This is a genomic window from Planctomycetaceae bacterium (assembly GCA_041398825.1).
Classification (GTDB): Bacteria; Planctomycetota; Planctomycetia; order Planctomycetales; family Planctomycetaceae; genus F1-80-MAGs062.
This window is the reverse complement of the sequence record JAWKTX010000001.1, coordinates 230,686-288,356: the sequence shown is the minus strand read 5'-3', so window position 1 is coordinate 288,356 and position 57,671 is coordinate 230,686. Positions and strand designations below refer to the sequence as shown.

The 57,671-nt window shown below is 54.0% G+C and carries 48 protein-coding genes (2 of these 48 only partly in view); 24 read left to right on the top strand and 24 right to left on the bottom strand.

Features of this window, described 5'->3' with window-relative positions:
* Window positions 1–960 carry the 5' portion of a ribonuclease Y gene (rny, locus tag R3C20_01045; GenBank protein MEZ6039060.1) on the bottom strand. Its footprint begins 582 nt before the window's first position, so the window shows 960 of its 1,542 coding nt (coding positions 1–960); the start codon lies at window positions 958–960; its stop codon lies off the left edge, out of view.
* Between the two features lie 184 nt (window positions 961–1,144).
* Window positions 1,145–1,399 (bottom strand): hypothetical protein, encoded by a 255-nt coding sequence (locus R3C20_01040; GenBank protein ID MEZ6039059.1) that lies wholly within the window; start codon window positions 1,397–1,399, stop codon window positions 1,145–1,147.
* A gap of 251 nt (window positions 1,400–1,650) precedes the next feature.
* Between R3C20_01040 and tilS the strand changes: the two genes are divergently transcribed.
* Window positions 1,651–2,715, top strand: a complete 1,065-nt coding sequence (gene tilS, locus R3C20_01035; GenBank protein ID MEZ6039058.1) for a tRNA lysidine(34) synthetase TilS — start codon at window positions 1,651–1,653, stop codon at window positions 2,713–2,715.
* A gap of 109 nt (window positions 2,716–2,824) precedes the next feature.
* On the opposite strand, the gene R3C20_01030 is transcribed toward tilS, so the two are convergent.
* Window positions 2,825–4,411 (bottom strand): MFS transporter, encoded by a 1,587-nt coding sequence (locus R3C20_01030; protein ID MEZ6039057.1) that lies wholly within the window; start codon window positions 4,409–4,411, stop codon window positions 2,825–2,827.
* A 522-nt stretch (window positions 4,412–4,933) separates the two neighbouring features.
* On the opposite strand from R3C20_01030, the gene R3C20_01025 reads away from it, so the two are divergent.
* Window positions 4,934–6,367, top strand: coding sequence for a DUF1501 domain-containing protein (locus R3C20_01025; protein MEZ6039056.1), 1,434 nt, complete (start codon window positions 4,934–4,936; stop codon window positions 6,365–6,367).
* 804 nt (window positions 6,368–7,171) lie between these two features.
* Here the strand turns inward: R3C20_01025 and R3C20_01020 are convergent.
* Window positions 7,172–7,954 carry a nucleotidyl transferase AbiEii/AbiGii toxin family protein gene (locus R3C20_01020; GenBank protein ID MEZ6039055.1) on the bottom strand — a complete coding sequence of 261 codons (783 nt, stop codon included), beginning with the start codon at window positions 7,952–7,954 and terminating at the stop codon, window positions 7,172–7,174.
* Window positions 7,951–9,063 (bottom strand): type IV toxin-antitoxin system AbiEi family antitoxin, encoded by a 1,113-nt coding sequence (locus R3C20_01015; protein ID MEZ6039054.1) that lies wholly within the window; start codon window positions 9,061–9,063, stop codon window positions 7,951–7,953. Before R3C20_01015 ends, R3C20_01020 begins: the two co-directional genes overlap by 4 nt.
* A gap of 266 nt (window positions 9,064–9,329) precedes the next feature.
* On the opposite strand from R3C20_01015, the gene R3C20_01010 reads away from it, so the two are divergent.
* Window positions 9,330–9,455: a hypothetical protein gene (locus R3C20_01010; GenBank protein ID MEZ6039053.1), complete on the top strand. Its 126-nt coding sequence runs from the start codon at window positions 9,330–9,332 to the stop codon at window positions 9,453–9,455.
* A gap of 47 nt (window positions 9,456–9,502) precedes the next feature.
* Here the strand turns inward: R3C20_01010 and R3C20_01005 are convergent, their stop codons facing one another.
* From R3C20_01005 to R3C20_00975, 7 genes are all read right to left on the bottom strand, one after another.
* Complete coding sequence (locus tag R3C20_01005; protein MEZ6039052.1) at window positions 9,503–9,922, bottom strand: hypothetical protein; 420 nt, start codon at window positions 9,920–9,922, stop codon at window positions 9,503–9,505.
* A 174-nt stretch (window positions 9,923–10,096) separates the two neighbouring features.
* Window positions 10,097–10,810: a hypothetical protein gene (locus R3C20_01000; protein MEZ6039051.1), complete on the bottom strand. Its 714-nt coding sequence runs from the start codon at window positions 10,808–10,810 to the stop codon at window positions 10,097–10,099.
* Window positions 10,811–10,951: 141 nt separating this feature from the next.
* Window positions 10,952–11,848, bottom strand: coding sequence for a DUF1559 domain-containing protein (locus R3C20_00995; protein MEZ6039050.1), 897 nt, complete (start codon window positions 11,846–11,848; stop codon window positions 10,952–10,954).
* A gap of 83 nt (window positions 11,849–11,931) precedes the next feature.
* Window positions 11,932–12,318, bottom strand: coding sequence for a hypothetical protein (locus R3C20_00990; GenBank protein MEZ6039049.1), 387 nt, complete (start codon window positions 12,316–12,318; stop codon window positions 11,932–11,934).
* A 612-nt stretch (window positions 12,319–12,930) separates the two neighbouring features.
* On the bottom strand, window positions 12,931–13,092 hold the full coding sequence (locus R3C20_00985; GenBank protein ID MEZ6039048.1) for a hypothetical protein: 162 nt from the start codon (window positions 13,090–13,092) through the stop codon (window positions 12,931–12,933).
* A gap of 187 nt (window positions 13,093–13,279) precedes the next feature.
* A complete protein-coding gene (locus R3C20_00980) occupies window positions 13,280–13,918 on the bottom strand; it encodes a DUF1559 domain-containing protein (protein ID MEZ6039047.1) in 639 nt (212 codons plus the stop codon).
* A 720-nt stretch (window positions 13,919–14,638) separates the two neighbouring features.
* Entirely contained in the window at window positions 14,639–15,124 is a 486-nt protein-coding gene (locus R3C20_00975) for a hypothetical protein (GenBank protein ID MEZ6039046.1), read from the bottom strand.
* On the opposite strand from R3C20_00975, the gene R3C20_00970 reads away from it, so the two are divergent.
* From R3C20_00970 to R3C20_00955, 4 genes are all read left to right on the top strand, one after another.
* On the top strand, window positions 15,102–15,320 hold the full coding sequence (locus R3C20_00970) for a hypothetical protein (protein MEZ6039045.1): 219 nt from the start codon (window positions 15,102–15,104) through the stop codon (window positions 15,318–15,320). The two genes, R3C20_00975 and R3C20_00970, sit on opposite strands and share 23 nt — an antisense overlap.
* A 340-nt stretch (window positions 15,321–15,660) precedes the next feature.
* Entirely contained in the window at window positions 15,661–16,038 is a 378-nt protein-coding gene (locus R3C20_00965) for a GxxExxY protein (GenBank protein MEZ6039044.1), read from the top strand.
* Between the two features lie 191 nt (window positions 16,039–16,229).
* Window positions 16,230–16,520 carry a hypothetical protein gene (locus R3C20_00960; protein ID MEZ6039043.1) on the top strand — a complete coding sequence of 97 codons (291 nt, stop codon included), beginning with the start codon at window positions 16,230–16,232 and terminating at the stop codon, window positions 16,518–16,520.
* Window positions 16,521–16,622: 102 nt separating this feature from the next.
* Entirely contained in the window at window positions 16,623–19,583 is a 2,961-nt protein-coding gene (locus R3C20_00955) for a c-type cytochrome (protein MEZ6039042.1), read from the top strand.
* Window positions 19,584–19,827: 244 nt separating this feature from the next.
* Here R3C20_00955 and R3C20_00950 read toward each other — a convergent pair whose 3' ends face one another.
* Window positions 19,828–21,675 (bottom strand): DEAD/DEAH box helicase, encoded by a 1,848-nt coding sequence (locus tag R3C20_00950; GenBank protein ID MEZ6039041.1) that lies wholly within the window; start codon window positions 21,673–21,675, stop codon window positions 19,828–19,830.
* Between the two features lie 14 nt (window positions 21,676–21,689).
* Window positions 21,690–22,217, bottom strand: a complete 528-nt coding sequence (locus tag R3C20_00945; protein ID MEZ6039040.1) for a hypothetical protein — start codon at window positions 22,215–22,217, stop codon at window positions 21,690–21,692.
* 311 nt (window positions 22,218–22,528) lie between these two features.
* Here R3C20_00945 and R3C20_00940 point away from each other — a divergent pair, with 311 nt between their 5' ends.
* Window positions 22,529–23,788, top strand: coding sequence for a PQQ-binding-like beta-propeller repeat protein (locus R3C20_00940; GenBank protein MEZ6039039.1), 1,260 nt, complete (start codon window positions 22,529–22,531; stop codon window positions 23,786–23,788).
* 80 nt (window positions 23,789–23,868) lie between these two features.
* On the opposite strand, the gene R3C20_00935 is transcribed toward R3C20_00940, so the two are convergent.
* Entirely contained in the window at window positions 23,869–24,225 is a 357-nt protein-coding gene (locus R3C20_00935; protein MEZ6039038.1) for a DMT family protein, read from the bottom strand.
* Between the two features lie 241 nt (window positions 24,226–24,466).
* On the opposite strand from R3C20_00935, the gene R3C20_00930 reads away from it, so the two are divergent.
* The 3 genes from R3C20_00930 (at window position 24,467) to R3C20_00920 (ending at window position 29,212) form a co-directional block, all read left to right on the top strand.
* Complete coding sequence (locus R3C20_00930) at window positions 24,467–25,906, top strand: DUF1501 domain-containing protein (protein ID MEZ6039037.1); 1,440 nt, start codon at window positions 24,467–24,469, stop codon at window positions 25,904–25,906.
* Window positions 25,907–26,298: 392 nt separating this feature from the next.
* Window positions 26,299–27,066, top strand: a complete 768-nt coding sequence (locus tag R3C20_00925; GenBank protein ID MEZ6039036.1) for a hypothetical protein — start codon at window positions 26,299–26,301, stop codon at window positions 27,064–27,066.
* Between the two features lie 724 nt (window positions 27,067–27,790).
* On the top strand, window positions 27,791–29,212 hold the full coding sequence (locus R3C20_00920) for a sigma-54 dependent transcriptional regulator (protein MEZ6039035.1): 1,422 nt from the start codon (window positions 27,791–27,793) through the stop codon (window positions 29,210–29,212).
* 102 nt (window positions 29,213–29,314) lie between these two features.
* On the opposite strand, the gene lexA is transcribed toward R3C20_00920, so the two are convergent.
* Both lexA and R3C20_00910 read right to left on the bottom strand, forming a co-directional pair.
* Window positions 29,315–29,983, bottom strand: coding sequence for a transcriptional repressor LexA (gene lexA / locus R3C20_00915; protein ID MEZ6039034.1), 669 nt, complete (start codon window positions 29,981–29,983; stop codon window positions 29,315–29,317).
* Between the two features lie 814 nt (window positions 29,984–30,797).
* Window positions 30,798–32,198, bottom strand: coding sequence for a TlpA disulfide reductase family protein (locus R3C20_00910; protein ID MEZ6039033.1), 1,401 nt, complete (start codon window positions 32,196–32,198; stop codon window positions 30,798–30,800).
* Between the two features lie 222 nt (window positions 32,199–32,420).
* Here R3C20_00910 and R3C20_00905 point away from each other — a divergent pair, with 222 nt between their 5' ends.
* The 5 genes from R3C20_00905 to R3C20_00885 all read left to right on the top strand — a co-directional run bounded on the left by R3C20_00905 (window position 32,421) and on the right by R3C20_00885 (window position 39,918).
* Complete coding sequence (locus tag R3C20_00905) at window positions 32,421–33,224, top strand: PIG-L family deacetylase (protein ID MEZ6039032.1); 804 nt, start codon at window positions 32,421–32,423, stop codon at window positions 33,222–33,224.
* A 282-nt stretch (window positions 33,225–33,506) separates the two neighbouring features.
* Window positions 33,507–33,740 (top strand): hypothetical protein, encoded by a 234-nt coding sequence (locus tag R3C20_00900; GenBank protein ID MEZ6039031.1) that lies wholly within the window; start codon window positions 33,507–33,509, stop codon window positions 33,738–33,740.
* A 58-nt stretch (window positions 33,741–33,798) separates the two neighbouring features.
* Window positions 33,799–36,264, top strand: a complete 2,466-nt coding sequence (locus tag R3C20_00895) for a hypothetical protein (protein MEZ6039030.1) — start codon at window positions 33,799–33,801, stop codon at window positions 36,262–36,264.
* A 361-nt stretch (window positions 36,265–36,625) separates the two neighbouring features.
* Window positions 36,626–38,869, top strand: coding sequence for a hypothetical protein (locus tag R3C20_00890; GenBank protein ID MEZ6039029.1), 2,244 nt, complete (start codon window positions 36,626–36,628; stop codon window positions 38,867–38,869).
* The gene (locus tag R3C20_00885; GenBank protein ID MEZ6039028.1) at window positions 38,866–39,918 is read left to right on the top strand and encodes a hypothetical protein; all 1,053 of its coding nucleotides are present in this window, start codon (window positions 38,866–38,868) and stop codon (window positions 39,916–39,918) included. Before R3C20_00890 ends, R3C20_00885 begins: the two co-directional genes overlap by 4 nt.
* A gap of 5 nt (window positions 39,919–39,923) precedes the next feature.
* Here R3C20_00885 and R3C20_00880 read toward each other — a convergent pair whose 3' ends face one another.
* On the bottom strand, window positions 39,924–41,033 hold the full coding sequence (locus R3C20_00880; protein MEZ6039027.1) for a DUF1570 domain-containing protein: 1,110 nt from the start codon (window positions 41,031–41,033) through the stop codon (window positions 39,924–39,926).
* Between the two features lie 427 nt (window positions 41,034–41,460).
* Between R3C20_00880 and mtaB the strand changes: the two genes are divergently transcribed.
* Both mtaB and R3C20_00870 read left to right on the top strand, forming a co-directional pair.
* Window positions 41,461–42,837: a tRNA (N(6)-L-threonylcarbamoyladenosine(37)-C(2))-methylthiotransferase MtaB gene (gene mtaB, locus R3C20_00875; protein ID MEZ6039026.1), complete on the top strand. Its 1,377-nt coding sequence runs from the start codon at window positions 41,461–41,463 to the stop codon at window positions 42,835–42,837.
* The gene (locus R3C20_00870) at window positions 42,834–43,544 is read left to right on the top strand and encodes a thymidylate kinase (GenBank protein MEZ6039025.1); all 711 of its coding nucleotides are present in this window, start codon (window positions 42,834–42,836) and stop codon (window positions 43,542–43,544) included. The genes mtaB and R3C20_00870 overlap by 4 nt, the downstream gene beginning before the upstream one ends.
* On the opposite strand, the gene scpB is transcribed toward R3C20_00870, so the two are convergent.
* Together scpB and R3C20_00860 are read right to left on the bottom strand one after the other, a co-directional pair.
* The gene (scpB, locus tag R3C20_00865) at window positions 43,519–44,310 is read right to left on the bottom strand and encodes an SMC-Scp complex subunit ScpB (GenBank protein ID MEZ6039024.1); all 792 of its coding nucleotides are present in this window, start codon (window positions 44,308–44,310) and stop codon (window positions 43,519–43,521) included. The two genes, R3C20_00870 and scpB, sit on opposite strands and share 26 nt — an antisense overlap.
* Before the next feature lie 3 nt (window positions 44,311–44,313).
* Window positions 44,314–44,982 (bottom strand): hypothetical protein, encoded by a 669-nt coding sequence (locus R3C20_00860; GenBank protein MEZ6039023.1) that lies wholly within the window; start codon window positions 44,980–44,982, stop codon window positions 44,314–44,316.
* A 240-nt stretch (window positions 44,983–45,222) separates the two neighbouring features.
* Here R3C20_00860 and R3C20_00855 point away from each other — a divergent pair, with 240 nt between their 5' ends.
* The 3 genes from R3C20_00855 to R3C20_00845 all read left to right on the top strand — a co-directional run bounded on the left by R3C20_00855 (window position 45,223) and on the right by R3C20_00845 (window position 49,292).
* A complete protein-coding gene (locus tag R3C20_00855) occupies window positions 45,223–46,011 on the top strand; it encodes a DUF1571 domain-containing protein (protein ID MEZ6039022.1) in 789 nt (262 codons plus the stop codon).
* A gap of 108 nt (window positions 46,012–46,119) precedes the next feature.
* Window positions 46,120–46,977, top strand: coding sequence for a pantoate--beta-alanine ligase (panC, locus tag R3C20_00850; protein ID MEZ6039021.1), 858 nt, complete (start codon window positions 46,120–46,122; stop codon window positions 46,975–46,977).
* 902 nt (window positions 46,978–47,879) lie between these two features.
* Window positions 47,880–49,292, top strand: coding sequence for a hypothetical protein (locus R3C20_00845; protein MEZ6039020.1), 1,413 nt, complete (start codon window positions 47,880–47,882; stop codon window positions 49,290–49,292).
* A 167-nt stretch (window positions 49,293–49,459) separates the two neighbouring features.
* Here the strand turns inward: R3C20_00845 and R3C20_00840 are convergent, their stop codons facing one another.
* From R3C20_00840 to R3C20_00830, 3 genes are all read right to left on the bottom strand, one after another.
* The gene (locus tag R3C20_00840) at window positions 49,460–49,801 is read right to left on the bottom strand and encodes a hypothetical protein (GenBank protein ID MEZ6039019.1); all 342 of its coding nucleotides are present in this window, start codon (window positions 49,799–49,801) and stop codon (window positions 49,460–49,462) included.
* 66 nt (window positions 49,802–49,867) lie between these two features.
* A complete protein-coding gene (locus tag R3C20_00835; GenBank protein MEZ6039018.1) occupies window positions 49,868–50,743 on the bottom strand; it encodes an inositol oxygenase family protein in 876 nt (291 codons plus the stop codon).
* Between the two features lie 76 nt (window positions 50,744–50,819).
* Window positions 50,820–51,782, bottom strand: coding sequence for an aldo/keto reductase (locus R3C20_00830; protein MEZ6039017.1), 963 nt, complete (start codon window positions 51,780–51,782; stop codon window positions 50,820–50,822).
* 263 nt (window positions 51,783–52,045) lie between these two features.
* Between R3C20_00830 and R3C20_00825 the strand changes: the two genes are divergently transcribed.
* The gene (locus R3C20_00825; protein ID MEZ6039016.1) at window positions 52,046–54,253 is read left to right on the top strand and encodes a PDZ domain-containing protein; all 2,208 of its coding nucleotides are present in this window, start codon (window positions 52,046–52,048) and stop codon (window positions 54,251–54,253) included.
* Window positions 54,254–54,263: 10 nt separating this feature from the next.
* Entirely contained in the window at window positions 54,264–55,088 is an 825-nt protein-coding gene (locus tag R3C20_00820) for an undecaprenyl-diphosphate phosphatase (protein ID MEZ6039015.1), read from the top strand.
* Window positions 55,089–55,153: 65 nt separating this feature from the next.
* Here the strand turns inward: R3C20_00820 and R3C20_00815 are convergent, their stop codons facing one another.
* Window positions 55,154–57,190 carry an alpha/beta hydrolase gene (locus tag R3C20_00815; protein ID MEZ6039014.1) on the bottom strand — a complete coding sequence of 679 codons (2,037 nt, stop codon included), beginning with the start codon at window positions 57,188–57,190 and terminating at the stop codon, window positions 55,154–55,156.
* Between the two features lie 170 nt (window positions 57,191–57,360).
* On the opposite strand from R3C20_00815, the gene R3C20_00810 reads away from it, so the two are divergent.
* Window positions 57,361–57,671 carry the start of a DUF2079 domain-containing protein gene (locus R3C20_00810; protein ID MEZ6039013.1) on the top strand. 1,897 nt of this gene lie beyond the right edge of the window, so only the first 311 of its 2,208 coding nucleotides appear in the window; the start codon lies at window positions 57,361–57,363; the stop codon falls past the right edge of the window.

Below are 57,671 nucleotides of genomic sequence, written 5' to 3'. Positions count from 1 at the left end.
ATGCAGTCGGCCCATCAGGTCGACTATCTTGTCGTGCAGACCTCGAACACCCGCTTCCTCGCAGGCTTCGATACCAAGTCGCCGAATGTGCTCTTCCATCTCCTTCTGGGTTTCGCCAACGATCTCTTCGATGCGTGTGGGGTGGATGCGACCATCCTGGATCAGCTTGGCAAGTGACAACTTACCCACTTCACGACGAACGTTGTCGAAAGCCGAGACAATCACCACTCCTGGTGTATCATCAACGATGACGTCCACACCGGTCGCCTTTTCGAAGGCGCGGATATTGCGCCCTTCCCGGCCGATAATGCGACCTTTCATTTCGTCACTGGGAATATCAACCGTCGAGACCGTTGATTCAGACGTGTGAGCAGACGCATAGCGCTGTACAGCCATTCCAATGATTTCCCGCGCCTGTCGTTCGCATTCGGCTTTTACGGTACTTTCGTGCTTCAGGATCAGCGCGCCGGTTTCTTCGGCAAGCTCACGCTCCATGCGTTTCAGCAACAGCTCTGATGCATTCTCCCGACTCAACCCACTGATCTGATAGAGCTGTTCCTGCTCGTCCTTCAGCAGACGAGTCAGTTCGTTGTCTTTGGCCTCGATGGACTTTGCTCGTTCAGCCAGTTTTTGTTGCGTCGCCTGAAGCATTTTCTCCTTCTTGCGGAAGGAGTCCTGCTGTTCTTCAAGGTGTGATTCTCGCTTATCCAGTTCACGCTCTTTAACGCGAATCTGATTGCGTTGTTCATCCAGTTTTGCATCCATCGCCTCACGGCGTTTCAGCATTTCTTCCTTCAGCTTAAGTTCAAGGTCTTTTTTCAGCGTTTCTGCGTCGCGTTCCGCCTGACGCAGGATTTCATCACGAGTCTTGTATGCGCCACCTTTGAGGACTCGATCCACAAAGAAGCCAATTGCAAGACCAACGACGACGGAAACAATACCGACGAGCGTCGGATCCATGGATATGCCCTCAGATCAAATACGGACCTGTTGTCTCGATCAAATCGAGTGGCAAACGTGACGATGTTTCGTCAGGCTCTCAGCAATCTGCACACCTCTCAAAGTGTGTGCCTATTGTTGTGTGCTCCTGAAGCCGGTGTGCATCCGAAGAAAGGACCATTCAACTGTTTGAAACCGGACATTGTCACGATACGGTGGTGCAAAGCGATTTGCACCACCAGCCACCATTCCGGGTGGCCCGGTCGTCGTCAATTCTGCCAGCGACAACATCCGAAACCCCATCGGCGACGGCGCCCCGAAGGACCCATCCTGATTGCGGGAGTTCCGTTTGTCGATACCTGTACACTTCGATGCGGCGATGCACATCAGACAGTGCAGACAGCAGACGGTGAAAATAATAAGTCCAGCGAGTACCATTTGCGGATCTCACTGTCTGCATAGTTCACCATCGAACAGATACGCCTGTTCAACAGTTCGCCAGCAGACAAATCACAAAAGGACTGAGACAAAATCAGTTGGACGCATGCCGATCAACCAGCACCGAACCATTCACTTGTCACGTTCACAGCAGGTTCCGAAAACCTTTCCTGTCAACACTCTTCCCGAAACAGAGATTTTAGAATTTCGGTTCTGGAAAGAGACCAGGGAATGCTACCAAAGCTGAATCGAAGGTCAACCAGGTGCAAGTGGATGGATCAACACGCGGACCAATTATCAACGAACATCAGGCAGGAACTATCGAAACTTGTTCCCCGGGGTTCGACGGTGCTACTTGCGGTTTCCGGCGGGAAAGACAGTGTTGTCCTGTCCCATGCCGCATCCCGACGAACGCACGAACCGGAAGAAGTTGTCACTTCCAGGAGCCCCGAAGAACTCCAGGGCGTCGCCCACTGGAATTTCCTTGTCGCTCACGTTGACCATGGACTCCGAGGAACCCATAGCCAGAAAGACCGGATATTCGTCGAATCCCTGGCAGAACAGCTTGGGCTCCCATTCTTCTGCAAGAAAGCGGCCGATGGTTCCATCGTCGACCAGAATCAGGGTTCGCTGGAAGAATCAGCCCGGCAGGTGCGATATCAACTGCTTCTGGAAATGGCTGCAGAGCAGGGGGCAGAATTTGTTGTCACAGCCCACCATCGAGACGACCAGGCTGAAACGGTGCTGCATAACCTCGTTCGGGGAAGTGGACTGCGTGGACTCTCAGGTATGTCTGTCGCAAGACCACTTGGCGAACACTGTCAACTGCTTCGGCCACTGCTGTCCGTCAGTCGGCAGCAAATCGACCATTATGCCGCGGCCCATCAGTTAACGTGGTGTGACGACCACACAAATGCGGATCGCTCTTTTACTCGAAACCGCCTCCGGCACGATGTACTTCCCTATCTTCAGACTCACTCGAACCGCGACATAGCGAACAGTCTGGAAACGATTGCCAGACAGGCAAGAGAAGCGATTTCCATCATCGACGAAGTTGCCGGAAACCTACTGGATCAATGCCAGCTTGAACGAACACCAGTCAGCTGCAGATTATCCCGCGCTACCCTGCAATCCGCGTCCGAACCACTGATCCGCCATATGCTGACTCTGCTGTGGATCCGCCAATGCTGGCCTCGCCAAAAAATGACCTCGCGGCACTGGAGTCATCTGTCGGAGTCGATAGTGAACGACACGACTTCCAGACGGACGCTGCCCGGCAGTATTCAAATGACACTTGACCACAACATCATTCGATTTGAACGCACCAATGAAGCTTGACAGTACATGAATTCCCCTCGCGAAAAAAAAGGCGTCAACATTCGATGACGCCTTTCCCGTGATGTCCGCAGACGCCGGCAACGGCCGGTGGATGCTTTAAAGGCTGAGCCTATGCTTCAGCGACACCCATGGCTTCCGGAGATTCAACCTCCTCGTTGACATGAACAGCCTTGTAACCACCTCGCGACTTGAAGTACAGGATTAACAACAGGTAGAAGACGGCCATCGTCGCGGGAACATAGGCCGTCAGCTTCAGCGCCTCTTTTCCGCCATAAACTCCTGCAGCACTTACGATAGGCCCATCTTTTTCGGCAGACTTTTCTGCGTCATTCCACCATGTCACCAGCCCCTCATGCCGAGGATCAGACGTGTTCTGAGATTTGAGCAGCTCGCCCACGCGATTCAACTCTTTTCCCTTATCTTCAAGCACTCCCACTTTGGCTCCGTCGAGCCCAACCGTCTCGAACCCGAAGAAACTGCTTGGTTCACCGGCCTTGTAGCGGTCATACGTTTCCTCTGAAACGTTCTTCAGATTCGCCGAGGCGTTGTAGTCCTGCTTGAAACCGATGGCCGGGCCACCAAGCAATCCGGCAGACAACATACCAACACCGCCAAGCATTCCAATCGAGATTGCTCCCCCCTTGGGAAACTGTTCAGAAACGACCGCCAGCATCGTTGGCCAGAGGAAGGTCTTTCCGAGCGCGTAGACAGTCGCCGCAATAATACATGCCGTCACAGTTTCAGCACCGCCGAGCAGTGTCAGCCCCGTGGCACCAAGGACTGCGCTGGCCAGCAACAGCCCCAGCGGAGAAATCCGGTGGACGATAGGTCCGGCAAAGAATCGCAGCACGAACATCAGCATCGATGTATAAGCGAACAACATCAGCCCTTTTTGAGGGTCCGCCATAATGGCTCCCGTGATTTTTGAAATCCAGGAGTCTGTCCCCAGTTCGACGTATCCAACCATCGCGTGAACAACCAGCAGTACCAGCATCAGTGGTGCAAAAAGCGTGCTGATCATTTCGCCCGTGCTGACGCCGGCATCAGCCGCTTCAGACTTCGGAAACTTTTGCCCAAGCAGCATCAAACCGTAAGCCACGGTCGGAATCAGGAACAACGACATCTGAATCTTCCAGTCGACAGCAGCGCTGAGGACCTCTCCGGTTTCACTTGTCTTCGCGGCCATCAGTGCAGAGGCCACACTTCCCGCAACAAGACCGGCGGGCCAGCCAGCATGAAGGATATTCAGGTAGTGCGTTTTGTTCTTCGGAAACAGCGTTGCGACAAGTGGATTGACGACAGCTTCACACAGTCCATTTCCGACTGCAAAAATGAACATACCCCAGAACAGGCACGCATAGGCCAGTGACTTCCCACCCGATGCAAATGCCAGCGGCGCGGCGAGCGTCAATCCGGCGGAGACAAGGTGCAGGATGAACGCCATGATCAGCAATCGGCCGTATCCGATTTTGTCGGCAATCAACGAACTCAGGATGATGACCACGCCGAACCCGGTCAAACCACCGCCAGTGATGGCCCCCAGTTCGGTCATTGTGAAACCAAACTCATTGGCCCACTGAGTCAGAATCCCGCCTCGAACGGCATAACCTACGCCTGCAGCCAGAATGGCCATAAATCCTGCCCACAACAGCCGTTTTGCGTTTGGCGCGACTGCGTCGTTTTCACCTGAGCTCATTCAAAGTGACTCCCGAAAATAATGACTCGCCTGAGTTTGAGAGAATGCAGGGGAGGAGTTTGGTACCGCTGGTCCAAATCCCGCATCGCGCGACCCGATTCATTCGGTCCCCGAAAGAAACAGCCAGCAAGTCTAGCCAGCAAATTGGACGCTTTCCATTCACTTTGACGACTGATCTGCCCGAGTTGGCGACAATGACTTCCGCCGTGATTCTGCGAACAATCCTTTTCGTCCTGAGCGGCACCGGCTGATTTCGCTCGGGGCAATCACCGGGACTGCGCCCGATTCACAGCATTCCGACAGGAATTCATTTCCAAATCGAAAATGGGCTCTGATTTTTGAATTCCGGCCCTGTCTGAATGGATGCTGGATCGCGGGCAGGATCGGCAATGAGTATGGATGCTTTGGACAACGTGGATTTCCTGTTTCGGGTTGTTCTTTCTGATGTGATCTGACCAGAATGTTCAGTTCGATGCATCAACTCACTCGTGGGATCCGGAGCCTCAGCAGCAGGAAACAGCCATGACCTCCAGAGCCGTCCGTCAGGATTCAATCCTGACCAACCTGTCTGCCCGCCGAATTCTTCGCACACGCAGAAGCGCTCTCCGAATCGGAACGATGGGCTTCGGAGGCTGGACTCTATCGAGTCTGCTTCAGGCAGAAGCATCATCTGGCCTGAAATCGAGCCGAAAGTCGATCATCAACATTCATTTGGACGGTGGTCCGCCTCATCTGGATACCATTGACCCCAAGCCTCATGCACCTGTCGAAATTCGGGGCGAGTTTGATTCACTTGAAACGACAGTGCCAGGGCTGAATGTGACAGAGCTGATGCCTCGAGTAGCTTCGATCGCTCACAGATTTGCATTCATTCGAAGTCTGGTCGGTTCTGCCGGCGCGCATGACGCATTTCAGTGTCAAAGCGGGTATGGGGCCAAAGACCTGCAGTCTCTTGGAGGTCGTCCTGCGGTTGGCTGTGTCATCTCAAAATTGAAAGGCCGATCGGACGATCCGGCTCCGGCTTTTATTGATTTGATGCAGGGAAGACCGCTCGTTCGTCGAAGTGCCCGCCCGGGTTTTCTGGGTCCTTCAGTGCAGCCATTCCGTCCGGATATCTCGAAGATGTTTCATCGCGAACTCGAACCCGGAATGAAGGGAGAGCTTTCGCGGCTGGGTGACGAACACAGTATTCGACTGACGCTGGATGCAGACCTTTCGGTGGAGCGTGTGGATGATCGAACGGCATTGCTCACAAGCCTCGATCGAATGCGCCGTGATGTTGATGCTTCCGGAATTATGGAGGCTATGGATAGTTTCACGCAACAGGCCGTTGGAATCCTGATGTCAGGTCAGCTGGCACGGGCCATGGACCTTGAGAACGAAGACGCACGAACACTGGCCCGCTATACAGCACCCGCTTCTGATGCCGGTCGTCAGTCCACCACAAGTGAAGGTCCGGATTCGATACGCAAGTTCCTCCTTGCCCGCAGACTGATTGAAGCTGGAGCCCGTTGTGTCAGCGTTTCAATCAGTGACTTCGATACACATTCCGATAACTTTCCGCGCATGCGCAATCTGATGCCAATCGTTGATTTCGGACTGCACGCACTCGTCACAGACCTGGAAGAACGCGGGATACTGGATGACGTGAGCATCGTGGTCTGGGGCGAATTTGGCCGCACACCACGGATCGACCCAAAGACCGGTGGACGTCACCACTGGCCGCGAGTCGGCCCGGCTCTGCTCGCCGGCGGCGGAATACGCACCGGTCAGGTTATCGGCGAAACCGATCGGCTTGGCGACGACGTGCGATCACGCCCAGTGCACTACAAAGACATCTTTGCAACACTTTACGCCAACCTGGGCATCGACGCCCGCAACATCACCATCCCCGATCCGCAAGGCCGCCCACAATACCTGCTGGATGATGGCACGCCGCTACCGGAACTTCGCTGACAACTGCTGCCAGTCGGCATACTGACTTGCAAAATCCGTCGTCTGGGCTCAGCTTCCAATGGACTGGACAGACTTCCAGGACAATTGCGAATTTGCATAGGGTGCATCCGTTGAATGGAGGCACGTTCAGATGAGCAGTGTCTTCCAGAGTTAGAGCCAGTTGTCGAAATTGTAAGCCCGAAGGGCGGTTATGGCAGAGGCTCCATGAACCCAACTCGAGCGAGATTCCAAAGACTCTGGAGTCCAGTGAATTCACCAGTGCAAAAGAGTGAGTGGGTTGAAGCCGAAGCCGAACTCAGAGCCCTGCGACACAGCCTTCCTCGCGGCACTGCATTTCGAGACACTCGCTGGCAGACACGAGCGGCTGCAATGCTCGGCCTTGAATCTTCGCTTCGACCGCGAGGCCGGCCAAAGCAACAGGAAAAAGTAGAATGTTACAATGTTCCCGATTTTCCTGTCATCCCGTTTGTCAATCAACGGTTCCTGACACCTTTTAGCGTCTGTGGTCCGTCGGCTTCACCCTTCAATCTTCCGCCAGCGGAAGTTGCGAAAATTATCGCGGAGACCCGGAAGTTCAACGGCGACTGTCGGTACGTGCGAAGCTATTTCAAGCACTGGCTGCCTCGTCCCGGGGGGGCGAGAACGATTGAGGATTGTGTTCCGCGCGTTGGGGGATCCAGCGGTTACCTGATCGTCGTGAGGACCATCAAAAGAACAGTGGAGGCGATTCGCGAGTTCTTCGGCAGTGGGGTTTGTCATCAGCAAAGAAGCGCCGCAATGCGGGGCTTCTTTTCGTTGTGGAAACTATGCTTGAATCATCGACGTGAGCATCTTTCGCAAATACTGATACGCCGCTTGCTGTGATTGGGCCGCATCGAAGCCCTGTTGCTCCTGCACTTCCGCAACCTGAACCGGCCCGATGGAGTCGAGTTGTGCGAACTTGCTTCGCAGGATCTGGATCGCCTCTTCAACCAGTCCGTTCGGCAGCATGGCGGCAATTCGAGTTCCCAGTTGTTGTGGACCACCAGGATACTGCGAGGCAACGAAGTAAACGTCGTAGGCGTCTTTGGCTTTGAGCCGATCGTTCATGGCAAATGCCTTGATCAGCACAAATGCTTCTGGCAAAACAACACGAGCCTGCACGGTGTTGATTGCACCATTCGGCATCCGGCCTGTGATTTCAATGACCTCCGAGTACTCAAAGGCCAAGTCGAGGCCGCGCAGGGTATTGATCTTGAGTTCGTTGACCAGAATCGCTGTGACTTTCTGTCCGGTCTGATACTGCCCGGTGATCAAATCCACTTTGATCTCATGCTGACCAGCAACTCGAGTGAAATGTGTCGGCGGAGAATGATGCTGAAAGCCTGCATCGCTCATTCGGGCACGAATGGTGGAGTAGGCGTCGTTGGCCAGTGCATCAGGTGTCACGGCCAGATCCACGTCGATTGAGCCGACATGCTGTTTGCCCGGATACAGCAGGTCGGGGACCCAGCCTCCGACCACAACCAACTGTTCGCGGAATGCTCCAAGCACATTGAGTGTCTCAACCAGTACGGAACGTGCCTCGTCTTCGCGGCTGACATTCATGCGACGATGTCCCTGTTGGTTGAGTTGTCCGACTGCTGTTCGAAAGTGGGTTTAATCAACCGTTGATAAACATCGTCCGCTGCATCTTGTCCCCGCCCCTTGAGCTGCATCAAGTCGAGCCACGTCTGGATTGGCGATGTCCACGACAGACGGGTATCTACGGAGAAACGCCTGTCCGCAAACACGGAAGTGTCATACGGTTCCCAAAGAATCAGATTGGCTCCGCTCTCCACGCGAGTGATTCCGGTTTCAGCGGCAAGCTGATCGGTGAGCCCCGTCAGAGAAGGCATCGGATCCACGTAGGCCGTGACGACCGGGGTCTTGACCATCGGAGCTATCTTCCACGCAGCCGAGAAACCAGACAGCGTCGCTGTCAGACTATTCTGACGGCACCACTCCAGGAACCGCAACTCAATCTCTGCAGGTTCGCCCAAGGCAAAGTACATGTGTCGCGATGAAGGCCCACGATAGGCAACTGACCATGCCTTCAACAGCCCGGCAGGATCGCGAACTTGCGTTCCTCGAACGTTGTCGGCGATGTAAGCATCTTTGGTCAGAGTCTTGCGAACCTTCGAGACAAGCCCCAGGCTGACCTGAACGTCCGGATGATCAACCAGTTCTTGTACGGACCAGTCGCGTTCAGGATAGGAAAGCAAAGCACGGACAATGCGACTTGATTTCACCGAAAATGGATCGATTCCGGTGGAGATATCCTGAGCGACAGGCTTGAATCCCTGACGAACAATCAGAAGTGGCGGATCCGTCTGCTGGATCCGGCAGTTTCCCGCAGAGTCGCACCATGAAATGCCAGAGGCCCGAGCCAGGTCGGCAACACGTGGCGTGATAACGGGACAAAACACCAGGGGAACCAGATCCGGGGCAAGTTCAGCCATGCGATGAAAAAGCGATTCTGCCGCCTTTGGTGTCAGTGACTGTCGCTCTTCAATGGCAAAAGAGTATCTTGAACCTGTTGGCGTTTCGGCCGTCAACAGGAAATCAAAGGAATGTCCATCCGAGTGCGCAGCCGGTACAGTATGGACGCCGCTGAGCTGCGCTTCCGTCTCAAGGATTTCCTGCAAGAGAATGTGTAGATTTGCGATGAGAGCCACCATCTTTTACTGATGAGTCGTATTTCACGATGCAGTGAAAGTTAACGTTTCAGTGAAAGTCTACATTATTTTTGGTTTTTTTCGATGATTATTTGGGGGTATTTTGAACGAGTGACGGAACGAGGTCGAACGCTCGTCTCAGCCCTGCTCCCGCAGGGTGAGATCCAGGGCCGACCGGAGTACGTCGCATGTGAAGACCGCCTTCGCTACAACTCGCACACACAATTCACCAATTTCCGGTGCCTTTTCCGCTTCAAGTGGCCCGCATGACCCTCGTATTTCCACCCGCTTCAACATATCTGCTCGACCTCCTGCAGGACGAAGTCCGAAAACGCACGCTCATCTTCTGGCTGGACGCCGATCCGAAGGCATCAGTGCCATCCACCTTTTGATCCGAACCCACTGGCGTGATTGAGGATGCGTGTCGGTGGGTGTTGAGTCACGCGGATTCGGGGGTGACTCTGGGCTGGCGTCGGTTGCTTCGGAATGACTGGCGAGTCTTTGGCAGACCGGCTTCTGAACGGAATCGTTGGCGGAAGTTCTTGATGAGGTCGAGCCAGGTTTCGGGGCTGACTTCGAGTCGTTCGAGGATTGGCAGGGCAGAAGCCGGAATAGAACCCGTCTTGCCGGATTTCAACTGACGGCCGGTCCAGTCGAGCAGTTCCAGGTACTCGTCCAAAGTCATCGACAGACAGCCCTTGTTGCTGGCTCGGCGAGCGTTCGGCTTTTCGCGAACTTTCTTTCTCGGCGGATCAGGAGCAACAGGTGCAAGCCATCTGGCCTTGGGTCCATGTTCGATGCGAACATCCCGAGCATCCGTAGTTGCGACCTCTGCGGTGGCAACATAAGTGCCATCCACCTTTTGATCCCTGATGGGCAACCCATGAGTGAACCAACTCGAATTGTGGCACGGTTCTAAGTTCGGCGTGTCCATCTTCAAACCCAATCACAACGCCCCCCCTCGTGGCATGCTGACCGAAGTCGCAGACGATGTGAATTTGGCAACTAAACGCGATTCAATCTCGCCCGAACTCTAATGACAGCAACCGCTTTCGTCAAACAGGTGGATGGCACCTATGTTTCCGCTCTTACCGAAATTGTATCGACACCAAACGCCTCGTGGGCACACACACACGCCGTGAAGAAAATCACGAGCTTGCATTGCAGGTGACGAGTCCTCGCCACATGAGTATTTCAGGACCGACCACTGAGCGCATGCCGATATTTGATGAGCAGTGGGCAGAAGAAAGACCTCCAACACGAATTCATCCCCAATTTCCGCTTCGGCTGGAAGTGAAACGAATCCAAAAGCACACCGAGTGTCTTGCGGAACATGTTTTGGTCGATCTGGATGCCCGATGTACCCAGCTTCTCTTCGGCTCAAGACCTGCCCCCCAAGCACCACCATCCGCTGTTTCGGACTGCCGGGTGAACTAGCTTTTTTCTTGTTCGTGAATTTATGAAAGTCCTCGGGATAGTGTTGCACTGTAAATCGAATGCCTTCACCGTTAATCAGTCTTGATGGCCAACGCGTACGAGGTGTGAGCAGTCCCACTGTCTGCCACATTTCGTATGGCTCAACCAGCGATTCGCCCAACTCCATTGGATAATCTGGCTTCTTGTTGAAGACCGTGGTGAAGTAGAAACCAGCGTTCTTCCCCAGTTCGCTTTGAAATGGCAATTCGCTTCCGTCATGATTCAAGAGCAGCTGAACATCGCAGAAATCATTCGGTGGAGCTGAGTCCACGGTGGGCTTCAAAAACTTCAGATAAGCTAAGAAACAGACTGCTGCGAAACAGAGTAAACCAGCTGATACTTTGGTCCGGGTATTCATCGCGTCCACGCCTCAGAGATTTTTGAGGGGTCTGAATCTGATTCGTCCATTGGCTCAATATGTCTCGCCACCGTTTCGACTTCCAAGCGCCCGCCAAACGCTTAAGTCCACATCCGATGAATGAAACCGCACGCTCCCGTCTACAAATAGGGAGTTGATTCCGCCCTTGTGTAAGCTGGATGCAGGTACCAAACTCACGTAACTGTATCTCGTACTGTCCATGTCTTCCGGTCCATTGTGAGACCCAGGCACGTTTGGTGGAAGGATATGGTCATACTGAACGAAAGGCACATAAGAAGCGCAAAGGGTGGTCCACAGTCTTGGTGAATTGGTTCGACGGTTTGATTTCGCCTGCTGGGCCGCATTGTCTTCTTGCCCCGGTAAATGGAACCGATTGTCGGTCCACCAGAGGTATTGAACGGCCTGAGGAGAGTCTACCGGTACGTCCGTTTGGTAGTCTCTCGGCAGGGAGCGGCGCTCTGACATCGCAACAGTGTTAGAAAGACCATCCGTGATATCTGAAGGGCGCGTATGCTTTAATCCATTGGAAACAAATCCGTTCAATCCTTCCAGCAGGGGATTCGTTGGGAATTTGGTTCCGTTACAGAAGAGATACGAGCTATCCCCTTCGCCAGCGGAATTATTCGCCCAAATCTCTGGATCTGATGGACAACATAATGATGAGATGAGGGGTGTCCCGCCACGTTGTCCCTTGATAAGCAACTCAAACAATTCTCGGTGCTCCAAGTATGGCAGCAAGAGAGCCGGCCCTGACAGGCCACTTTGCCGACCTGTCGGAAATGCGCCGTAGGCTTCTGAAAAATTCGCCACGGCAGCCCCCGCCTGACGCAAATTATTCATGCATGATGTTCGCCGAGCCGACTCTCTCGCGCTTCCAAGAGCTGGTAGGAGAATTGCAAGAAGCAGGCCGATGACTCCGATAACGACCATGAGTTCAATTAGGCTTATTCCACTTCGCGTGACCCTCTTAAGTGGTCTTCTCGGCGAACATTCCATTGCCGCGTTCCCTTCAATTACGGAACCCACGTGGGAACTATAGATCCGTCGGAATTCGAATCAGTCACCACCACATTATTGTTGAGATCTAAGATTTCGATCAATACGTTTGAATACTGATTTCCGCCACCTGGGCCCAGAGTACCCGAGACATCGTACTCATAGTAACTGAACTCTGGTATCGATCCCGTAAGTGAATAATCCCATGTGGCCACAGGTGACCAACTTGGCATGTCGTCAACAAAGACTTCTCGATAAAACTTGTACCGATACGCCTCTGATGAAGATGTGCCGATCTGCATGTGGTCAATTAGGTAGTGCCCGGCTTCAATGCTCGAGCCCGCAACGAGACACAGGCGGCTGGTTTGCAATACGTTCAAAGCGGACATTACGAAGGCGAACACTGACTGGCGACCTTCGTCGTCTATTGCCTAAAGAAATAGGTTGTGCTTGCAGATTTATCAATGGACTTTGGCCTTCGAGGTCCCAACGACTTTCCATCGTTCTTCATCCTCGGCAGAAATCACATCCAGAATCCTGACTGAGATTTGGTAGTTTCCCGGTGTGGCGGGCCCAAGCATGCTGACGCTTCCTGAATAGGAATCGTTCTCCTTGTCGTGGAGAAGCACACCGCCACAGCCCACGACCACCTGGTGGTTTGCATTTTCGAAATAAACGTCGAGCCCAGGGTACAGCGATTGAGGTTTCCCGTCAACGTCACAGAAAACTGCAATTCCGCTTCCTTCCGAGGAATGTCAATCGACGCGAGGTTCACAGGCGCCTTCTGTTGAAAATCCATACCGTTTAGATCGACGGAAAGATCTGGATTCGGAAACGTAACTCCCACGGGTGGATACGTCACTGTTGGGTATTCCTGCTGCAGCCCTGAATGCAACTTACGATTGTCAGAGCTACAACGCCCGGGAGCATTTTCCACTTGAAACTCACGACAAATCCCTCCCGGACGCATTTCAATCTCGTACCCGGCCTGAAAGAGTACACGTCAAGAAGTCAGGTCAATCTTCGTACAACGCAGTTGTCACATCTTTGTGAACCTGAACAGTACCACTTTCCAGAAGATCTGCGTCTACTCCAATATCCAGGCCAATGGACGAGTAATTCAACGAGACCATCCACCCCGTGAATTCATCCGAGTAATAGCCAGTGCTGATTATCATTCCATTGTCTTTTCGCTTGAGCCGATATGCTACAGTGACATATGGGTCTTTGTTTCCAGTTCCAGTGCTTTGCATTCTATAGATTTTTGTGTTGGGGTGCCCCATGGTGTACCCCGCAAAACCGCTCGAACAGAACCCAAACACCAATGCCAAGATCAACAACCTTATTTTCATCGCAAATCTCCCGTTAAAAACTTACCACATCTCCATTGTCGCGAGTCCCCATGGCTCGCCAAACGTTCAGATCGATGGCATCACTGATGAACTGCACGTGTCCATCAGCAAACAAGCCATTCACTCCCATCCGATGATAGCTCCCGGCTGTTGCCAGAATGCTGCCAATCCCCAGCGTGACCGCTTCACAACTGGCTGTGTTCGGGGGCATCACGTGGACGTATGATGAAACGGTGACTCCGCCCGTAAACCATTCGTGAGACAACCCTCCATTGTTTTGCCATCCGTACCGCTCCGGATTGACCGGGGGGACTTGTCGGCATACGTCTGCCAACGAATCAATGTCTGCACCGCGACCAAACAGCTTTGGCAACTTCCATATCAATCGACGGTACGTATCGACTGTGCGCCTGGCTCGCTCATCTTCCCACCTGTGGAGCCATTCACTGACGGCCACTGTGTTTGACAAACCATCCTTCACATCCTGCACGCGCACCGGGCCCAGCCGGTATCCCACGTACGCGGCGTGGGCATAGCGAAACATGCCATCGTCCTGACGAATCCCCGCCCATGTCCCCGCAGTGCTGGGGTAGCTGTTTTGCCAGCGAGCGGGAGCTGGGTCTGAGGGGCAGTGAAATCCAGCAGGCGTCATCCAACGCACCTTCTCCTGAGCCGCGCGGAAGCCAAAACCTTCGCACACGAATTGACCCGTCACAGGCATCGACGAATTGGTCATAAAGTGCCTGTTGATCCAAATGCGGCAGAATTGCCACAATCCACGAGCCGAGAAGCTCCTTCCCGTGGTCCATCGCAGGAAAGTGACCATGGATCGATTCATAGTTCAATAACGCCACCCCAATTTGGCGTTGCTGGTTTGCACACTCTTGTTGTCGTGATCGTTCGCGGGCGGCTTGAACGGCTGGAATGACGATCGCAAGCAGAATGCCGATGATCGCCAGGACGACTAAAAGCTCGACAATCGTTATTCCGGAGCGCTTGAGGGACAACAATTGGCTTCTTTCGCAGTCGCATTTCACAATCGCCTGTAGTGTGTAGTGTGTAGTGTGTAGTGTGTAGGGGTAGTTTCGTTTGTCAAGGTCTTCTTCTAATCGGATTCTGAATTAGATGAAGAGACAATATTGACAGGGAACGCTAAAAGCTGTCAGGGTGTGCCGGGATAAAACCGGCTTGGAATAGAGGATGAAAGGATCTTACGAAGAAGGTTTAGCCAACTACTTCGGCCTTCAGCGGAGGGGCGGATCGGGTGACCGGTCAGTCTTGAGCGTCCGTGCGAAGCTGGCAACATAAGTGCCATCCACCTTTGATCCTAAATCACCGGCGTGATTGGGGATGCGTTACGGTGGGTGTTGAGTCACGTGGATTCGGTGGTGACTCTGGACTGGCGTCGGTTGCTTCGGAATGACTGGCGAGTCTTTGGCAGGCCGGCTTCTGAACGAAATCGTTTGCGGAAGTTCTTGATGAGGTCGAGCCAGGTTTCGGGGCTGACTTCGAGGCGTTCGAGGATCGGCAGCGCAGTTGCCGGGATGGAGCCGGACTTGCCGGATTTCAGCTGACGGCCGGTCCAGTCGAGCAATTCGAGGTACTCATCCAAAGTCATCGACAGACAGCCTTTGTTGCTGGCTCGGCGAGCGTTCGGCTTTTCGCGAACTCTCTTTCTCGGCGGATCAAGAGCAACTGGCGCAAGCCATCCGGCCTTGGGTCCATGTTCGATGCGAACATCCTGAGCATCCGCAGTTGCGACCTCTGCTGCGGTGGCTCGATCGTCGATGCGTTCCTTCACGCTGGTGAAGTCGCTTTGCTCGGGAGTCTTCGCGATGCCCGCTCGAATCGGGTTCATGTCGACATACGCCATGGAAGAACTGCCCGTCTACGAGCGGCTCGGCGACGTCCGCGAGAAAGCGGTCATGGAAAGCAAGATTGCGGATCAGTTGCCTGGTCAAGGGAATCACGACGAAGCCGAATCAATCTATCGCAACTCTGTCATCCCGGAAGCCCACACGATTCGCCGAATGATGAATCGGGAAGTGTTCTGAATGCTCACACGAAGGCACGAAGACACAAAGTGTGTGGAATCACGTCCTGCGTTTTCACAGGCAATCTTGGTGCCTTTGTGCCTTCGTGTGAGCCGCTCTTCAATCGGAGAATTACAATGAACGACAAGGCGGCGGAGTTGCTGCGACAAGCTCACTCAGCGGAGACGATGGGCATCCTCGAAGCCGAATCGATTCGCTGAATGATGAATCGGGAAGTGTTCTGAATGCTCACACGAAGGCACGAAGACACAAAGGGTGAGGAATCACGTCCTGCGTTTTCACAGGCAATCTTGGTGCCTTTGTGCCTTCGTGTGAGCCACTCTTCGATCGGAGAATTACGATGAACGACGAACTGGAACGGATTGCCACTGACGTTGTGGATTCCGCCATGAAGCTCCACATGGCATTGGGGCCGGGGCTGCTCGAATCGGTCTACACGGTCCTGCTTGAGCACAAACTGAAGGAACGCGGCTATCAGGTCGAGCGTGAAAAAGCGATTTCTGTCGAATTCGAAGGGGTGCGGTTTGAGATCGGATTTCGTGCAGACCTGGTCGTCAATGGTTGCTTCCTTGTCGAGGTGAAGTCAGTCGAGAAACTCGCCCCGGTTCATGGAAAGCAACTGCTGACCTACCTGAAACTCACCCACTGCCGGCTGGGATTGCTGATCAACTTTGGCGAAGAATTGCTGAAGAACGGCATCAAACGCGTCGTGAATTGATGATCGGATCGCTTCAGACTCATGACTCTCGATGAGAAAAAGTAGAGATGGAAACGGTGTCAGGGAGATGGAAACGGTGTCAGAGATGGAAACGGTGTCAGGAACCGTTTATTTGAGAATCTAATGAATCGGTTCCTGTTCTGACCTGTGGACAACGGCGGATTGGTCGTCATACGGCTGGAACTGCGGGTTTGGCGACTCACAGCAGTCTGCTCAATCCTGACGACGCGAAGACACTGCAGGAAACAACGACTCGCTATGATGCTCTGGGACGCAGCATTGCGAGCACCGTCTGGCTGCAGCCGCTGGGCTGGTGGATGTTTCGGCTCCGTCGATTGCTGACTTTGACAGTATCGCCGGATACGGATGGCCTGACGACTCAGACGCTCTACGACGTCGATCTGACAGATGGCGTTGGTCTGGAAGTTGCATTGGCTGGCCTCCATCGGTTTGCGGTTTTGGTTGCCGAACGCCAGAATTGACCTGCATTCCGGAATAATCAGTCTTTACAGGGTGATTGCTGTATGATTCACGTAGCTAAGCCTACTCAGCGGACAATGGTTCGAATGATGACAATGGTTCGAATGATAACGTCCCTATTTGTCGTTGCTCTTTGGCAATTGCCCGTTTTAGTCGCAGACGAATTCCCCGAAGCTTTCAATACCGATCCGGCCGATTCCAATCCACCATCACCTGAAGAGATGGTGAAGCTGATTGACGTGCCGTCTGGATTCAATGTAACTCTGTTCGCTGGCGAGCCCGATGTGCAGCAACCGATCTGCATGGACTTCGATGACAGGGGACGTCTCTGGGTTGCGGAGAATTACACCTACAGCGGTGGTCCCTACGAAACGAAACTTCGTGACCGAGTCATCATTCTGGAAGACACCGACGGTGACGGTAAACATGACTCTCGAAAGGTCTTCTGGGACAAGGGCTTCATGCTGACCAGTCTCACGTGGGGCTTTGGCGGTCTGTGGGTTCTTCACGATGGTACTCTGTCCTTCATTCCGGACAGGAATGGTGACGATGTGCCGGATGGCGATCCCGTTGTGATGCTGGACGGCTGGAGCAAGGACTGCGGTCACAATTTTGTGAGCGGCCTGATTTGGGGCCCTGATGGATGGCTCTACGGACGACACGGAATCGTCGACACGTCTTATCCCGGAGTCCCCGGAACACCGAAGGAAGAACGTCCCTTCATGAACTGCGGCATTTGGCGGTATCACCCGACGAAGCACATGATTGAAGTGGTCTGCCACGGCACAACCAATCCATGGGGACTGGACTACAACGAAGATGGTCAGTTCTTCATGACCAATAATGTTCAGGGACATCTCTGGCACGTCATTCCCGGCGCGCGATATCAACGCATGTATGGTCAGGACTTCAATCCCTACAGTTTTGAACTGATGGACATGACGGCCGACCACTATCACTGGGATACAACAAAGAAATGGAATGAAAGCCGCGACGGGGTTGCCAACGATCTGGGCGGCGGACACTCACACGTCGGCGCGTTGATCTATCAGGGTGACAACTTTCCGAAAGAGTATTTCGGGAAGATCTTCATGTGCAACACGCACGGACGCCGCATCAACGTGAATCGACTGGAACGTCAGGGCAGCGGCTACGTTGGAAAGAGCGAACCGGACTTCATGCTCGTGAAGAATCCCTGGTTCCGGGGCGTCGATATCAAGATGGGGCCGGAGGGTGCCATGTATGTCGCTGACTGGTCGGACAACGGAGAATGCCACGACCACGACGGAATTCACCGAACCAGCGGACGAATCTACCGAATTGCTTATGGGACTCCAAAACTGAGCGAGGCACAGAGACTAACCCTGACTGCCGGAAATCGCGTTGAATTCCTGAACCCTGACTGGATCAACAGGCCAGACTGGTTTGGACGGCACGCTCGCCGAGTTCGGCAGGAAATGGTTTCCGACGGTGAGCTCTCTGGTCAATCCCTTGCGTCAAGTGTCAGTTGCGAAACTTCGCTCCGCCTGTTGTTTACCGAAGCATTTAACGGCAACACCACAAAGCAAATCGAAGCAGCGTTGAACTCGACTGAACCTCTGGTTGTTGCACAGGCGATTCAGTTGGCAGCTTCGACACCGGAACGCCTGACCCAGCACTTTGCGACTCTGGATTCACTTGCAATTCGACAACAGGAAGCACCAGTCCTGCTGTCGTTGGTTTCCATCCTGCAAAGGATGTCTCGATTGAACCGCCATAGCCTGGCCGTTCGTATTCTCGGCAACCATGACAACCTGCAAACCATCGACACCGATACGAAACTCACGCAGATGACTTGGTACGGAATTGAACCGGCGGTCGCGGATGGAATGTCTATCCGACTCCTGAATGGGTCAGGAAAACTCAGGGAGCTGGCGATCCGCCGCGTTGCATGCGATTTGCAGTCGAAACCAGCTGTCGCTATGAAAGCACTCGAATTCGTCGCTGAAGGTGTGGCTGCCGAGCAACCGCAAACTGTGGCGAGCCTTCTGAGGGCGTTTCGATCCGGTCTGGCAGGTCTTGCTCGAGTCAATCCCCCCAAAGAATGGCCGACAATTGAAGCATCACTCCGCAAGTCGACAAATTCCAGTGTCATCCGTGAAACGGATGCGATCGCCCTGCTGTTCGGTGACGGAACGGCCGTCGCTGAGTTGCGCACGCTGGCGGGCGACAGTAATCAGGACTACGTCGCTCGTGATCAGGCTATTAAGTCTCTGGCTCAGGCCAGGGACAGAGATTCGATTCCCGTTTTCTTCAATCTGTTGGGGGATCGGGCAGTCTACGGCACTGTTATCACAGCATTGGCCAACTTCGACCATTCCGACACAGCAAAGCAACTCCTGAATCGCATGGGAGGATTCAAGGACGGTAATCGCGGGCTCGCGATTGACACGATGGCCAGCCGCAGGACATGGGCCGATGAACTGATTGCTGCTGTGGAAGCAGGACGCTTCGATGCCAGAGAGTTGACGGCTGCTCAGGTGCGGCAGCTTTTAACATTCAACGACGAACATATTCGCAGTGTTCTCGAAGCCCGCTGGGGTGTCGTTCAGGAAACACCGGAAGCCCGCAAAGCGGCGATCGAAAAGTGGCAGAAGGTGTTGACAAGTGAGACTCTCGCAACGCCAAATCTGGATAACGGCGCGGAACTCTTCAGGAAGAACTGCGCCGCATGTCACAAGCTCTTCGGTGAAGGGCAGAGAATCGGACCTGACCTGACCGGCGCCAACCGCAGCAATCTTGAATATCTTCTGATGAACATTATTGATCCGAGTGCCGTTGTCCCCAGACAATTCACAACGTCCGTGGTCGCATTAAAGGACGGTCGCGTGCTGACCGGCGTTATTGTATCTGAAACCGATCAGGTCCTGGTGATCCAGACGGACAAAGACCAGCTGACAATCGCGCGAAATGATGTCGAGGAAACCCGGAATACGGGTAAATCCCTGATGCCCGACGGAGCCCTCGACAAACTCACACCGGATGAAGTCCGCGACCTTTTCGGCTTCCTCATGTTGCAGCCATAGTAAGGGAACGAAAGCGGCCAGCGACGCAGGATATCCTATCATTTCACGCGTCGTAACTGAACAACTTTCGATCCGCTGCTGGCTTCTGCCGACGAAAGAAAACGGCGGTCGCCCCGACCTTTTCAAACAATACCCGTCCTGGTTTCAACATGACCTTTGAACAGGCCAAAACACCTGCTCACCTCGCCATGGATGGGTCGAACCCACGTCTCCCGCGCACAAGGGCTCTGCTGAATACCGTGTTTCAGGCCGCGTCAGGCCGGGCCGGGCCGATGGAACGTGCTCCGCCGTCCTTGTGGCGGGCTTTGAGGTCGAAGAGACCAAAGATTTCTGAAGCGTTCAGACTCAGCGACACGTTTTCGTTGTCACCATCCCCCAGAACCGCCATAAACAATTCACGCTTCTCACGGAGCACTCGATCAATGCGTTCTTCGATCGTGTTCCGGCAGATGAATCGAGTCACGATGACCGGGCTGGTCACGCCGATGCGGTGAGCTCGATTGATGGCCTGATCTTCAATGGCAGGATTCCACCACCGGTCATAAAGAAATACGTAGTGTGCAAACTGCAGATTCAGTCCCACGGCGCCGGTGCCATAGCTCATCAGAAGAATGTGCTTGTCGGGATTATTCTTAAACTCTGCCAGAATAGGCTCGCGTTTCGCTGTGGGGACTCCGCCATGATAGACCAGCGGACCGAACTGTCGCAGCTGTGGTTCCAGCCAGTCGATCGTCTTCGTCCACTGGCTGAAAAGGATAGCCTTGCCTCCACTCGCGCTGATCTCCTCCATGTCCGCCACAAGCCGTTCCAGTTTGGCGCTTTCATTCGTCAGCGGATCATAGTTGGTGATCTGCTTCAGCCGCATCACCAGTTCAAAAACATGCTGGACAGTGATGGAATCGCCGAGATCATTGAGCTGAATAACACCTTCTTTTTCCGCTGTCTTGTAGGCATACTGCTGAGCCTCGGTCAGATCCAGCTCGGCATCGCGATCAATTCGCGGAGGCATATCCTTCATCACCAGATCTTTCGTTCGGCGCAGGATATGTTCGCTGGCCAGTTTGGATAGCTGTCGCAGGTCCGGCGATGAACGGGGAGGAATGACTTCCATAAATTCGAACAACGCCCCAAGCTCTTCCGGACGATTTTCGATTGGGGTACCAGTCAATGCCCAGCTTCGGCGACGTTTTATCGCGCGGGCCGTTTCTGCAGTTCTCGAATCGCGATTCTTGATTCGCTGGGCTTCGTCCAGAACCAGCAGATCGAACTTTGGTGCTTCCTCCGGCGTCATCTCGGCGAGATCGCGCGTCATCGCTTCGTAGTTGCAGATCAGAATTGGTACGCCCGGCATGGTCCAGAGCATTTTGCGGCGAGCCCCACTGCCTTCAATCGTGACGATAGGAAGCTCTTCCGCCCATGTTTTGAATTCGCGCTGCCAGTTGGGAATCAGCGGCTTCGGGCACACCAGCAGGATGCGCCGGACCTGACCACTCCGCAGAAGCAGACGTATCCCCGTGATCGTCTGCATTGTCTTGCCCAGACCCATTTCGTCGGCCAGAAGTGCCGAGTGCCGCGCAAAGAGCCAGGCGATGCCTTCGTACTGATAGGCAAACGGCTCAAACGGCATGATCAGTTCCTGCCCGGCCAGCCAGGTTTCCAGCGGTGGCTGAAGCAGATAAAAAAGTCGATCCTGCAGCGACAGTGCGTTGGGAGGCGGCTTGATACGAGTCAGTTTGCGAGGTGACTTGTCAGCCACTTCCGAAGGCTCTTCCTGAGCGGCGTGTACCGGTGGCTGAATCGTCTTCAGCTCGTGACCATCGGCAACTGTGGTTTTGGCCTCCTTCGGCGGAATGAATTCAACACCTTCCGGCAGAGTCAGGCCAATGCATTTGATCGGAATGCGTCTTGGTTTCCATGAAGGCACAAACTGTGGCTTTTCTATGAGTGCCACGGGATGAGCATCAGGGCAGGGCAGCCGCGTCAGAGCCGGATTAAATCCTGTCTGAGCCACACCAGCCCGAGGTGTGAGGTCAATTTGTGTCGTCTTCGGTTTGCTGTCAGAAGTCGCGCTGGCAAGGGATTCACCGATCATCGTGTTCCCTCCTGTCAGCGTGAAAAAACGGTCTTCACTGTTTCTGCGAGGGCCTCGCGTACACGTTCGAGCGGTTCGCCCAGATCGGCCTGATCGGGGATCAGATGACAGCGTTTTTCGACGGAACCGGCATCGCCTGCATGGGAGTCATGAAACCGCAGACGTTTTGTCCCAACCTTTAACGCCGACGGTGACTGAGCCGTCGAAGTACCGGTCTGATCATCAGTGCAGGCCACAGGAATTGACGTGTGGTTTCGAAGTTCCAGAATATTCGGGTCACTGGTGACAATGAAGTCCGGCTTGATCGCAACGCGTTCGATGAGCGTGCTGCCAATCAATTCGCCCAGAAGCCACGGTCGCAGTGTTGCGCCATAGAGGATTTCCTGAGTGCGATTTGGCTTGACCGGTGTCGTACATTGAAACTCGAGTGGCCGACCGTTCTGATTTGTGATCAATAATCCGCCAACGGTACCTCTCCCTTCAACCTCCATGGTTTCGAGAAAGCCAAGTCGAAGCTGATCTGTCTTCGATGGACCGGACATCCAGTGCTACTTTCTAAGGGAGCAACATTGAGTGATTCGTTTACAATCGGCAGCAATTGCCGATTTGCAGCGTGTCTGCTTTGAGTGTTATTCATGTTGAAAGGAAGGCACACGCCTGAGGTTGATCGTCGAAATGATCACGCTGGCTTTAGCGGTTCAGCCTCCGTGAAGATCGGACTGGGCAAACGTCCGAAGTTTGCCGTCAGATCATTTTGATCGGCGTAGGGGTGTATTGCCGACACGATTCCATATGCTTCGCTTGATTCGCGTCACTGCTGTTTGGTCGTCTGCCGTTCTAACGGAGGAATCCGATGATTCGTTCCTGTGGGTTCAAATTCCCGCCTTACCAGCTCACACTCCTGACTGTGCTTGGGTGCATACTGTGCAGTTCTCTGACGATGGGCGACGACTGGCCCCACTGGAACGGCAAGAACCGTGACGGGATCTCTGCAGAGAAAGGCATCCTCCGTTCGTGGCCGCCTGAAGGATTAACGGCTGAATGGAGCTGCGAAATCGGAACCGGTTTCAGTTCGATGGCCATCGTTGATGGTCGAGTCTACGCAATGGGGCATCTCGACGGGGAAGAAATCGTCTGGTGCCTGAATGCCAGCGACGGCCAGGTTCTGTGGACCCATCGTTACAAAAGCCAGCTTCTGCCGAATCTGCATGAAGGTGGACCCTGTTCAACACCAACCGTCGACGGAGACTTCGTCTACACCATTGGAAAGGAAGGCCAGTTCTATTGTCTTCATAAGACAGACGGCACGATTCAATGGCATGTTGAACTTCAGAAAGAGCTCGACGTTAAAGTACCGGAATGGGGATTCAGTTCCTCACCTTTGATCCTGAACAACCAGGTTCTTCTGGAAGGCGGGCGCATCGTCTCATTCAACAAAAGGAATGGGCAGAAGCTCTGGCAGTCCGATCGCCATGCCGCGGGATACGGGTCAGTTGCCACCTTCGAATACGACGGACAAATTCTGCTGGCATCACTCGATTGCGATGGCCTTCGAGTCAGCTCGTCAGAAACGGGCGAAGAGTTAGCCTTTGCGGAATGGAAATCTCCCTACGAGACAAACTCCACCACGCCAATTATTCAGGGAAACCAGATCTTCATTTCGACCGGTTACGACGTCGGATGCGGGCTTTTTGAGTTCGATGGGAAATCCCTGAAGCGGATCTACAGCAACAAGAATATGCGGAACCATTTCAACAACAGCGTCCTGCTGGACGGCTGGATTTACGGGATTGACGGCAATTCTCACAACGGACGGAACGCTACGCTCAACTGCATCCAGTTCAGTACCGGCGAACTTGCATGGAAACAGCGAGGCCTGGGTTGTGGTTCGCTCATTGCAGCGGATGGAAAACTGATTGTTTTGAGTGAGAAAGGAGCGTTGGTTCTGGCAGAACAATCAGAAAAAGGCTTCACTGAGCTGGCAAGGTCCGAGTTGCTCAGCGGCCGATGCTGGACAGCGCCTGCTCTTGCCAATGGATACCTGTTTGCTCGAAACGCAGGCGGAACCCTGAAGTGCGTTAAACTCCCCGGGGAGCAGCAGAGCTCAGACTGAGAGCATGAACAGATTTAACAGACGGACATCAGTCACCGGGGATCCCGGCAACAAAATATTCGTGCCGATCCCCAAGAGCATTACCCCGCCATTAGCTTTTGCCTGAACACAAAGAATAGCGCGCCGAGCAGGCAGATGCCCGCCCAGAGATAGTCGAGCGTTGGCTTTTCCTTCAGGTAAATCCATGCAAAAGGAACGAACACAGAGAGCGTGATCACTTCCTGGATGATTTTCAGCTGGCCGACATTCAGTTCCTGATGCCCGATGCGATTCGCCGGAACCTGTATCAGGTATTCGAACAATGCAATTCCCCAGCTGATAAGAGCAGCAACAACCCAATGACGGTGGGCCATGTTCTTCAAATGTCCGTACCAGGCAAACGTCATGAAGATGTTGCTGCATGTCAGCAGGCCAATCGTCAGCAGAATTCGAGACATAAACCGTCCAGAGAAAGATTTTAGATGGCAGTCCATCCTGAAACTGTGGCTGGAACTGCGGGACACAACCGATGCCTGGGAATTCTTGCGAATTCCGTTATAAGAAGCACCACCTGATTCCGTCTTGAAATGACCTGTCGCTTCGAAGTGACCTGTCACTTGACTTCATCACGAGGTAAATCAGCGAGATGATTGTCTCTTTCAGTGAACCTGTGATCTCACCTGCCGGAGGGTTGCGACCGTGAGACAATGCCGATCAGAAACAACGCGGGCCACGACTTCCGGGGTTTCACGGAGGCGAATTCTGCAGGCGGGCGGAGCAGGGCTGCTTGGCCTGAATTTACCCCAGGTTCTGCAGGCTGAGGAAGAGGGACTACGCATCCCGCAACGAGCAAAGTCCGTGATTTTCCTGTTTCTGTTTGGTGGACCCAGCCAGCTCGAAACTTTCGATATGAAGCCGTTGGCTCCGGACACAATTCGCGGCCCCTTCAAGCCAATCGCAACTCGAATCCCCGAACTGAACATCTGCGAACACCTTCCACGAACCGCCATGGTCGTTGATCGATGCTCAATCATCCGTACCATGAGCCACAGTTTCAACGATCACAGCGGAGGCGGCCATTACATCCAAACCGGCCAGCGCTGGCACGTTCCAATCGGTGCAGGTTTCAATGTGACCGAAAAAGACTGGCCAGCCATTGGCTCGGTGGTTGACTACGCAATGCGAAGCGATGCATCCACCGGATTAACCTTACCCAACTACGTCGTGCTCCCGAATTCACTGGGAAGACTCCAGGACTACAAAGTGCTTCTCAAACGTCCGGGTGAAACAGCCGGGTGGCTGGGACGCGGCTATGACCCGCTGACCACGCGTATCGATAAGCGAGCCCCCAAAGATAATCCGTATTGGCGAGACTGCACAGACGAAGAACTTACGTTTCAAATCGACGGGCTGATAAAGAACGAGTCACTGAACTCAAGCCGCCTGAACCAGAGGCGATCACTGCTGGAACAGTTTGATGACGCTCGACGACGCCTGTCGGCCAGCAGCGTGGATGAGTACGATCAGTTCCAACAGCGAGCCTTATCTCTGGTCACGTCGGAAGCGACCCGTCGTGCGATGGATTTGAAACTGGAATCTCCATCGCTGCGGGACAGGTATGGACGGCACCTGTTCGGCCAGTCAGCACTGATGGCTCGACGAATGGTCGAAGCCGGGACTCGGTTTGTGACGGTCCACTATGATTGCATCGATGGCTACAGCTGGGATTCACACCAGAATAGTACAGATGTCAAAAATCATTTGCTCCCAACTCTGGATCAGGCTCTCAGCACACTGATTTCAGATCTCGATGAACGCGGAATGCTCAACGAAACGATGGTTGTCTGTATGGGCGAAATGGGCCGAACTCCAAAAGCAAACGCGAACTGGGGACGAGATCACTGGAGTACACTGTTCCCGGCCGTGCTGGCTGGTGGAGGCATCCGACGTGGATACGTTCACGGTCAAACGGACGCCGATGCCGCGTATGCCACAACAACACCCGTCAGCCCGGAAAGTCTGGCAGCGACAATCTATCACGCAATGGGAATCTCCCATGAATTGCGAATTCCGGACGCAACCGGCCGACCAACTCCAATTGTCCCTGGCGGTGAGCCCGTCATGGAACTGTTTGTCTAGCCTGGCAGCCTGTTGAAGAACGGGACTGGCTCGAACAGGAGACCAGAAAACACGATGGTTTCCAGTCAACTGCGTGCCTGTCCTGTTTTTTTGAACGGACTGTTAGCCTCGGAAACGCGAACAAAATCTGCTGACACCTCACCGTTCACGGTCGCCTGACTTCTCGCGTACCTGCACCAGAGATGCAGACCCGCCGCCGGAGGACTTTCCACCTGGCCTGATGAATTCTGCCATTTTACGTCCGATCTGAGTGCCCATTCCGTTCTCGTCTGCAGGGAAAGTGATTTATCCCCCGCTCGTCAAACGAAGGCCCTGCCTGCGACCGGCAGTGAGATCGGTCGAAGCATCGCATCAAATTCATTTGCTCAGACGCCATTTTATCGAGAGAACTCATGACTGTTCAGACGGATACTCAGGCTACAGCACCGACATACAAACTGCACTCACCCGGAGGTGTCGTCTGGGCCACATTTCTGGGGGCACCGCTTGCCGCTGGCATCGTGATGGCGTTGAACTATGCACGTGCTGGACGCGGTGAGAATGTCTGGAAAGCGATCGCCGGGGGAGTCGCAGCGTCGATCGTTCTGTTGGGCCTGGTGTTCGCGATCCCCGACGAAATTCTGGACAAGATCCCGAACGCGGTGTTTTACGTTCCTCAACTGTTGATCGTCAGTGCCGTCGCAAAAAAATTGCAGGGCAGATTGGTTGAGGAGCACGTCGCCAGGGGCGGAGAACTCGTATCAGGTTGGCGTTCAGCAGGTATTGGATTGATGTGCCTGCCCTTGTTAATTGGCGGCCTCCTGCTGATGGAACCGTCATTCGGGAACGTTCTCACCGCAGGCAATGATGAAGTCTACTATCGTGGCAATGCCACCGAAGAAGATGCTCAGGAACTGGCGGATGCTCTGAAGACTCTGGGATTTTTCGGGGGCGACGGTGCCTCTGTCCGCCTCGAAAAGGAGTCTGGCAGAACAACACTGTCATTCATCCTGATCAATGATGCCTGGAATGATGCGGAAATCGTGGACGGTTTCCAATCGATCGGAGTAAGTCTGGCAGGAGACCCGCTTCCATCGAATTTTACAATGCAACTGTGCGATCAAACATTCACGGCAGAAAAAACACTGATGATCGAAGCCATGCTCGACCAACCGCTCTAGTTTTGGGTTACGGCTTGTTCTTGGCGGCAGACATTTTCTTCCGGGATCATGGCTCGCATCGATGGATACGGAAATCCGTGGTGCAAAAAACGCCAGCCGGCGACCGTGTCAGTGACAAATCATCGACTTGCCCCGCAGCACTTACGCTGCAGAACTTGCCCCGTCGCAATGACAGCCACGCGAGCGTGTTTGTTCTGACAGATGGCAGCCACCCGTTCCCTGGAAACCGAGCCATTCCGGTGTCGACAGCAGAAACCAGCTTGCCGCAATCCTGATCTTTTCATTCAGTGCTCACGAACCGTTCCCAAAATCCATCAGCTTCCGGAACAATTCAGCGTTCCTGTCAGGGATCTGAAACTTACCAGTGGCCACCTTCGCGGTGATCCGTTCGAATCGATCTCGAGCGACCAGTTCAGCCAGCCGGAAAAAACAATGATGCTCCGATGATGTCAGGGAAAATACGCAAAATGAGGAACCATTCGGCAATCACATCGGCAAAAATGGCCGTTGCTCAGATTCCGGCTTTCTGATATCAAACGTTTCCTCAACCCACCGTCTTCAAGCTGAAGCACCAGCTGCGTAGGCTATGGCGGTCCACTTTGAAAATTCCTCTCTCTCAATCGTTTCGCAGTCCGGATGACTTTCTGTCAATACTGGCCCGAAACGGTTCCATCTCGCACGATATTCTGGCAGGACGCCAGTCGCTGCGGCCACGGAGCAGGCTGTGAGTACGAAAAAGAAACATCATCTGCGTGTCCTGTTCGTCGACGATGAACAGTCTATTGCCGACATGATGCGGTCCGAATTGCCACGGATGGGGCATACGGCCACGATCCGGCAAACAGCCAGTTCGGCTATCGAGGCCATTCAGGCAAACTCGTTCGATGCCGCAATTGTCGACCTTCGCATGCCGGGCGGAAGCGGCTGGGACGTGATCGACCACCTTCGAAACTACTCCCCGGAAACCGACGTGGTCATCAGCACGGGCCACGGAAGCATGGACGATGCCATCCGTGGAATCCGGATGGGCGCCTACGACTTCCTGCCGAAACCGGTTTCTTTGTTCGAAATCTCAAGCGTGCTTGATCGAATCGGCGACAAGAAAGCGCTTCAGAATAAGGCAGCCGCTCTGGAATGTATGCTGGAGCGAGTCGAAGGCCGATCTCAACTGGTCGGTGAATCCGGCCCCATGATGCGCGTGCATAAGCTCATCGAGAAAATCGCCCCCACCGATTCTGCGGTCCTGATTCTCGGCGAAACAGGCACAGGGAAAGAAATGGTGGCTCGCCGAATTCATGAACTCAGCGACCGTTCCAAAGAACCGTTTGTACCTGTCAACTGTGGCGCTCTGCCCGACAATCTGGTGGAAAGTGAGTTCTTCGGCCATCGCAAAGGAGCCTTTACGGGAGCAGAAACAGCTCGAACCGGACTGTTCGAAATGGCCAACGGCGGAACTCTGTTCCTGGACGAACTCGGAGAACTCGACAAGTCGATGCAGGTGAAACTGCTCAGGTTTCTTGAGTCAGGCGAGGTTCGACGAGTCGGTGAAAATGAGCCGATTCATGTTGACGTCCGAATCGTCTGTGCGACCAACCGGGAGTTGGAACAGATGGTGGCAGAAGGGGCGTTCCGCGAAGACCTGTTCTTCAGGGTCAATACCTTCGAGATCCATTTGCCACCGCTTCGGGAACGACTGGACGATATTCCTCGCCTGTCAAAACACCTGCTGGCACGGCACATGAAACGGGACACTGCGCCAGATGACATTCTGGCACCGGAAACAATCAGGATTCTGCAATCGCATCAATGGTCAGGAAACGTGCGAGAACTCTCCAACGTACTCGAACACGCACTCATCCTGGCGGAAGGAAAACAAATCACGCCGGAAGATCTGCCTCGCAGCGTCATGCGACACCAAACGGGCACCGTCTCTGCCGCCGAACCTTCGCAGAACACCAACTCTATTTCTGTGCCTGAAGGAGCCCCGATCACGCTGCGAGATATGGAATCTCAAATGATTCTCCGAGCACTGGATAAGTATGACGGCGATAAACCCAGGGCCGCTAAAGAACTCGGGATTGCCCTGAAAACGCTCTATAACCGCCTGAATCAAATGCAGATGCAAAACTCTCGAGATGCCAGTTGAATTTCCCCGCTCACCCCTAAGAGCGATCGAAGAAATCCAGGCTTTCCACCGCTTCACAGTATCTGACTCCGTTACCCAACACCCGAGATCGGGGTAGTCTCGCTACACAGAAGGGGCCGGCGGGATGACCTGTGGTTCTGGAGGTGCGACGGGTTCCGGCTTCTGCGGGACTTTGAATCGCCGAACAACCCCCGAAACAACCCCCAATACCTGTCGTGTAATGGTGGCGTAAGCGCCGGGAATTGCCGGCACAAGCTGATTGCTGCCTTCCTGCACATTGCACAGCACCACACTGTGTCGATCGTCCAGGGCAACGACCGTACAACCTGACTGAATTGGTGCTTCGCGGTTGATGATCAGGTAGTCGCCGTCTGAAATATTCAATGGCGAAAATGCATGCCCCTCGATTCGCAGGCAACAAATGTCATTGCCATCAAACACACTTCCAAATGAAACCGATTCGTCCGAAGAAACTGATGCCTGAATGGGGCGACCGGCGATCGCTGTACCAATCAGCGAAACGCTCAACCGATTCTGAGGCGCATCAGCGAGCTGAATCGCACGAGACATATTCTGTTCGCGGCTGATTAATCCCTTCCGCTCAAGAGCCTTCAGGTGGCACATGACTCCGTTGGGTGATCGAATATTAAAGTGGACGCCGATTTCGCGAACTGTCGGGCCATAGCCGCGATTGACAATCTTGTCGCGAAGAAATTCATAGATCTCGCGTTGCCGACGGGTGAGAGATGGTTTTTTGGAGTTACCAATCATTCCAATACCTTCGTTCTTGAATGCCAATCGGATACGGTCTGCGTATCCGTAATCGCGGGGGTCGCCTGAGAAGGGATGGCAACCATGAGGAGGGACCAGCAGGGCACGGCGGGTGAATCTAGGGGTGACAAATGTACTGTACCACCTCCGTTAGCTTCTTCCATGTGTTCCTCTGAATTTCCCCCCTCATTCCCGATCTTTCGCAGCCGTTGCGCAGGGAAATCCCGCACTTCTCCGAGATTTCGAGGGCTGTTTCATCACCAGGAAAGCCCATCATCCCGGCTCGACTGAGGGGCATTTTTCAGCCCGCAGTCATTGCTCCGCGGGGCGACACAGAATCACGCCTTTTGTGAATGAAACTCACATTCATTTTCCAGTCTGATGCCACGGAGATCTGGCGGATGCCGAGCCAACCGGCCCATCCACGGACGGAAGCCAGCCCCAGACTGGGCGGAAATCTGCGTGGGCATCTCCCCCGGGACGCGAACGCACTTACTCCAGACAACAAGACGTCCGGTATCACTGGGAGCTGTTTACGGCTATCCGTACGGGCCAGAGAATGCTCTCCGAATCTGTCCTTCTCAGGTCCTTCAGAGATCGCTCCGAATCACTGCCGTGCCCCGGCCGTTTCTGCAACCGTCGGCCAACAACAGTTCTCCCGCCCCCATCCCATGACACAAGGGGCGGCTGCAATTTCATCACCATCCGAGTTTGCGTTGCTGCGGACGCTTCTGCTCAGAATATTGCCAGAGTCCGTCCTGTGAGCCCCGGTTCTGCGAGCCGTGGGAGAATGGTCTGCGGAATTACAGAGCCGTTAGTTCTTAAAGACCTGCTGCAGAAGAGGAACGATTTCCGCGGTAGACACGCTGGTGGAAACGACAGTCCCATCAGACTTCAGAATCCAGATGGAAGGGACTTTCGAAACGCCCCAAAATCGAACCAGCTGACTATTCCACGATCTCTGATTAGGATCGGGGAAATAAATTTGCTGGCCTGGAACAGGCGTACTTTCCATAAACGCCTCCAGTTGTGGCTCTTCTTCATCCATGGGGACGCCAATCATTCGCAGTCGGTCACTGCCAGCCTGCGTCCGAACTTTAGTCAACAGTGGCAAGATCTCTTCGGCGAATTCCTTGTTTTCTGTCGACCAGAAGTAGATCAACGTTGGCTTACCAACGAAGTCGTCCGATGACACAAATCCACCGTCGATCGTTGGGCCGGAGAACTGTGACAGTTTCTGGCCAGTCACCGCGAAACGGCGAAGTACCGCAATTGACTCCTGTCCCGGTGTGGACTGGGGGAAATTCTCTGCAAGGGCGGTGTAGCAGAGCTTCGATTCCGTCATCAGACGCGTTGAAAGGCCTGCGTCAGTTGTTGACAAGGCGTGAAGCTCGCAACTTCTTGCAGCCGCGAACAATAGCGACACAGCTCTTTGTTCCTGTTCCGGAAATCGATCAGAGAATTCGCGTGCCCATCTGGAAAGCGTTTCAAACCATTCCGGCTGTGCCTTCCCCTGCAGTCCGGCCTTTGTATGAGCAAATCGCGCAGCGATGTAGACACCCTGAGCTGCTGCCGGAGACTTTGGATCATGCTGTTGTAATGCCTGGACGTCCGCGTAAAGCTGCTCGACATCTTCCGAAGTGCCGGAAAGGGCCATCTGGAATCGCGCATCCAGCAATTGGCCTATGGCCTGCTGAAACTGATTGGCTCGAGCTTCATCGTTCATCGTCAAACGAAGCACATTCGTCGCGGTGTCGACAATTTGCTGGTTTCGATCTCGCCGAGTCACCCTCGCTTGTTCAATGTCCTGAGGAACCGGTGCGACCCGCAGTTGCTGAATTTTTTGCAGCAACTGCGTCACCTCATCGGGAGTTTCAGTCGGCGCTGTGACTTCACTGTTTGTGGTTTCTTCCGAATCTGAAACGGGACTCGAGATTGAAGCCGTAATCGTAGCAACAGGCGATGCTTCAGCAGCGGAAGCAGGCTTCATCGGGGCGTCCGTAACGTCTGTCGCGGCGGCAGAATCATTCTGCTCAGGAATCGTATCTGTCGTCGCAGCAGAAGCATCGACCGGGGTTTCTGGAGAACTTCCACAGCCGGAAATGAACATTGAAGCCGACACCCCAAAGGCAGCGGCTGAACAAATGGGCTGATGCAGAAGTCGAGTCACCAGGAGATGGGACGATCTCTGACGGGCAATAAGATTCTTGGTCATGATGGAAATCGATCCTTCGATTTTTTGCACGGGGATTCGTTGGGAATACCTCGAGACCCGGTGTTCTATCCAAATCGCAGATCCACTGAAATACGAGTCCCCGGTTTTCGTGTGCTTGTGCAACCAGGCAAGCGAGTTAGACTGCCCAGAAGGGGCTGAGTGAGTAATCAACCGAGAGCTTCCCCTGAGCAATACTGCAATTCCTGATCTGAGATTTTCAAAATGACTGCAGAGCGAAGTTTCCCATCGCCGTCGGAACTGCGAGTCCTCGCGATTCACGCCCATCCGGACGATATTGAATTCCAATGCGCCGGCACTTTACTGAGATTGCGTGAATTAGGTTGTCAAATTTCAGTCGCAACAATGACTCCCGGCGATTGCGGCAGCGCCGAACATACGGCTGAGGAAATTGCGACGATCCGCAGGGCGGAAGCGGGGGCCGCGGCGGCCATTCTTGGTGCGGACTATACCTGCCTTGAGTTTCGCGATCTGAGTATTTGTTTCGATATGGACGCCCGCCGAAGGATGTGCGAATTCATCCGCCGCAAGGATCCTCATCTGATACTCACAGCTCCACCCGTGGACTACATGCATGACCACGAAATTACCAGTGCGCTGGTGCGAGATGCCTGTTTCAGCGCTTCGGTGCCGAATTACCGAACCCATCAGTGGGACCCGGCCCCGATTACCGGACAGATTCCATGGCTGTATTACGTGGATGCGATTGAGGGAATTGATCATTTTGGTCATCGTCAGCCCGTGGACTTTGTCGTGGATGTGACTCCCCAGTTTTCACGTAAAATGCAGGCTCTGGCCTGCCACGCCAGTCAGAGAGAATGGCTTCGGCGACAGCACGGAATCGACGAATACATGCAGGCCTGCGAAAGATGGAGCGAAGCGCGGGGGGCCCAGATCGGAGTTGCACATGGCGAAGCATTCCGACAGTACAAAGGGCACCCACACCCGTCCAACAATCTGCTTGGAAGCCTGCTGAACGCCCAGGAAATCCGAGAATTCACCCGTTAACGAGGCAAGGTCGGTTCGCGGAGATTCTGTTCGCAGGCTATGCTTACAAGGGTTGAAATGATGCTGAAAGGCACGCTCGGCCTGCGTTGGGATCATTTGCCCCTGAATCGGAAGGTTCGCACGCAGTCGAGATGACTTCAGGTCGTTCGTGTACTCTGTTCGAGGTCCGGCACTTTTCATATCCGATCTGTTCGAAGTTTGAAACAAGGCGGTCTGCGTGACCGTCGAAGCCTGCATCAAACTTTCATTTATTTCACACTCTGTCTTTCATGAGCTTGGTTTATGTCTCATTCGCCAGCCGCAACAGCAAACACTTCTGAATTGTTCTCTCCAGTCGAACTCGAACAGTTCGAAGCAGACGACGTCACCGCTGGCAGTGCCATCGGGAAGATGTTGTCCATTTTGTTCCTGTACACAGTTCTTGCCATGTCACTGGTATGCTGGTGGACATTCAGCACGGTAAAGGCACGAACGACCCCATCTGAGGCCCCCGCGGCCGACCATGGTGGTCATTAGAAACAAGACAACTCAGGTTTGTGCATCTGATGTTTGTTCAGAGGGTTGACGTAGCGCGATGAGCAGTCCCGACACTGGAAATCGAACGTCCTCCCCGGCCATCCGCATTTCTCTCAGCCCCACCATTCGTCACTTGCTGAAATCTGTCCGGCAGAGAATCCGCCGCGACTCTGCAATCGGCGGAATCATGGTTACGCTGGTATTTCTCGGTGGCGTCTTCTGGACCAGCCTGCTGCTCGACGAAGGCTGGTTCGCTTTACAGAAGATGGAACTGCCTGTCGGCTTGAGAGCGATTGCACTTGCCGTACTGCTGCCGGTGCTGATCTGGATTCTGGGATCACGCGTCCTTTTTCCACTCATCCGCCGTATCCACGACACCGACCTGGCATTGCTTCTGGAACGACGGTTTCCGCAGTTTCAGGATCGACTGATCACATCCGTTGAGAGTCAGTCGGGATTCAGTAACGACGGGCCACTTGTTGCCAACATGCTGGCAAGGGCAGTTGAAGAAACAAATTCAATCGCGGCAGCAATTGACCCCTCAGAAGTCTTCAGCACGCATTCGATACGAAAATCGGCTTGGCTGGCATCCTCAGTTACACTTGCCATTGCTACGGTGGGAATTCTCCAGCCATCAACCCTGAACCGCTGGTATGACGCTTTCGTTCGATGCGAAGAAACCTACCACCAGCGCACTTCGACGCTTGAGATTTATGCAATTGCTCAGCCGGGCGACCGAAAAAAAGAATTCCGCGAGATCGAAGGCGCCATGGTGTATCGGCACCCGCGTGGCACGGATCTCGAACTCGAATTGTTTGTCCCGGAGTTCAATCCCGCGAACAACAAACCCTGGACGGTGCCGGACCGTATTCGCATTGATGTCGTTCGCGAAGACGGTAGTCGGAGCCGTGCCTATATTTCATCTGCCAACGACAGAACGTTTCGATTTGTTCTCGCGCGACTTCAGGAAACTATCCGTCTTGAAATCCTTGCGGGAGATTATCGACCGACGCACGAATATCGTGTTGAACCCGTCAACGTCCCCATCATTGACAGTATCCAGCTTCGCTGTGACTTCCCGGAATATACCCAGTGGAATCAGAAACGAGAGCGGGTCGTCAATATCTCCGGCAGTGAAATATCTCTGCCCGAGGGAACTTCATTTGAACTTCAGGCTGCCGCCTCCAAGCCGCTCAAGTCCGTCCGAATTGTGACCGAGCGTTTTGAGATCTCCGGTGATCGTGAATCGGCTCGCATCATACCTCGCGAGGGTTTCGCATCCACTTCGCTGGTCGGTGGGCCGCTGGTTTCTGAAGACGGTCGCAGTTTACGGATTCAATTCTCGTTACTCACGGAAGCCGCCACATCAGAAGCAGACCCACCAACTGCCGGAGCTCTCGAAAGCACCAGCCCTTCTGCAGATCTGCCGAGTGACTTCTTTCCCCTGGTTTCCAACACGGCCATCCGATTCTTTCTGCAGGACGAAGACGAAGTCATGTCCATCAATCCGGATGTATTGCGGGTTCGGGGAATTCCCGACGAAGCCCCCGTGATTGCAGTGAGAGGCGAGGGGATTGAAAACGCGGTGACTCGACTGGCCAGGATTCCGATTACCGGAAAGATCACGGATGACTACGGGCTCCAGACCGGACATTTCGAATTTCTGGTTGATGACGAGTCAACATGGAGACTTCGACCTTTCCGTCGACCACCAGCTCCGGGAAGTCTGGAGTATCAGCTGAGTCGAGATGATGACGTTCCATTCGAAGTGTTCGAGGTTCAGCCTCTCGATCTTTCCGAAGGCCAAACTTTGACTCTTGCCGTAACAGCCAGCGATTCCAACGTCATGACGGGCCCCGGAGAGTCCCGAAGTGAACCCATGGTTTTCCGGATCGTTAGTAACGAGGAACTGCTGTCGTTGCTGTACACACGCGAGATTGCACTGCGGCGCCGATTCGAGGAAGTGATTTCAGAGCTCGATCAGCTTCAGCAGGATCTGAATTTTCATCAGTCAGTAGCGAGCCGACTGGAGAACGCGACCGACCGAAAGGCCGAAGATGACGCCGCCGTGACAACCTGTGCGACAAGAGCGGGTAACACACTTCGCCGTCAGGGAAACGAACTCACTTCGATCGCAGACGGATTCGATGAAATTATCAGCCAACTGCTGAACAACGCGATTCCTCCCCAGCAGCTCGCAATGAATATGCGAGACGAAATCCTTATGCCTATTCGCCGGGTCACCAAAACTCCACTCTCAAACGCTGATCGAACGATCAGTGAATTTCGTGTGGCGGCCATGGATCGAAAACCTGTGACCCGGTTGATATCTGATTCCGCTGCCCAGGTTTCCGCGATGATTTCAACCCTGCGAACGATTCTGGAAAACGTACGCGATATGGCCGAATTCCATGAGGCACTTCGAGATCTGAAGAGCATTCTGGAAGAGCAGCAAAAGATTCTCGATGAAACTCGTGCCCTGCAGAAGCGAAATCTGATCGACAAGCTGAAGCTGCTTGATTAGACACCGGTGAACGATGTTCAGGGGAAATGCCGAGCTTCGCAATGGAAGCCGGAGCCTCAGCGTCTGACTCAGTGAGCGGTCAGTCTCATTTCGGCGAAGTGTGTTGACCACGTCATTTGCAACTCACGAATCTCCCGGCCGAATGCATCACAACGCCGGCTGAATAATGTCGGATACGTTCCGTCGGCATTCATTCGACTCTTCCGAACGGGCCGGTTCCAGGGAAACGGTTATGTTTTCCGTGAGAGATGCCGATCCTCTGATTACTGGCCATCGGCGCGCGGTCTCCCGTTGCGCAGATTCTGCCGGAACTGGATCGACCATGGATGGTGTCCTGGAATCGGAATAGAGGTGTTTAGCCATGGGACGGCTTGGAATCCTGCTTTGCTTCGCCCTGACGACAAGCTCGTCGGGGTTCGCCACAGCGCAGCATTCGACCGGAGTACCGGGAGTTTCCGGAGAATTCGTGGTCGGAGGTGATGTGGCAAATCCCCATGCTTACACCATCGCCTCCCCCAACCGGGTGGTCCATCTGCGTGATGCTGTTGCACAGGCAGGGCTCTTGGCCGATTTCTCGACGGTCCTCGTTCTCCCCTCCGGAAATGCACGCGGCCAGTGGACACACTTCATTTCGCCATCGAGTTCCGATCCGGGCCCCGAAATCAAGCCCGGGTATATCCTGATGGTCTACGGCCAAAGTCTGCGGCAGGCAGCCGTCCCCAATGCGGTCTTCATTCAGAATGGCATCGCAACACCTGTGACGCTGGAAGACGGCGTTCGAATCGGCGACGTATTTCACTCCTTTGGCATCACAACCCCAGCAACTTCCACCCGAATCGTGTCTGCGAATTCCGGCAGAACTCAGAATAACGCTGCACTTACAAGTCCTGTGATGCACGGTGACATCATCATTGCCGGTAACGGGCAGCAACTTCAGGCAGGCGGAAGACCGACGCGGGGATTTCAGCCTCAGGTCACCGAATGGCGTTCGAACGCGATGAGCGATTCATCTACCCACGAAATGCCATCCCCGCAGCCAACTGAAGTTTCTTTGGCCACAGCTTCTGCAGTTGACGTTCCCGGGCAAGACAGCGACCAGCCATCCGAAGTCGTGTCGGGTTTCCACATCCCTCTCCTGTCGACTCCGACGGATCGGGCGGTGGCGGATCTAACGACGCAGGGAGGGGATTCTTTCCGGGAAGATGGTCAGAACGAACTAACGGCCAATGCGAGCGAGACCGCGATTGATCAGAGTGCTCTGCGACCGGCATCCCTTCAGATTCTGCCGCCGGACCCGATCGACGAGGCGGGATCTCCAGTGGTCCGAATGAATGAAGCTGGTATCGAATTGCCTGTCACCGAAACTGCAGCAGACACGGCACCGATCCCTCCGGTCCAGAGATCCGGATCGATGGCAGGTCTCTGGAATGCAATCTTTGTTGTTGGCCTCCTGTTGGCCGGATTACTGATCATCGGTGGCTGGCTCAAGTCAGAAGCCGAAATGCGTTCGATGCACGCGTCCGCAGCAACCGATCTGCAAACCCAGCTCGCGAGCATCCCGGTCTCCGAAAACAGGCACCAGGGATCTGGTGCCGTCGCATCTCAGTACGGGATGGAGAATCCTGCACGCGCGTATCGACAAGCATCTGACAAATTGAGTGACGAAGACGAACAGTTCTCCTCTTCAAGTCTCGCGAGCCTGATCGATTGCACGACCGGTGAAATAGTTGACGACGAAGTGCCCACGGGGTCGGGATCATCCATGGAGTCGGCTCAATCTGCACCATCGCTTGCCTCAACCATCGAAGTGGAATCGTGTGTCACATCCGCCGACCCGATGGTGAAGCCTGAGGAGTGGTTCAGTGGCGACTGGATCCCGAATGTCGTATCAGCTCGCAATCGCAACCAAAGCCAGAGCGGTGCAGTCGTGCAGTCCGAAGCACACGTCGCCATCGACACGTGGGCGGAGCAAAACGGCACGATGGCAGCCGACAAAACAGAATTCCCGCAGGTTGATTCCAATGAGTCCGGCGAAAACCAGAACTCAATCGATCCAGTGTCAGTCGAGGAGCATCTGGTAACCATGAAACACGATGAATCAGAAACAAGCGAAACTGTTTTAGGCGGATTCGCTGCTGAAAATCCGGAAATGATTTCCGGTTTCGAAGCCCTCACGGATCTGATCGAGAATCGGCTGCCGATCGATCTTTGTGACGCAGCGTTACCGTTGCGGGTAAATCTGTTTGGAACCCCCGCAGGACCTCGCCGCCTCAGAATCGATTCGGCACATACCAGCCTCAGTGGTCCACACTTTTCGATCAACAGCGATATTCAGCAGCAATCGCCAGAGATGGTCGGAGCAATGGCTCAACAAGACCAGGCAGGACGACAATCCAGCCACGCTCAGAACTCAACCAGCGTCGATAGCGCAGCCACCATCGGTACTGATGACCCTGGCGCAAAACATTACCGAACAGATGCCGGGGAGAGCGCAGGGAACGACGGCAGAATGAACAGTATGGCCGATTCGGGAAGTCCGGTGAAAAGCCGATCCACCAGTCTCGACCGAGCATTGAACTACCTCAACGAGCAGAAACGATCATGATTACAGCAATTGACTTTGGCTGCAGTCGAATTCGATCCGTCTTCCGGAATCCAGCCAACCCGGCACGACTGAATCTGTTCGTGGAGCGGTCGGAGTATGCGTTAATCGAAGAAACCGAACAGCATCACAGGACACTGCAGGAGAGCAACATCCCCTACGCCGTGTGTGATCAGTCTCTTGCTGTCGTCGGCAACCGCGCCAGGGACTGTCAATGGCTGAGCCAGCTTCCGTTAACACCTCTGATGATCGATGGCATCGTGCCATCAAATGATCCGCCAGCGAGGCAGATGCTGCATCTCCTGACAGCGGCAATGCTTCCGCCTGCTGACGGACTGACCAACCTTTGCGCGGTCGTCGTACCAAACGCGGGGATTGATCCGCAACAGGACATGAATAACCGTGACTTTCTCCTGCGTCTTGTGCGAATGCAGGGCTACGAACCCTTCGCCGTCAGCGCTGCCGAAGCGTCCGTTCTTGCCTGTGGGGCCAGCGCAGGTTTCACCGGCATCAGTGTTGTGATCGGTGCGGAATCAACAGACATCTGTGTCACACGTTTCGGAATGCCTTTGGCATCAACGACTCTTCCTTTCGGATGCAATCAGATTGATACTGAGATCGCTCAGCACTTTAAAATGTTCCGCTGGAGCAAGAGCGGCGACATGTTTCTGGACATGGATTCCGTCGCTGACTGGAAAAAGAATGGACAAGTCAGTGTGAGCAAACCCGTCGGAGATCGAGAACGAATACTTGCCGGAACAACCTCACTCGTCCTCGACCAGATTGTGGGCGGAATCAGAGATCTGCTGCGTCGGGGACCTGTCACCGCTCAGCTGGCAGGCAAACGAATTCCCATACTGCTCTCCGGCGGTGGCTCGCTTCTGAACGGTGTTAGCGACCTGCTGACAGAACGACTCATCCAGCAGGATCTCGCCAGTATGATCTCTGCAGTTCGATTGGTTGCCGATCCGGAATTTGCCGTAATCCGAGGTGCGTTAATTCACGCCGAACTGGAAGCGAGGGCTCAGTTGACTCGGTCCGTGGCCGCCTGAGCCAATTACAAGCGGTCCATTGCCCTCAGCATTTCAACTTCGACTTTTGCAGGGTCGCCAAAAGCTTCACGGAAATCGTGTAGCCGCTGATTTGCAGAGTAATCTTTCAGTGGGTCCCGGCTCTCTACGAGTCTCAGGTAGCTCGCAAATGCCCTGGCCCGTGCTGGATTTTCCGTGAGAAACCAGGTAACCGCCCAGGCGTTACTATAAGCATCAAGCACGTTGCCGTTGAAAAACTTTTCATCGGCAACCATACGGGCAAGGTCACCCGCCTGCTGGCGTGAAGAATACTGTGAACGAAACCAGGAGAGTCGACTTTCGTTGATGCGAGACGCGTTCCCGGATCGGGATCCAGCCATTCGCATTCCATCGGCCTCCAGCACCGTTGCCAGACCTTCCAGTATCCAGCTTGGGCTTCCGCCAATTCTGGAATGGACTCCAATGTTGTATCCAACCTGGTGCGTCGTTTCGTGAATGATGGTGTCTGCGGTTGGCCCAGCAATAGAAAACATCGAACGAATTCCGGGGGATACGGAGACGTTCCTGTGGGTCGACGCGAGAGCAGGGCTCAGTTCGTCGAAAAGCGTAACGCGATTGGTATTCAGTGAATAGTAACCAAGCAGCTCCCTGCTCCAGTCGGAATTGTCGCGACGACAGTATTCACGAAACTCATCCTGCGTTGCAAAGATGATCGCAACCAATGGTGAATCGGGTTCCTGGACTTCGAAACCACGGACCCGATAGAAGTGTTCGATCTGTCGAAACGAACGCTCGAACAGGTCGCAGTAGGAGTTGGCACGTCCACGCGGAGCACAGACCAGATAATGAGTTGACCCCGCGATGTCGTAATCCGATCCGAATTCACTTCGCAGCTTTTCCCTGAACTCCGATGCCGCCGCAGGAACAAAATTCTCTGCCAGCACCCGGACGCTCTTCAAACCGGAAACCGGGATTCGCCGAATAACCCCAAAACGATCCTGTAGACAGCACAACCGGCTGTCCATAGAAACAACTTTGCCGGAACAAATCCCGGCCTCAGACGTTACCTCAATCAGTCGTGCAGCCCCGGCATGAACACTCGATACAATCGTCATCGCCAGCAGGACAGTCAACACACGGACGGGGAGCGTTCGCGTGCAGATCCTGCGTGCAGATATTGAGTGTGTGAGGCTGTACAGTGGTTGTTCCAGCATGTTGACGACAGATCAGATTCACAGAGTTTGGCGGAAAGGAACTACCACGAAACCTTGCTCAGACTTGCAGACAAAGTTGAAGAAAAACGAGTCGGAAGCCATGAGTTGTCGCCATCGGGATGCAACAGAGCCGATTCGCAACGAATCGAAGACAAAATGATGCCCGGATGTTGCCACGTTCCGGCTGCCTGATTGTCGAATGCAACATGGGTGGTTGCGTCGAATCACCGTATGTTGCTGAATTGCCACGCTCCCGCATACATGTTGCGTTTCAGCAACATTCAGGATCTGAGGAAAACTTCCGCACTTCCTGTGTGCAGATTTGCCTTTCAAAGCAGACAAGGTCACCATGCCACGATCCGTCTCACGTCTGTTTCTGTCCAATATCGTGCACGTTTCAATGGTGGAATTTCGAACCTGTCGGCTGGTGACCCTTGGTTGCAAGGTCAACCAATACGAAACACAGCTTGTGCGAGAAGCGCTGGCACAAAGCGGCTACCGTGAAGCCACCGATGATGAACGCGCAGACCTTTGTCTGGTGAACACATGCACGGTCACAAATACCGGCGATTCCAAATCGCGGCAGGTGATTCGCCAGCTCGCACGTCAAAACCCAGGCACAAAGATCATCGTCACCGGGTGCTACGCAACACGGGACCCTCAAGCCGTCAGCGAACTGCCGAATGTCATTGATGTCGTCACGGACAAACGTGAACTTCCGGATGTCCTGAGCCGTTTTGGCATTGTCGATATGCCTAAGGGCATTAGTGACTTTGAAGGACGCCATCGCGCGTTCGTCAAGATTCAGGATGGATGTATCCTCAAATGTTCCTACTGCATTATCCCGACAGTCCGGCCAGGATTACGAAGTCGTCGCCCTGTCGATATTGAGGAAGAGTTTCGACGATTGATCGATAATGGATTTCGTGAAATCGTTGTAAGCGGCGTCCATGTCGGTCATTTCGGAATCGATACGAATCATCTGAAACCCGGGGATCAACCGGAGAGACTTTGGCATCTTCTGCGGCGACTGGACAAAATTCCCGGCGATTGGCGCATGCGTCTTTCCAGCATCGAAACCGTCGAAGTGAATGACGACTTTATCAAAGCCGCCGGAGACTGTGAACATCTGTGTCCGCAATTCCATCCTGCATTACAAAGTGGAAGCAACTCTGTTCTGACCCGTATGCGTCGCCGTTACCGTGTCGAACGGTTTCTCGATCGTCTGAATCAGATTCGCGACATTCTGGGCAACGACCCAGCATTTTCGACGGATGTGATTGTGGGCTTCCCCGGCGAAACTGAAGACGAGTTCCAGGAGACAATGAACACCTGCCGCAGGGCGCGATTCATGAAAGTGCATGTGTTTCCATTCAGCCGTCGTGACGGAACACCTGCGGCAACAATGCCCGATCAGGTTCCGCCGCCTGTCATCAAAAGCCGCGTCCATCAGCTTGGCGAACTGGAACGAGATCTGGCGATGGAGTTTTACAGCCGTCGTCTCTCGACAGCGGCAGACAGCGAAGTGGCAGGGGCCAGGCTCGAAGTACTCGCGGAACGATTCAGCGAAGACAGGCCTGGCTTTGTTAAAGGAACGGACCGCTGGTACATGCCGGTGGAACTGCCTGGCACCGAACAGGACCTTGGACAACTGATTCATGGAATTGCAGCGAGCGCGACACGCGAAGGTGTGGTTGCCGATCGGATCAAAGCACTCGTTAAGTGAACGCCGAATATGGCGAAGGCATAGTCATGGCGTTTCTGGTAGCAATTGAAGGGATCGATGGGTCAGGCAAGGGAACTCAGGCCAATCGACTCGTTGCAGCGTTACGCGATGCGGGCGTGCAAACAGAGACGATGCAGTTCCCTCGATATGCTGCCACTAATTTCGGCCGGGCGATTGGTGATTTTCTGAATGGACGTTTCGGCCAGCTTGGCGATGTCCATCCTCAGCTCGCCGCGGTCCTTTATGCCGGAGATCGCTTTGAATCGCGTTCTGCGCTTGAGCAGATGATGGCGACAAATGACGTCGTCGTTCTTGATCGTTACGTGGGTTCCAATCTCGCACATCAGGCTGCAAAACTTGATGGAGAAGAACGCTCGCAACTGATCGACTGGATTGAACGGGTCGAATTTGATGTCTTTGGACTCCCAAAGGCCAACGCCAATATTCTGATTGATATGTCGTCGGACTGGAGCCGCGAACTGGTATCCCGAAAGGCGGCACGAGATTACACGGACCGGGAAGCGGATTTGCAGGAAGCCGATACATCCTACATGGAACGTGTCCGGGGATGTTATCAACAAATCGCCGCAGGCCGGCCTGACTGGCACGTTGTTCCCGGTCTCTCCCAAAGCGGTGAACTGCGACAAATCAATGAGGTTGGTGATCAGATACTGCAGATGGTTATGCAGCTGAACCAGCCGAACTGACGTCGGAATGCCCTTCACCGTCTTCTTCGTCATCGGTATCCAGCTCCGATGCGGACGGTACCGCCGTTTGGCGGCGGAGCGTCTGAAAGTTGGGAAGATCTTCCAGCCGCTGAAGACCAAACATGTTGAGAAATTGTCGCGTCGTGATGTACAGAAACGGACGCCCAAGTGAATCGTCTTCACCGCCAATGCGAACCAGTCCGCGATCGATCAACTGCTTGATCATATCGGTCGACTGAACTCCGCGGATGGCTTCCACATCGGCACGCGTAACGGGTTGCTGGTAGGCGATAATCGTGAGTGTTTCCATCGCGGGCGGGGTCAGTTTCATTTGATCCTGGCGCTGATGGATTCGCTCAAGCCACGGAGCCAGTTGCGATCGCGTCATCATCTGATATCCGCCAGCCGTATTCTCAATTCGGAAAGCGGAGCGATCACGTTCGTAACTGTCATTCAGCACCTGGATGAGCTGAACCGCCTCCTTCCAGTCAATGAGCCGCGCCAGCTGCGCAAGCTTTCGGGCGGACTGCGGCCCTCCGGAAATCAACAGGGCAGCTTCCAGTCGAGCAATCCGAGTCGATCGTACAAGACCGCCATCCGGCAGGAACTGAAGTCGATCCAGCAGCGACTGCCTGACACGCAAAGGTCCGCGCAGCAACCGCATTCGCTGCGATTCTGTCCGCGCCAGAAGCAGGCCACTCTGATTGTTAATCGTGGCTGCCGGATAGCCGTTCTTCGTTGACCATGTTTGAACCTGCGGCCACATGTATCATGGCCCCGTCTGCTGCAATTGTCGCCAGGCCGTCACTTGCTGAGTTACACTCTTGAGTGCCGCCATGCGACCGTCAGCGACCGCTTCAAATCGATATTGCGTCGATCCCTGAACAGGAATGAAGACCGCAAACCCGGTTCGCCCCGAATGTCCGGTTGAAAACCACAGGGAACGGGTGACCCCAAGTTGCTGAAGTCTTGTCAACAAAACCGACTCGTCCAGGTCGGAGCGTTCTCCGGTAGCCTCGGCTGTTTCTAATTCAACCCGGCTTTCGTGGTCGACACCTGGTTCTTCGGCGAAGGGGTCCGAAATCAGCGAAGAATTCATCCCACTTTGGCCAGCCTCTGCCCGAGGCGCACCAGGGGCAGGGCGGCCGGATACCGATTCCCCCCGACTTACCGACTTTTCCTGACCAAACCAGTCAGAAAAATCATCAGGGCCAGTTGTGGATGGCGGGAACTGAGAGTCGTCTGACTGTTTGCCAGAATCAGATGCCGCAAATTCGCCGAAGTCTTCATTAAAGAAGTCATCTTCGGTCGCAGCGCCCAGAGGGGCTGTGGAAATACCGTTGCCAGGAATCGCCGGGCGCAGGAGCGCGATTGCTGGGACCACAATCAGTGGTACCATCATGACGACTGTAGAAAGTAACCCGCTTTTGGAATCCATCCCTCGTCCACTCAGTCTGTTGTCCAACCAGCCTGAAAGCCAAAACCTGTTGGCATTGAAGTGGCAATAATTGCCGAAGTCTAGAGAACATTGGAAAACGCCACAATTGCAGTTTTGCCCACCGAAGACATGGGCAAAGCCTAAGTTCAGGACAAGTTTCAGGTGCCTGTCGAAGGATTTCAAAACGCTGCTACAATTTGCTGAGCGAGCAGAGCCCATTGGCTGATCATGGAGAGAATCATGTCGAAGCAGAATCGAAACAACCTCATTTCACGCCGCCACGTCCTTGGGGCAATCGCCGGGGCAACATTTTCAGCCGGCCTGGTGCAGGCGGCCGATGCAGCCGCTGAACACCCACTAACAAAGCCAGTGGAACTCGCAAAAGAATGTCTTTCGCGTGCGAAAGCGATGTCCGCCTACGAAGCCACGTTTACGAAGCGGGAAATCGTTGGCAAATCCCTGATCGCCCAGCAAATGCGGATGAAGGTTCGACATGAACCGTTCAGCGTCTACATGTACTTCGAGAATCCCTCAGAAGGACGCGAAGTCATTTACGTCGAAGGACGCAACAACAACAATCTGCTTGTCCATGAAACGGGGCTGGCTGGTCTGATTGGAACGCTGGAACTTTCACCGACCGGAAGTCAGGTGATGGCCGAGAATCGGTACCCGATTACAAAAGCCGGCATTGCCAACATGGTTGAAGCCGTCGTGAATCAGTGGGAAGAAGAAAAAAAATACGGCGAGACTGAGGTCAAGTACTTCAAAGACGCCAAGGTCGCGGAATTTACATGTCGCGTCATTGAGGGCTCACATCCTCAGCCAAGACGGCAATTTCCGTTTCATGTCACGCGACTTTGGATCGACGAGGAATCGGGGTTGGCTGTTCGTGTCCAGCAACTGGGATTCCCAACGTCACCTGGTTCGAAGCCTCCGATCATCGAAGACTATATCTTCTCCAGGATTAAGCCCGATGTCCGATTGACAGACCGGGACTTCGATACCCGCAACCCAAGCTATCGATTCTAAGAACGCCTGACAAAACCGGGACTGGTGGCTCCCGGAATCGCTCAGAAAAGCTGTGAATTTGCTGTCGGGAAAGGTGCCTGTCCCGGTTTTGTTAGAGCCCCTAAATCTATGATCGTCGCTTCTTGCATCGGAGATGTCTATCAGCTGGTTCAGGAAGCCAGACGGCAGCAAAAATCCGTTGGTGTCGTACCGACCATGGGTGCTCTGCACCGGGGGCATATCAGCCTGATCGAACGAGCACGGCAGGAATGCGATTATGTATTGACGACAATCTTCGTTAACCCAACGCAGTTTGGCCCTAACGAAGACTTCAGTCGCTACCCAAGAACTCTGGATGAAGATCTGGTGCTGTGCCGAACTGCCGGAGCGGACCTGGTCTTCACGCCATCTCAGTCCGATATGTACGATCAGGACGCCCAGACTTTCGTCAGCGTTGCAAATGTCGCCGATCCATGGGAGGGAGCCCATCGCCCGGGCCACTTTAACGGCGTCTCCACAGTTGTCTGCAAGCTGTTCAACATCACAGATCCGGACCGTGCTTACTTCGGACAAAAGGACTATCAGCAGCAGCTCGTCATCAGACAGATGGTGAAGGACCTGAATTTTGCCATCGAGATTGTGACCTGTCCCATCGTTCGTGAACCCGACGGACTGGCGATGAGCAGCCGTAATCGCTACCTGACACTGGAAGAACGCACCCAGGCACTGGAACTGCATCGCGCACTGCAGCTCGCTCAATCACTGGCTCAGCAGCCAAACTTGACTCCCGTCGATGTCGCTAATCGCATGCAGGCGCATTTGGAATCGGCCGTCGGCATCAACCTGGAATACGCCGTGGTCGCAGATCGACGAACCCTGCAGCAACTCCACAACTGGGACGCCCCAGCCGTGGCCCTGATTGCCGCTAAGGTGGGGACGACTCGCCTGATCGACAACATGGAGATCGAACGCAGCACAAAGGCATAGATAGAAGTCTTCTTTCGTCGACGTGCTTCACCCAACCGCTTTTTGTCATCGCGATGTTTGCAGTTGTACCCGAGGCAAATCGGGGGGGCATCACCACCGCAATCAACAGCAAGACATTAGCCGCCAGACATCGCAGCATATGCTCTTCTGCTGGTGATTACAGGATCCTGTCGACGGGCTCAATATCAGGCAACAGGAGACTCGATGCGGCGACTCCAACGTCGTGATCATTCTATCGAGCATCGCCAGCACAGCTTGAACCCAGTCGAACCATGCCGTCACTGGATACCAGATTGACGACAAGCCGACGGCGGCGGTCTCACCCGCCAATCCACCGACGGTCGGAGCCAACAGGTCAATGGTGTGCGATGTAGAACTCCGGCCGGATGACCTGTCGCGAACCTGCATAAACAAAAACGCGCCCAACATAACACCGCACCACACCGGGCTTGGCTTAAAGACGATGCATGCTCCCAGCCAGCAACCGACAACGAAGAACCGAAGTGTGCTTCTGCCCAAACACCTCAATCTCACATCATGCGTGTCAACCTTCATCGCTTGCCGATTGCGACGGGTGGAAACTTTCGAAAATGCCCAACGTTTCCTCAACCCTCACACTACAAACTATACACCACGTACTACACACTACTCCCGGTCCCTGATGTGCAAGTATTTGCATTTACCGAATCCCAACAACGGTATGTCTCGAGAAAAGGCTCATTTCTGCATCTACGTGGCACTTCGACCCCTCAGCTTCTTGCCCCGATTTCTTGGAGCCGATGACGCTGCTTTGTATCTGGGTAAGATTGGAACGCAGTCGTCAGTATGAAAGAGTGTCATCTCGTCGAGGGGTTGCACGTGCTGTCTGGTGTTTACTCCAGGCAGATTAAAAGGATTGTCAGATGAAGACTACTCGATTTCTGGCTTGGTATGCACTTTGCGTGTTAGTCACCGGCACAGAGAACGTTCCTGCCGGATGTTGTTTTAAGAACTGGCCAGACTTAATAACGCCGGCAGCCTGTCCATGCCCTGAGAGCATTGAACCAGTGGGATGCGGAGATTATTTCAAGGTGCCGACTGGGCTTAGTACGAACGTTCCCATGCTGGTTGGCTCATATGAAGCTGGTCTTGAGTTGCTGGCTTATACCCAACCGATTGTCGGTGAAAAACCTGACTCTGCCGCAAAGCTGGATGCATTCCTGCGCTCAGCCTGGGCTCCGCTTCCGCAGACGATGCAAGTATCGTATCTTCGCAGCGTGCGAGTTTTCCGGTCCGAATCGCCAGATCGGGAATCAGAACGTCGCTTCTATGAGTCCATGTATCCCGAAAATTACCCCGACAGATCGAAATTGGTCGAGGAGCTCGTTGGGAAAACCATTGAAGGGAGCGCTCGCCATCAGACTCAGTACGAGTACTACCGAGAAAGGGTGATTATTGATGCGAAGGACCCAATACAGAGCAAGTCGTATGTGGAAAGCCGGCGACGCCTGGGCGGTCTGGAAGGATTTGTTGCCGACGAAGATTTCGAAATGGCAGAAGTGATCGGCGCACAGAACGAAGACGGGCTTCGTGACTGCTTCATGTACAATCAGGTAGCAAGGTTCGCAAGTCAGAATATAAGTGACCGAGCCGTCTTTCCACAACGATCTCCCTGGTTGATGTTCTCTCTGCACGACGTGCCAAAGTTCATGATCCGGGTTGCTACGAAAAAGTCATGGCCATTAAACGAGCTGGTCATGGACGACCAGAGACTCAAAACAATAGCAAACGGAGGCACCTCAGGAGGATTGAAAGTTGCGTGGTCCGCCGTAACGATCGATGGGGTGGAAGCAGACCATTTTACTCTGAACCTCGAAGGCGTCGATCTTGTAAGCGTGGCCACAGTTGAAGGCCACCCCGACAGAATCTTAAGAGTTGAATGCTATACAAAGAATGGAAATCTCACCGAGCGGGAAACGCGAGGAGGGTACGGAGTGAATGGATTACCAACCAAATGGCGCAAAGAAAAGCTGGCGAATGGTAAGGTCACCGAATTCGATGATCGCACTATTCTGGACATTCGACTGAACTGCCACGTCGAGAAAACACTGTTTGAATTCTCTGTACCGGACGGATGGGCCGTAATTCAAACGAAGCAGGGTGAACTAATCCGTGCTCTGACGGCAGACGGCCAACCGATCCAGCCCCGAAATCACCCGGAGACTCAGAATCACACGAACAAAAAGACGTCTTTGGGCCTATGGATATTTTTGGGCAATGCCATCGTCGCAGTCATCTTCGTCCTCGCTCGATGGAGACATAAATCCGTTACGTAGTCAGTGACGACGAATTGATTGGTGCAGGGACACCGGGTGAAAAGTGAGTTGATTCGACAGGAAGTGCATGCACGTGAAATTCACCATCGTGCCGTCCAGTTGGCTTCATCCGATCCGAAACGAGATCCGGCAAAACCTGAAACCAAACAGCGTGCTGTGAAAATGGCCTAGTAGACGCGACTTCCCGGATACCAGACGCACATCGATCGTTGACGAAGAAGGACGATCCAAAGCAGGATAAGTGCCTTCGCCAGAATCAGGACGGTCGACTGTTGCCAGGCTTCCACCCAGTCGCTGATGCCGAACAAAGCGAACGACGAAGCATAGAGCCATTCCATCCGGTGCCTGCGGAATCGAATGGCCCGCCGCGAGATGAATCCGGCAACCACCAGCCAGACAGTCCCTTCCAGCAGATTGAACCAATGGTAGGTCATCGAAAAACCATCGTGTGAACCGGGGGTCCATCGCCACCAGACACGGTTCAACAGATTGAAAATCGTATCCGCCACGGAACGCAGCCTCATCTGCTTTCGGGAAGCGTCTTACGCGCTGCGATTCTCAGGCAGCCTGATGTGTCAGAATGCAATCTTCGCAGGCAGGTATTTCTGGATCAGTTCTTCGTAATACGGTTTCAGTTGGTGCCAGTCCGGCGCGATCGGACATTTTGAATACAAATCGTAGGGATTGAATTTCCGGACCCACGGCAGCATCTCTCGGTCATGATCATCACACAGCCAGTCGTATTGTCCTTCACGATGCCACGCATAGAAGGAGTGGTATCGGATCATGTAGAGGGCTGGTTCCGGCAGATAATTCTTCAGAACGTGAAACAGATATTCGTCGTGGCCCCAGGACATCAGGACATTCCGAAGCCCGCAATTCCGCTTGTAGACGCCCAGCGGCTGCTGGTAGACGCTGTGTGTCATATCCGGGTTGGCGGTGAAGAATTCACTGTAGATAATTCGATCGCTGAACTGGCAACCAACGGGAAACGTATCGCCCACAACGGCCCATTGTGGTTCATTCCAGAGGCAAAGCACCTTGCCCAGATCGTGCAGTAAGCCAACCAATACAAACCAGTCTTCATGGCCATCATGTCGAATGGCTTCTGCGGTCTGTAACAGGTGCTGAAGCTGATCCAGTTCGATGTCAGGATCTGAATCGTCCACCAGAGTATTCAGGAAATTCAGAGCTTCAATGACTCCCATTTGCCGCCGGTTCAACTGCAGAAATTCAGCACGCTTCCGGCCAACAAATTCATAGGTCTGAAAGCGATGGTTCTGACGGTAGAAATCCCGAACAGATTCCCGGGCGGGCGAGTCGTAATTGCGATAGTCTTCCCGTGCTTTGATTGCTGGCTGTGGGTAAACCGATGATTCGATAAAATCCTCCAGCGCGCCAGAGATATCGCGTGGCTTCGGATCGCCAGTTTGGGGTTCATCGCTGGTCATCTTTTACCTCGATCCTTTGAAGAGCAGGGGCCTGGCCATGTCTATGAATCACGCGTCCCATTGTCCCCGAATCTCACTACACGGCTGCGATCGAAAAGGGCTGACCGCGTCGACGCAGCGCAGCCTGAATACGATCGAGGATGGTATCGCTGAGACTGATCGACATCGCAGCGGCTGTTTCCAGAATCTGCCAGTCTCGTTTTGCACCGCAAAGCGCCGACGTAATTCCTGGCTGACGAATCGTCCACGCGAGAACCAGCTGAGAAACCGGACAGCCGGCATCGAAAGCGATCTGCTTCATTTCATCCATGAAGTCCTGATTCTTCTGCCACTCTTCCCCCTGAAACATGGGATATTTTTTTCGACCATCCGCATCATCGAATTGATGATTCCGCGGCAAACGACCGGCCAGCAATCCTTTCATTAGTGGCCAGTAGACACACAATCCGATGTTGTGCTTCGCACACCAGGGCATGATGTCGGCTTCGATTTCCCGCTGCAGCATGTTGTAATGGGGCTGAATGGCAACCAGGGGACAGACGGAATGAAATTCTTCCAGCTGTGAAGGTTTCAGATTCGAAGCTCCGGCGTATCGAACTTTGCCTGCAGCAATCATCTGGCGAATTGCGTCGGCGGATTCCGAAATGGGGACGGCGGGGTCCGGTGCATGAAGGTAGTAAAGATCGATGTAGTCAGTGCGAAGTCTCTTCAGAGATTCATCACACTCACGCAACAGGGTCGCCGCCGATGCATCGTGAGCCTGCCCGCGACCGATGCGATGCAGACCACCCTTTGTCGCGATGACAACGGCATCGCGACAGTCAGCCACGGCCTCCCCTATCAGTGATTCACTTTCACCATGAATACCGTAGGCGTATGCCGTGTCCAGAAAATTGATCCCGGCATCGATCGCAGCCTGAAGCGTTTTTCGGCTGTCCTGCGGATTGACGTCCAGACTCGTAATGCCCGCAATGGGCCAGCACCCCATTGCAATCGCAGAGACGCGCAGGTCAGAATTACCAAGCTGTCGAAGTGTCATCAGAGAATTCCGTGAGTGAAACAGAGCGTGCCACAGAACTATAAAGACAAGACATCACATTCCTCCACTCCACAAACGTGGCAATCAGGGCCGAACGCATCAATCCGGCGAATTGATGTGACGTCCGTTCACAAATGGTGATGGCGATCGCATGGTGAAGCCGCCTTGTGATGCCTACACTACCATTGTGCCCGCGATTCTGGTTTTGGAATCCCGTCGGCTGGTTCAATTGAGAAGAGACGTTAGGTAGCACGAGTGCCCAAATGCTGTTGAATCCCCTATTCCCGCCAGCGAAGCAGCAGATCATCCTGGGCCTTGCGATATTCCTGACCCTGGCATCCTCCGTGCGTGCCAGCGATTCACCTGGTGAAATCGATGAACTTGGGCAGTTGGTTCAGCAGGCTGTGCGGAAGGTTGACCCGGCCGTTGTCCGAATACGCCCAATTGGCAGTGAACAGAATACAGACGGCGGAAAGATCAATACGGCGGCCTCGACAGGTGTTGTGATTTCGTCAGATGGGCAGATCGTTACCAGCGCGTTTTCCGTCGAAGGTAATCCGCAGGCGATCCTTGTTGAAACCATTGACGGAAAACGGGTTCCCGCGGAAATCGTCGCCACGGACTTTGTCCGAAAACTTGTCCTGCTGAAAGCGGGGCAGGGCGACTGGACTGCATTTCAGTCTACCGCCGGCAGCACAACGACGACTGCGACAACGGCAATTGCAGATCCGATCATTGGGCAATGGACAATTGCCGTCGGACGTTTTTACGACACGGAATCATCGAATATCTCTGTGGGTATCCTCAGCGCCGTCAATCGCGTTCATTCTATGGCAATTCAGACGGACGCTAAGATCTCTCCGCTGAACTACGGCGGTCCACTCATCAATCTGGATGGCGACGTGCTGGGGCTGCTGGTCCCTTTGTCGCCTCGATCCAGTGATGGTGTAGAGGCCGGCGTCGAATGGTACGACTCCGGCATTGGATTCGCGATTCCGATGAAAGACGTGCTGGATTCTGCCAATCGACTGAGAGCCGGAAAGAACCTGAAGTCCGGAAAACTGGGCATTGCGATCACCGCTCCCGGAGCATACTCCGATGATGTCAGGGTCCAGTCTCTGCACCCGGGAGGCCCGGCGTCTGAAGCAGGGCTCAGGACGGGTGATCGGATCGTTATGGTCAATGGTCTGTTGGTCGATCGCTCCGCGACACTTGAATCGGCTGTTGCCAGAAGCTACGCAGAAGACCGAATGCAATTGCAGATTGAACGCGACGGCGAAAAAATGGACGTCAACCTGATCCTGGCTGAGAGACTACCGGTTGTTCAGCCGGGGTACCTTGGCGTAATGCCACTGGCCGACTTTCGAACCGGTGGGAACGCGGCAGCCGAAGAGAATGAGCCCGTCATTCCCGCGCCGCGGCGGGGACCGTCAAAAAGTAAAGACCCTGAAAACCAGGAAGAAGAAGACCTGCTGGCAAACCAGCCGAACGGCCTGATTGTCTGTGTTGAATCTGATTCACCAGCAGCGAAAGCCGGATTGCCAGCTGTCGTTCGAATTGAATCAATCGATGGCGTTGACATTTCATCGGCCGGTGGTCTTCGTCGAGAACTCTTCAAACATCCCCCCGGATCCAAAGTGGTGATTGGCTGGAGCGAAACCAGGTACTCCAGTTCTGCAACTGATACGGACGACGAGAAGCCGCTGCAGACGACAGAGGTGGTGACCGGTGATTTCCCCGCCGAAATACCTTCCTACGATTCAAAAGTACTGGCGCTCGTTCGTGGAGCCACAAATTCGACTTCCTCCGAGCTCCTGGATATTGTCGAGAGTGTCAGCGTCCCCCAACGAAAAGACATTCCCATCGGAGAGGATGGGCACGTCATTGTCTTTCATCCCTCCGGAAAGAGCACTGTATCAGATGAGAGCGATCCCGGACCGGGACTGATCGTACTGCTGTCGTCAGGCAACCAGCCAGAAGAACAAGTGCTGCGGTCGTGGCAGTCAGTCATCCATTCTCACCATCTCGCGGTCGCAGTCCCGCGAAACCCGGACGGAACCAGGCTCACGCAGGAGGATATTCGGCTCATCGTGCTGGGAGCCATCCAGACCGCTCGAGAGCTGGAAATCGACTCGCTGCGTCTGGTCGTTGCGGCAGAAAGCAGCGAAGCCGATCTGGCCCGAAATCTGATCTATTCGATGAACAGCCCGTTTCGTGGCGCCTTGATGCTTGATGGGTGGATCTCACCAACCGCCGAAAATTCAGTCGATTCGCAGTTGGGACGATCCGTCCTTCAACTTGAGATTCCGTCCGACCGCCAGTCTCAGGTACTGCGAACGACATCCATTCGCGTAATGCAGGAATCTGGATTGCGTGTTTTTTCGCTCCCAGCCGCACAGGCTGCCGATGTTTCTCCGGAATCGAGCCGCCGGATCGCCGCGAATTGGTCGCTGTTCATGAAATCGATGTAGAGTCTTTTTCATGCAAGCCTACATCTACTCCATAATTCTCGGCATCGTTCAGGGTATTGCCGAGTTTCTGCCAATCAGTTCGTCCGGGCATCTCGTCATTATCGGCGCGTTGCTGGAACGTTATACGGACATGCGAGTCCCTGCGGAAAACGCGACAATGAATGTCGCACTGCACTTTGGTTCTCTGCTTTCGATCATGGTGGTTTACTGGAAAGATCTGCTCGACCTGCGAAAAAATCTCAAACTGGTAGCCATGATTGTTCTTGCCACCATCCCAGTTGGACTGGTTGGAGTTCTGCTCAAGGATCACATTGAATCCCTTTTCAATGAGCCGCTGTATGCTGGCTGTGCCTTACTTGTCACGGCGTTTCTTCTGGTGGCGGGACGTTACTTTCAAAAGCAGTCAGCAGGCCACGACAAGAAGGATATTGCCACATCGGAGCCGAGCAGTGACGTGAGTCCGCGCACGGCTTTATTTGTTGGACTGTTTCAGGCATTCGCTATTATTCCCGGCATCAGTCGGTCCGGGAGCACGATTGCCGGTGGACTTCTGAATGGACTCAGTCGACCAGACGCAGCTAGGTTTTCTTTCCTGATTGCTTTGCCGGCAATCGGTGGAGCGACGGTCCTGCAAATGAAGGATCTGCTCACGGGTGAAGAGAGCGTGGATCCTCAAGTCCTGCCAATTCTCGCGGGGACCATCGTGAGCTTCATCGTCGGGGTCTTCTGTCTCAAATGGCTGATCCGACTTGTCGTAGCAGATCGACTCCACTGGTTCTCGATATACTGTGTTGCTGCAGGCGCGGCAACAATCGCCTGGCAATTGCTCAGCTGAAACACACAGCGAACAGGAATCACCTGCTCGGAAGTCGTTCGAATCATAGGGCCAAAGCGCGCTGGTCAGCGAATGCTGAACAGGGGGAGCGATCGCGTCTGATTCAGCTCATGGAGATGCTCGATCAACACGCGACGGACTTCTGCGATCGTGTCAGGGTGCCTTTGAATCTGACTGTGTCCGGCGCGAATGATGACTTCACTGTCGACGTCTTCCAGGTGAGCACTTCTGAAGTTCACAACGCCGTCCGTCCACTGATCCGGCGACTTGCCTTTTCTGACCCCGACAACATTGTGATGCGGCACGTCGAGTGGCACAGGCGTATCCTGAATCAATTGCAGGATAGCAGACTCACGCGTCAACGAATCCAGGCTGGTGCGAGGAGTGAGAACCCGATCGGACCAAACGGATTCGTTGTAATCAGACAGCAGCCGAGTCAGTTGCATGGTTCGATTCGGCAGCCAGACCAGTGATCCACTCAGCCAGCGGGTAAATGCATTGGAATATCGGCTGCCGTCATACGGGCTCGCGATCGTGACAATACGTGCCACGGATGGATTGCGATGAAAGTAGAAAACTCGCTGCATCTCCGCCTTATGCTCTTGCGGTGCCTGAATGTGATGAAACGGAACGGGGCTCACACTGTCCCAGAGTCGGTTGCCACTTTCGATAGTCATCAGGTGGGCAATCAATCCGCCCATACTGTGCCCCACCATGACCATCTGGTCCAGCTTGTCGTTCTGCCGCTGCGGATCAACCGCCATCCGGACATTTGCCAGTTCTTGCCGAAGATTTGCAGCGGCGAAGGGCAGGGGTTCTCCTGTGGGATACAAATAGAACCAGAACTGGTACCGTCGCCGAATCTCAGGGTCGGCCTGCAGGTCGTTGAACATTTCCATCCATGTCATTGGACTGGACCAGATTCCGTGCACCATCAGCACAGGAATCCGATCGGGGTCATAAGGCTGTACCATGTAAAGCCCTTCGATAGCCCGTGCATGATCGGGGCGAAAGAACGCCCAGGTATCCAGCAGCTTCAGATCAGGATTACTTAGTGCTCTAGCCAGCGGCGTACTCAGGTCCGTTTGCAGCGGAACCAGCGAATTCTGAATGACAACCCCATCGGTTTCGCGAGGATCAAACAACTGCAACTGAATGACCGCCGGATTCGCTGGCAGATTGAACCCGTAAGTCGATGCCATCGCGTCCGCAAATGTTGAAATCGGGGTCTGGTGTTGTGTCGTTCCCGGAGGCGCAAAGCGAAGCAGCGCTGTTGCCGCGAACCCCATCTGTTCGGTGTAGTATTCTTCAATCGCATGCGGCTGCTGCGGCTGCCGTCGATAGGCCACCAGCGGAACACCAAGCCCCGGCGAGCGGTGATGATTTCGCAGATTTGTCAGCTTGAAGTCACTGACAAATTCAAATTCCGCGAGATTCTCCGGATGAATCGTCGAATTCGGATACGGAATGTCCAGGATGATCCGCCGATGGCTGAGCGGCATCAAAAGCGATTGCCCCAATTCGTAAGGGCCAGCCGCCTTGATCACGCGCAATAAAGATTCGCAACTTCCGTTGTAGAGCTCAGCCGCTTCTCTGTGTTGAACCTCCGTCGGGTCCGGGATTCGACCAGATGGATCCGGCGTCATGAAGTAGAACCAGGCTGCCTGGCTGGCATCCAGATACAACTCGCCAGCCAGTTGAGCGTCATGTCTGGCGACCGAACGTGCACCAATGTATCTCAATTCAGCCAGCGCATAGAGCGCATCATGTTCCCAGGCAGCCCTTAACTGATTCGCGCAATGGTAAAGCATTGGTTGCAGCTCGGCCGGGCCATCGTATCCGGAACGGGACAGGTACAGATTTGTGCGTTCTGACGGGGCAAGATCGCCAAATCTGGTACTGTGGAGCCTTTCTACCAGCGGATTGTGCGGCTTTCTGCGTAGTTTGACGAATTCAGTCGTCGCGCAGCCCGAAACGACTGCGATTGCCAACAGGCAAAGCAGCCAGCGGAACAAGCCACGAGAAGAGGGGTCAGAGACGACCATTTCGACGGGAAACACATAATGACAGGAAGCGCGAAAGGCGGGAGTGGATAGGGTCACAGGAATTAAGAACTGGGTCAATATGATTCGATCACGAACGCCAACAGAGAACTACCCATTTCACCGGTTGCCCCAATCTTAAAGGAATCTGCACCAGATCGATGATTCCAGCTGATTCGTGTGAGAGCGCACATTCCATGCGTCCCCTAAGGGGCTGAATTGAATTCTGAATGAACCCGGGAACGACAAACCACAACCTGATGAAGTCACTTAGCCTGCTGATCGGCGGCTGCCTTTCGTGTGCGATCATGGTTTTGCTGGTACTCAGTGATCCAATGCTGACAGCCTCCTTGTGGCCAGGCGACATCAATGCTCAGATTATTCGCACCTTTGGTGGACAGGTGCGCGTTGATTTTGCCGGCGGAACGGAAGTGGAACTTCTGTTTGTTCCGGTTCTGATCCGAATCTTCGGCTTGGCGACGGCATTGCTGGCTCTTGGATTGCTCCTACGGATTCTCATTCGGGAGACCTTGTGTCGGCA

Excerpts from the sequence above, each read along its gene's own strand:
- mtaB (MEZ6039026.1), top strand. The coding sequence starts at position 41,461 with ATGCCACGATCCGTCTCACGTCTGTTTCTGTCCAATATCGTGCACGTT.
- R3C20_00925 (MEZ6039036.1), top strand. The coding sequence starts at position 26,299 with ATGACTGTTCAGACGGATACTCAGGCTACAGCACCGACATACAAACTG.
- R3C20_00980 (MEZ6039047.1), bottom strand. The coding sequence starts at position 13,918 with ATGACGCCTGCTGGATTTCACTGCCCCTCAGACCCAGCTCCCGCTCGC.
- R3C20_00905 (MEZ6039032.1), top strand. The coding sequence starts at position 32,421 with ATGACTGCAGAGCGAAGTTTCCCATCGCCGTCGGAACTGCGAGTCCTC.
- R3C20_00900 (MEZ6039031.1), top strand. The coding sequence starts at position 33,507 with ATGTCTCATTCGCCAGCCGCAACAGCAAACACTTCTGAATTGTTCTCT.
- R3C20_00945 (MEZ6039040.1), bottom strand. The coding sequence starts at position 22,217 with ATGTCCGGTCCATCGAAGACAGATCAGCTTCGACTTGGCTTTCTCGAA.
- R3C20_00950 (MEZ6039041.1), bottom strand. The coding sequence starts at position 21,675 with ATGATCGGTGAATCCCTTGCCAGCGCGACTTCTGACAGCAAACCGAAG.
- R3C20_00970 (MEZ6039045.1), top strand. The coding sequence starts at position 15,102 with ATGCCCGCTCGAATCGGGTTCATGTCGACATACGCCATGGAAGAACTG.
- R3C20_00985 (MEZ6039048.1), bottom strand. The coding sequence starts at position 13,092 with ATGATAATCAGCACTGGCTATTACTCGGATGAATTCACGGGGTGGATG.
- R3C20_01040 (MEZ6039059.1), bottom strand. The coding sequence starts at position 1,399 with ATGCAGACAGTGAGATCCGCAAATGGTACTCGCTGGACTTATTATTTT.
- R3C20_00885 (MEZ6039028.1), top strand. The coding sequence starts at position 38,866 with ATGATTACAGCAATTGACTTTGGCTGCAGTCGAATTCGATCCGTCTTC.
- R3C20_01020 (MEZ6039055.1), bottom strand. The coding sequence starts at position 7,954 with ATGAATGTCAGCCGCGAAGACGAGGCACGTTCCGTACTGGTTGAGACA.
- R3C20_00825 (MEZ6039016.1), top strand. The coding sequence starts at position 52,046 with ATGCTGTTGAATCCCCTATTCCCGCCAGCGAAGCAGCAGATCATCCTG.
- R3C20_00835 (MEZ6039018.1), bottom strand. The coding sequence starts at position 50,743 with ATGACCAGCGATGAACCCCAAACTGGCGATCCGAAGCCACGCGATATC.
- R3C20_00935 (MEZ6039038.1), bottom strand. The coding sequence starts at position 24,225 with ATGTCTCGAATTCTGCTGACGATTGGCCTGCTGACATGCAGCAACATC.
- R3C20_00965 (MEZ6039044.1), top strand. The coding sequence starts at position 15,661 with ATGAACGACGAACTGGAACGGATTGCCACTGACGTTGTGGATTCCGCC.
- R3C20_00845 (MEZ6039020.1), top strand. The coding sequence starts at position 47,880 with ATGAAGACTACTCGATTTCTGGCTTGGTATGCACTTTGCGTGTTAGTC.
- R3C20_00855 (MEZ6039022.1), top strand. The coding sequence starts at position 45,223 with ATGTCGAAGCAGAATCGAAACAACCTCATTTCACGCCGCCACGTCCTT.
- R3C20_00910 (MEZ6039033.1), bottom strand. The coding sequence starts at position 32,198 with ATGACCAAGAATCTTATTGCCCGTCAGAGATCGTCCCATCTCCTGGTG.
- R3C20_01010 (MEZ6039053.1), top strand. The coding sequence starts at position 9,330 with ATGACCCTCGTATTTCCACCCGCTTCAACATATCTGCTCGACCTCCTG.
- R3C20_00820 (MEZ6039015.1), top strand. The coding sequence starts at position 54,264 with ATGCAAGCCTACATCTACTCCATAATTCTCGGCATCGTTCAGGGTATT.
- R3C20_00940 (MEZ6039039.1), top strand. The coding sequence starts at position 22,529 with ATGATTCGTTCCTGTGGGTTCAAATTCCCGCCTTACCAGCTCACACTC.
- R3C20_00995 (MEZ6039050.1), bottom strand. The coding sequence starts at position 11,848 with ATGGTCGTTATCGGAGTCATCGGCCTGCTTCTTGCAATTCTCCTACCA.
- R3C20_00895 (MEZ6039030.1), top strand. The coding sequence starts at position 33,799 with ATGAGCAGTCCCGACACTGGAAATCGAACGTCCTCCCCGGCCATCCGC.
- lexA (MEZ6039034.1), bottom strand. The coding sequence starts at position 29,983 with ATGATTGGTAACTCCAAAAAACCATCTCTCACCCGTCGGCAACGCGAG.
- R3C20_00955 (MEZ6039042.1), top strand. The coding sequence starts at position 16,623 with ATGATAACGTCCCTATTTGTCGTTGCTCTTTGGCAATTGCCCGTTTTA.
- panC (MEZ6039021.1), top strand. The coding sequence starts at position 46,120 with ATGATCGTCGCTTCTTGCATCGGAGATGTCTATCAGCTGGTTCAGGAA.
- R3C20_00830 (MEZ6039017.1), bottom strand. The coding sequence starts at position 51,782 with ATGACACTTCGACAGCTTGGTAATTCTGACCTGCGCGTCTCTGCGATT.
- R3C20_01030 (MEZ6039057.1), bottom strand. The coding sequence starts at position 4,411 with ATGAGCTCAGGTGAAAACGACGCAGTCGCGCCAAACGCAAAACGGCTG.
- R3C20_01025 (MEZ6039056.1), top strand. The coding sequence starts at position 4,934 with ATGACCTCCAGAGCCGTCCGTCAGGATTCAATCCTGACCAACCTGTCT.
- R3C20_00860 (MEZ6039023.1), bottom strand. The coding sequence starts at position 44,982 with ATGGATTCCAAAAGCGGGTTACTTTCTACAGTCGTCATGATGGTACCA.
- R3C20_00975 (MEZ6039046.1), bottom strand. The coding sequence starts at position 15,124 with ATGAACCCGATTCGAGCGGGCATCGCGAAGACTCCCGAGCAAAGCGAC.
- R3C20_00890 (MEZ6039029.1), top strand. The coding sequence starts at position 36,626 with ATGGGACGGCTTGGAATCCTGCTTTGCTTCGCCCTGACGACAAGCTCG.
- tilS (MEZ6039058.1), top strand. The coding sequence starts at position 1,651 with ATGGATCAACACGCGGACCAATTATCAACGAACATCAGGCAGGAACTA.
- scpB (MEZ6039024.1), bottom strand. The coding sequence starts at position 44,310 with ATGTGGCCGCAGGTTCAAACATGGTCAACGAAGAACGGCTATCCGGCA.